We start from the raw sequence: 55,382 nt of genomic DNA, 5'->3' as shown, positions 1-55,382 counted from the left end.
GCGGCCCGAGAACGGCTACTTCTACGAGCCGACCGTCCTCGACCACTGCCACCGCGAGATGAGGGTCGTCCGGGAGGAGGTCTTCGGACCCGTCCTCACCGTCGAGACCTTCCGCACCGAGGACGAGGCCGTCGCCCTCGCCAACGACACCGAGTACGGGCTCGCAGGCGGCGTGTGGACCTCCGACGCGGGCCGCGCCCGCCGGGTCGCCGCCCGGCTGCGCCACGGCACCGTCTGGATCAACGACTTCCACCCCTACCTGCCGCAGGCGGAGTGGGGCGGCTTCGGCAAGAGCGGCGTCGGCCGTGAACTCGGCCCCGCCGGGCTCGCCGAGTACCGCGAGGCCAAGCACGTCTACCAGAACCTCGCCCCCAAGCCCGTCCGCTGGTTCGCCGGCTGAGCCGACCCGCCGCGCACGACGGCCCGCCTTCCCCCTCACCCCTCGTCAGCACCTCCGTCAGAACCCTCCATCAGACGTCAGACCCTCCAGTCCTCCCCCATCGCACCCCTGGAGTACCACTCTCATGTCCGATCACACCCATGCGTTCGACGAATACGACTATGTCGTCATAGGCGGCGGAACCGCCGGCTCGGTCATCGCCTCCCGGCTCACCGAGAACCCCGACGTGACCGTCGCCGTCATCGAGGGCGGCCCCAGCGACGTCGGCCGTGACGACGTGCTGACCCTGCGCCGCTGGATGGGGCTGCTCGGCGGCGAGCTGGACTACGACTACCCGACCACCGAGCAGCCGCGCGGCAACTCCCACATCCGGCACAGCCGCGCCCGCGTCCTGGGCGGCTGCTCCTCCCACAACACCCTCATCGCCTTCAAGCCGCTGCCCTCCGACTGGGACGAGTGGGAGCAGGCCGGCGCCGAGGGCTGGGGCGCGGTGCCGATGGAGGCGTACTTCGCGCGGCTGAAGAACAACATCGTCCCGGTGGACGAGAAGGACCGCAACGCCATCGCCCGCGACTTCGTCGACGCCGCGCAGACGAACCTCGGCGTCCCCCGCGTCGAGGGCTTCAACAAGAAGCCGTTCGACGACGGCGTCGGCTTCTTCGACCTCGCCTACCACCCGGAGAACAACAAGCGGTCGAGCGCCTCGGTGGCGTACCTGCACCCGGTGATGGACGAGCGCCCCAACCTGACGATCCTGCTGGAGACCTGGGCCTACCGGCTGGAGCTGGACGGCACGCGCGCGCGGGGCGTGCACGTGCGGGCGAAGGACGGCACGGAACGCCTCGTACGGGCCCGGCGCGAAGTCGTGCTGTGCGCCGGCGCGGTGGACTCCCCGCGACTGCTGATGCACTCCGGCATCGGCCCCAAGGGCGACCTGGACGCGCTCGGCATCCCCGTGGTCCACGACCTGCCCGGCGTCGGCGAGAACCTCCTCGACCACCCCGAGTCGGTGATCGTCTGGGAGACCCACGGGCCGATCCCCGAGAACTCCGCGATGGACTCCGACGCGGGCCTGTTCGTGCGCCGCGACCCCGAACACGCGGGCCCGGACCTGATGTTCCACTTCTACCAGATCCCGTTCACGGACAACCCCGAGCGACTCGGCTACGAGCGGCCGGAGTTCGGCGTCTCCATGACCCCGAACATCCCCAAGCCGAAGAGCCGCGGCCGGCTCTACCTGACCAGCGCCGACCCGTCCGTGAAGCCCGCCCTCGACTTCCGCTACTTCACCGACGAGGACGACTACGACGCCCGCACCCTCGTCGACGGCATCCGCATCGCCCGCGAGATCGCCGCTACCGAGCCCCTCGCCCCCTGGCTCAAGCGCGAGGTGGCCCCCGGGCCGCACATCACGAGCGACGAAGAGCTCAGCGAGTACGCCCGCAAGGTGGCGCACACCGTGTACCACCCGGCCGGCACCTGCCGCATGGGCGCGGCTGACGACGAACTCGCCGTCGTCGATCCCGAGTTGCGTGTCCGCGGACTGGAAGGACTGCGGATCGCCGACGCCTCGGTCTTCCCGACCATGACCGCGGTGAACCCGATGATCGGAGTGCTGATGGTGGGAGAGAAGGCCGTGGACCTCATAGGTGACGACACGGGCGACCGGATCGGTGCGGCAGCCGCCGAGCGGATCGGCGGTGGTGTGCGATGACCGAGGTCTCCAACTCCCCGGTGTTCCGCGTCGAAGGCCTGTGGAAGGTCTTCGGCCCCAAGCCCGAACGCGTGCCGGTCGACCCCGAGTTGGCCGCCCTGCCGGCCGCCGAGCTGCGCTCGCGCACCGGCTGCACGGCCGCCGTCCGGGACGTCACCTTCGACGTGCGCAAGGGCGAGGTCTTCGTCGTCATGGGCCTGTCCGGCTCCGGCAAGTCCACCCTGGTGCGCTGTCTGACCCGGCTGATCGAGCCGACCGCCGGCGCCATCGTCGTCGACGGTGAGGACGTCCGCGCCATGGACCGCGCCCGGCTGCGCGAACTGCGCCGCCACCGCGCCGCGATGGTCTTCCAGCACTTCGGCCTCCTCCCGCACCGCACGGTCCTCGACAACGTCGCCTACGGCCTGGAGATCCAGGGCGTCGGCAAGGCCGAACGCCGGGACCGGGCCCGCGAGATCGTCGCCAAGGTCGGCCTGGAGGGCATGGAGCAGCGCCGGCCCGGCCAGCTGTCCGGCGGCCAGCAGCAGCGCGTCGGACTCGCCCGCGCGCTCGCCGTCGACCCCGAGGTCCTGCTCTTCGACGAGCCGTTCAGCGCGCTCGACCCGCTGATCCGGCGGGACATGCAGGAGGAGGTGGTCCGCCTGCACCGCGAGGAGGGCCGCACGATGGTCTTCATCACCCACGACCTCAACGAGGCGCTCAAGCTCGGCGACCGCATCGCCCTGATGCGCGACGGCCGCGTGGTCCAGCTCGGCACCCCGGAGGAGATCGTCGGCTCGCCCGCCGACGAGTACGTCCGCGAGTTCGTCCGCGACGTGCCCCGCGAGCAGGTCCTGACCGTCCGCACCGCCATGCGCATCCCCTCCGCGGAGGAGACCGGCAGCGGTCCCGCCGTCGCCCCCGACGCGACCGTGTCGGAGGCGATCGAGGCGGTCGCCCGCGCCAAGGCGCCCGCCCGGGTCGTCGACCACGGCCGGTGCGTCGGCATCGTCGACTCCGACGCCCTGCTCGGCGTCGTGGCCGGGACGGAGCAGCCCCGTGTCGTCGCCGGGACGGAGCCTCGTAAGGAGGCAGTCTGATGGCGACGATCACCGCACCCGCGTTCCGGGCCACCGTCCCCGCGTTCCTCAAGCACCGGGCCACGCACAAGCTGCTGGCCCTCGCGGTCGCCGCGGCGATCCTCGTGCCGCTCGCCAACGCCCGCTGGGCCAGCGGCAGTTGGCCCGACGCCCTCACCGTCGACCTCACCGGACCGCTGACCGGCGTCAGCGACTGGATCATCGACAACCGGGACAGCCACCCGCTGTTCCTGTACTTCTTCGGACACGTCAGCAACGCCGTCGTGCTGTCCGTGCGCGCCGTGTACCTGGTGCTGCTGGGCGTCGGCTGGGCCGGCGTCACCGCGCTGGGCGCGCTCGTCGCCTGGCGGGTCGCCGGAGTCCGGCTGGCGCTGGGCACGGCCGCCGCGTTCCTCGCCTGCGGACTGCTCGGCATGTGGGTCCCCACCATGCAGACCCTCGCGCTGATGGTGGTCGCCGTCCTCGCGTCGGTCGTCGTCGGCGCCGTGCTGGGACTCGCCGCCGGACTGTCCGACCGCATGGAGCGGATCCTGCGCCCGATCCTGGACACCATGCAGGTCCTCCCGGCCTTCGCCTACCTGCTCCCCGTCGTCCTCGTCTTCGGCATCGGCGTCCCGGCCGCCGTCCTCGCCACCGTCGTCTACGCCGCCCCGCCCATGGCCCGGCTCACCGCGCTCGGCCTGCGCTGCGCCGACAAGGGCGTCCTGGAGGCGGTGGAGTCGCTGGGCGCGACCGCCCGCCAGCGCCTGCTGACCGCGCGGATCCCGCTGGCCCGCAAGGAACTCCTCCTCGGACTCAACCAGACGATCATGATGGCGCTGTCCATGGCCGTCATCGCCTCGGTGATCGGCGGCGGCGGCCTCGGCGACCGCGTCTACCAGGCGCTCGCCTCGGTCGACGTCGGCGCGGCCCTCGCGGCCGGCATCCCGATCGTGCTGCTCGCCGTCGTCCTGGACCGGGTGACGGCCGCCGCCGGGCAGGGCGCCGGCGAGTCCCGGCGCACCCGCTGGACGTGGGCGCTGCTCGCCGCCGGCGTCGCGGTGGCCGTGGGCGGCCGGCTCGCCGGCCTGCTCGACTGGCCCGACGCCTGGACCGTCGCCGTCGCCGAGCCGGTCAACCGGGTCGTCGACTGGATGACCGCCCACCTCTACTCCGGCGTCCCCGTCGTCGGCGGCACCGCCGACTGGGCCGGCCACTTCACCACCTGGGTCCTGGACCCGGTCCGCGACGGCCTCCAGGCGCTGCCCTGGTGGTCGGTGCTGCTCCTGGTCGCCGCGCTGGCCTGGGTGATCGGCACCTGGCGCACCGCGCTCACCGCCGTCCTCGCCATGGCCGCGATCGGCGTGCTCGGCGTGTGGGAGCCCTCCCTGGACACGCTGTCCCAGGTCCTGGCGGCCGTCGCCGTCACCCTCGTCCTCGGCTTCGCCACCGCCGTCGCCGCCGCCCGCAGCGACCGCGTGGAGCGGCTGCTGCGGCCCGTCCTGGACGTCTTCCAGACGATGCCGCAGTTCGTGTACCTGATCCCGGTCGTCGCCCTGTTCGGCGTCGGCCGTGCCCCGGCGGTCGCCGCGGCCGTCGTCTACGCCCTGCCGGCCGTCGTCCGCATCACCGCCCAGGGGCTGCGCCAGGTCGACCCGGCCGCCATGGAATCCGCCCGTTCCCTCGGCGCCACCGGCGGCCAGCAGCTGCGGCAGGTCCAACTGCCGCTCGCCCGCCCGGCGTTGCTGCTCGCCGTGAACCAGGGCGTGGTCCTGGTCCTCGCCGTCGTCATCATCGGCGGCCTGGTCGGCGGCGGCGCGCTCGGCTACGACGTCGTCTTCGGCCTCGCCCAGGGCGACCTGGCGACCGGTCTGGTGGCCGGCGCCGCGATCGTCTGCCTCGGCCTGATGCTCGACCGGGTGACGCAGCCCGCCGACCGGCGCGCGAAGAAGGGGGCCTGACATGCGACTCCGTACGACCGCCGTGGTGAGCGGGGCGTCCGCGCTCCTGCTGCTGACCGGGTGCGGCGCCGCCGACATGACCAAGCAGGCCTCGCCCTTCGCCAACGCCCAGGGCTCCAAGTCCGTCACCCTGTCCGTGCAGTCCTGGGTGGGGGCGCAGGCCAACGTCGCCGTCGCCCAGTACCTGCTGGAGCACGAGCTCGGCTACCGCGTCGACACCGTGCAGGTCGACGAGGTGCCCGCCTGGGACGCCCTCAGCCAGGGCCGCGTCGACGCGCTCCTGGAGGACTGGGGCCACCCCGAGCAGGAGAAGCGCTACGTCGACGAGAAGAAGACGATCGCGCGCGGCGGCGAACTCGGCGTCACCGGGCACATCGGCTGGTTCGTCCCGACGTACTTCGCGAAGCAGCACCCCGACGTCACCGACTGGAAGAACCTCAACAAGTACGCGGAGGACTTCCGCACGCCGGAGAGCGGCGGCAAGGGCCAGCTGATGGACGGCTCCCCGTCCTACGTCACCAACGACAAGGCGCTGGTGAAGAACCTCAAGCTGGACTACCAGGTCGTCTTCGCCGGCTCCGAGGCCGCCCAGATCACCCAGATGAGGCAGTTCGCCAAGGAGAAGAAGCCCTTCCTGACGTACTGGTACGCGCCCCAGTGGCTGTTCGAGAAGGTCCCGATGACGGAGGTGAAGCTGCCGCCGTACAAGGAGGGCTGCGACGCCGAACCGGACAAGGTGGCCTGCGGCTATCCGCACACCCCCCTGGAGAAGTACCTCAACGCGGACTTCGCGAAGAACGGCGGCAAGGCGGCGGCCTTCCTGAAGAAGTTCAAGTGGACCGTCGAGGACCAGAACCAGGTGTCCCTGATGATCGCCGACCAGAAACTCACCCCCGAGGAGGCGGCGAAGAAGTGGGTGGAGAGCCACGAGCCAACCTGGCGCACGTGGCTACCCTGACCCTCGGCCCTGGGCCGCGCCGGCCCCCGGCCTCTGGGCCGCGCCGGCCCTTGGCCTCTGAGCCGTGGCGATCCTCGGCCCTGGGCCGCGCCGGCCCTCGGCCTCTGGGCCGCGTCGGCCCTTGGCCCCTGGGCCGCGTCGGCCCTCGGCCTCTGGGCCGCGCCGACCCTTGGCCCCGGGCCGCGGTGACCCTCATCCCCGGGCCGCGCCGGCCCTTGGCCCCGGGCCGCGCTGGCCCCTCATCCTTGGGCCGCGCTGGCCCCTCATCCTCGGGCCGCGGTGATCCTCGGCTCCCGGGCCGTGGCGGCCCTCATCTCCCGGGCCGCGTGAGCCCTGATCTGTCCGGTGGCGCCAGCTCTGTCGCGAGGGTGCGCAGCGAGTGGTCGGTCCGCTGGTGGAGGCCGGGGCCGAATGTGACGCGGGTGGCTCCGAGTTCGCCGAGTTCGGCGGGTGAGGGGCCCTCGTCGAGCCGGGCGAACACGTTGACCGGCCCCTGGATACCGGACCGCAGCAGCGGCAGCACGGCCACCGGGGCGTGGATCGGGTACACGCAGTCGGCGCCCGCCGCGACGTACAGCGCCGCCCGCTCGATGGCCCGGCACGGGTCCCCGACGCCCACGGCGAAGGTGTCGATCCGCGCGTTGACGAAGAGGAGGCCGCCGGCCGCCGAGCACACCTCGGCGAGCCGGTCGGCGTGGGCGTGCGCGTCCTCGAGGACACCCCCGTTGGAGTCCTCGAGGTTGCAGCCCACGGCCCCCGCCTCCAGCAGCCGTTCGACCAGCTCCTTCGGCGGCAGCCCGTATCCGTCCTCCACGTCCGCGGTCACCGGCACGTCCACCGCCCGCGCGATCCGCGCGACGGCCGCGAACATCTCGTGCGCCGGCGTCTCCCCGTCCGCGTAGCCGAGGGAGGCGGCGACGGCCGCGCTCGGGGTCGCCAGCGCCGGGAACCCGGCGTCGGCCAGTGCGCGGGCGCTGGCCGCGTCCCAGGGGCCCGGCAGGACGAGCGGGACCTCGGGGGCGGGCCGGCGGTGCAGTGCGCGGAACGCCTCGGCCTTGCTCGTCACCGTGAACCCCCCTGAGCGAACGTCACTTGTACTGGCCCGCCTGGTAGTGCCCCGGCACCAGACGGCACGTCACCCCGAACCGGTTCCACGCGTTGATCACCGTGATCGTGGCGACCAGCTGCGCCAGCTCCGCCTCCTCGAAGTGCCGCGCCGCCCGCTCCCACACCGCGTCCGGCGCGAAACCGTCCGTCAGCACGGTCACCGCCTCCGTCAGCGCCAGCGCCGCCAGCTCCTTGCGGGTGTAGAAGTGCTCCGACTCCTCCCACGCGCTGAGCTGGACGATCCGCTCGACGCTCTCGCCCGCCGCGAGCGCGTCCTTGCTGTGCATGTCGACGCAGAGCGCGCAGCGGTTGATCTGTGAGGCGCGGACCTTGACCAGCTCCACCAGCCTCGCGTCGAGGCCCTTCTTCGCGGCGGCGTCCAGCCGGATCATCGCCTTGAAGACCTCGGGGGCCAGCTCGGCCCAGGCCAGTCGGGGGGTGTGTTCGGGGGCGTACTCCACGGCCGCCACGGCCTCCGCGGCGTCCGTCGTCGTGTTGTCGGTCACGTTGGTCATGTCCTCGACCCTAGGAGCCGGGCAGCCCACCGGTATGGTCCATTTCCATGGCGGAATCATGGGCCACTTTCGGGGTCGACCTGCATCTGGAGCCGACAGGACCGGGGCTGCGCCGGGGCCTGACCGACGCCCTGCGCGAGGCCGTCCGCACCGGCCGGCTGGCCCCCGGCACCCGGCTGCCGTCCTCCCGCTCCCTCGCCGCCGACCTGGGCGTAGCCCGCAACACGGTCGCCGAGGCCTACGCCGACCTGGTCGCCGAGGGCTGGCTCACCGCCCGCCAGGGCTCGGGCACCCGGGTCGCCGACCGCACGGTGGTCCCGCCGGCCGGCGCGGCCCCCGGTCCGCGCAAGCCCGGCCGGCCCGTCCACGACCTGCGCCCCGGCATGCCCGACCTCGCCTCCTTCCCCCGCGCGCAGTGGCTGAAGGCCGCCCGCCGCGCCCTCACCCGCGCCCCCTACGAGGCCTTCGGCTACGGCGAGCCGCCCGGCCGCACCGAACTGCGCACCGCGCTCGCCGGCTACCTTTCCCGCGCGCGCGGCGTGCGCACCGACGCCGACCGCGTCCTGGTGTGCGCGGGCATCTCCCACGGCGTGAAGATCCTCGGCGCGGTGCTGCGCGCCCGCGGGGTGCGCACGGTCGCCGTCGAGTCGTACGGGCTCGCCGTGCACCGCCGGCTGCTGGAGGCGGCCGGTCTGCGCACCGTGCCCCTGCCGTTCGACGAACGGGGCACCGACCCCTCGGGGCTGGACGACGACGCCGGGGCCGTCTTCCTGACCCCCGCCCACCAGTTCCCGATGGGCGTGGCCCTGCACCGCGACCGGCGGGCGGCCGTCGTGGAGTGGGCCCGGCGCACCGGCGGCCTGGTCGTGGAGGACGACTACGACGGCGAGTTCCGCTACGACCGGCAGCCCGTCGGCGCGCTCCAGGGCCTGGACCCCGACCACGTCGTCCACCTGGGCACCGTCAGCAAGTCCCTCGCCCCCGGGCTGCGACTGGGCTGGGCGGTGCTCCCGCCCGCCCTGGCCGGGGAGGCGGCGCGGGCCAAGGGCGGCATCGACACCTGCGGGGTGCTGGACCAGCTGACCCTGGCGGAGTTCATCGCCTCGGGCGCCTACGACCGGCACGTCCGCGCGGCCCGGCTGCGCTGCCGGCGCCGCCGGGACGCCCTGGTCGCCGAACTGGCCCGCCGGGCGCCCTCGGTGCGGGCCACCGGCATCGCGGCCGGTCTGCACCTGGTGCTGCGGCTGCCGCCGGGCACCGAGCAGGCGGCGCTGCGGGCGGCGGCCTGGCAGGGGCTGGCGGTGGACGGACTGCACCAGTACCGGCACCCCGACGCGACCGTGGAGCCGTGCGACGCGCTGGTCGTCGGCTACGCGACACCGCCGGACCACGCGTGGGCGGGAGCGCTCGACGCGCTCTGCGCGGTGCTGCCCGAATAAAACCCGGGCCGCCCGGCGGGATTTTCTTCCCCGGAATAAAAGACGTCGGTTAGAGTCACCCCATGAGCACTAGCGATTCCATATCCCGCGTGGCCCTCAAGAAAATCACCCCCGATGTGTCCGCGGCAATGGGCGCCCTGCACGGCGCCGCCGTTTCCGCAGCGCGGGACGCCAAGGTCGAACCGGAAATCCTGGAACTGGTCAGGATCCGCGCCTCGCAGATCAACGGTTGCGCGTTCTGCCTCGACATGCACGCCAAGGACGCCCGCGCCCAGGGCGAGACCGAGCAGCGGATCTACGCCCTGAACGCCTGGCGGGAGACCCCGTTCTTCACCGGACGGGAGCGCGCCGCACTGGCGTTGACCGAGGCGGTGACGCTCGTGCACGACGGCCGGGTGCCCGACGCGGTGTACGCAGAGGCGGCGGAGGTCTTCGACGAGGAGCAGGTGGCGGCGCTGATCTGGGCGGCCACCGTCATCAATGCGTACAACCGGATCGCGATCGCGACCCGAATGGTTCCCGGGGGTTATCAGCCGGCCGCGAAGTAATGCGGAATTCGGGCATCGGCATTGTTCGCCGATGCCCGTCCCTTTTTCTGCGCGTTCTGTTCGTGCAGTGCCTTCGGTGTGTTCTATTGGTTCGGCAGGGGTTCCATCAGGTTGTCCAGCCAGTGCCGCCATTCCGCCGCCCGGATCGCGTGACCGGCATTCATGGATACCCCGGTCCAGCCCGTCACCGGCCGGATCCCGTGCAGCGCGTTGACGAGCCACACCTCCCGGCCGGACAGCTCCGCCACGGTCCGCTCCCGGTGGGCGACGCGCAGGCCGGAGCGGATCGCCCGCTCCTGGATCAGCCCGGCGGTCACCCCGGGCAGCACGGGCGACCCGGCCGGGGGCAGACAGAGGGCGTCGTCCTCCCACCACAGCACGCTCGCGGTCGCCGACTCCAGCACCGTCCCCGACGGGCCGACCAGGATCGCCTCCTGGGCCCCTTCGGCGACCGCCCGCGCCCGCACCCCGGCCAGCGCGTCCAGATCGGGGCCCTTGTGACGCGGCACGCTCCTCGGGTCGGGCTGCCCGGCCGACCACAGCCGCACCTCGCGTCCGAGCGGCGGCGCCGGCCGCAGCCTCAGCCGCAACTCCGCCGACCCGGCGGCCAGTTCCACCCGGGGGAACCACTCGCCGGTGCGCGGCAGCACCGCCGTCATGTCGTGCCAGAACTCCACCAGCCGGCGCGGGCCGGGCCCGTCGGACTCCGCGCACGCGCGCAGGAACCGCTCCCGGTGCCGCCCGTAGCCGCGCACCCGGCCCTCGCGCAGCAGCCACGAGTCCGCGACGAGCAGCGGCCCCTCCGCCGGTGAGCCCGTCGAGGGCTCTTCCCAGGGGTTCAGCCCCCGGGCCGGCGTCCAGGTCAGCAGTCCCTCGCCCACCGCCGTTCGTGCAGTCACCCGTGCCTCCTCGGTACCCGCTCAGTACCCGCTCAGTATTTGCCGCCCGCCGCCGCGGGCGCCCCGTGCCGGGGGCCGTACGGCGCGTGCTCCAGCCAGGACCCGCACGACGGCAGCACCGGCGCGAGGGCCGCCGCCGCGCGCTGCCGCAGCCGTACCGTGCGGCGGCGCGGGCGCAGATGGTCCAGGGCGATCCCGGCGGCCTCGCTGTTGAACAGGCCCGCCGCCCGCCGTACGGCCGCGAACGCGTCCACCGCCTCCGCCGTGCCGGCCGCGACCGCCTCGGCCGCAGCCGCCGCGTCCGCGATCCCGCTGTTCATGCCCCGCGCGCCGAACGGCGGGAACAGATGCGCCGCCTCCCCGACGAGCAGCACCCGCCGGTGCGGATCGGTGAAGGAGGCCGCCACCTTCCGCAGGAAACGGTACGTCGACACCCACAGGATCCGCTCGGCGTACCCGTCGCCCACGACGCCGGGGAGCCAGCGCCGTACGGCGTCCTCGGTGCCGTATTCCTCCTCGGCGTCGTCGTCGCGGCACTGGAGGTCGACCTGGAAGCCGCCGGTGAACGGCACCCGCATCACACTGCGGCCGCCGACGCCCGGATGCTCGTAGTGGAAGACCCGCTCCAGCGGCAGCTCCGCGCCCGGCACGTCCGCCACGTCCACGACCACGTGGAAGCCCTCGCCCCGGGTGCCCTCCAGGGCGATGCCCAGCCCCTCCCGGACCGCCGAACGCGCGCCGTCCGCGGCGACGACGTACCCGGAGTCCCACTCCCGGCCGTCCTCGGCGGTCAGCGTGACACCGGACGCGGAGGCGCGCACGTCGGTGATCCGCGCGTCCCACTCGAACTCCACGCCCTCCCGCTCGCACGCGGCGCGCAGGAAGCGCTCGGTGTCCACCTGGCGCAGGCTGGTGAACGGCGGCAGCCCCGACGGGGGCGGGAACGTGCGGGAGTACACCTCGCGGCCCCGGTAGAGGGTGCGCCGGGTGTGCCAGGTCCGGCCGTACCCGGTGATCTCCCCGGCCAGCCCCGGACACATCCTGTCCAGCAGCCGCAGGGTCTCCCGGTGCACGAACAGCGCCCGGCTGCCCGGCCGTTCACGGTCCCGCGGGTCGGCCTCCAGCAGTACGACGGGCAGGCCCCGCCCCCGCAGCGCGAGCGCCGCGGACAGGCCCACCGGGCCGGCGCCGACGACCACGACCGGGGTCATGCGCGCGCGCCCTCGGCCAGCATGCGGGTGATCTCCACCCGCTTCACCTTCCAGGTGGCCGTCATCGGCAGCTCCTCGAACCGCCACTGCCGGGGCTCCGCCATCGCCGGCAGATCGGCGGTGGCCTCCCGCCAGCGCTCCGCGTCCAGCGCACGTTCGCCCCGCACGCACACCACGGGCACCGGCTCCCGGTCCACGCCGGGCACGATGACGACCTCGCGCAGCTCCTCCAGCCGGGACATCAGGACGTCCTCGACCTCCAGGTTGCTGTGCACCGAGTCGATCTGGTCCACCTCGCGGTCGATCAGGTGCAGCACGCCGAACCTGCTCCGGTAGCCCATGTCGCCCATCTGCCACCAGTCGCCGTCCAGTTGGCGTTCGTACTGCTCCCGCGCCCCGAGGTAGGTGAGGATGCGGCCCCGGGTGCGGGCCTCGATCCGGCCGGGCACGCCGGGCGCGGCCGGCCGGCCGTTGTCGTCGGTGACGCGGACCCGGGTGAAGCCCGGGATCCCGGTCCCGACCCGGCGGCCGTCCGCGCGGGCGGCGCTGCGCCGGGTGAACCACTGGAACGCCACCGGGCCCGTCTCGCTCTGCCCGTACAGCTGGATCAGCCAGGGCGCACGGCGCTTCGACGCCTCCAGCAGCCGCCGCACGGTGCGCGGATGGATCGCGTCGAACGTCGACCCGTACGACCGCACCCGGGACAGCGGCGCGCCGGGCGCGTCGGCCAACTCCTCCCACAGCACGAAGGTGTTGGGGTGGGTCTCGACGATCCCGGGGCGGTGCCGCGCCAGCAGCGGTCCCACGCTCGCCGGCTCCGGGTCGGTGATCAGCACCAGCGGGCTGCCGAACCGCAGCAGGACGCCGAGCAGATGGTAGAAGCGCGAGTGCACGAACGACATGTGCAGGGCCGCGGTCTCGCCGCGGGTGGGCCAGCCCATCGCCTGCTGCGGCACGAGCCGGTTCCACATGGTGTTCGCGCAGTGCACGGCCAGCTTGGGCAGACCGGTGGTGCCCGAGCTGTGCGTGATCAGCGCGGGTTCCCGGGGGTGCAGCCGGACCGGCGGGGGCGGCTCGGCCCCGGCGTGCTTGCCGAGCGGCTCCGCGCCGGGCGCGTCGTCCACCGACAGCGTCCGCCGGACCAGGGGGGACACGTCGACGTCGGCGAGCGGGCCCTCCAGCTTCGCTCTGTCGGTGATCAGCCAGGGCCGGCGCAGCCGCGCGAGCAGCTGCCCCACGACCGGCCCCGACAGGCCGGGCGAGAGCAGCGCGGGGACGGCGCCGATCCGGGCGATCGCACAGGTCAGCAGCACGATGTCCACGTTGTCGGTCTTGTGGACGACGACCTGCTCCGAGGGCCGCACCCCCGCCTCCCACAGTCGGCCCGACAGCTCCTCGACCACGTCGGCCAGCACCGCGTAGCTCAGGTCGACCCCGCGGGCCGGATCGACGTCCAGCGGCCGGTCCAGGGTGACGAAGACGGCGCCGTGGCGGTCGGCCGCCCGCCGGAACATCGGGCCGAGATAGAACCCGCGATCGGCGAGCAGGGGCTGCTGGGACATGCGCCCGTTCCTTTCAGTCGTACGGCTCAGGGGTCTCCCCGGACGGGGAGGAGGCGTGGCGGCGGGCGGGGTCACCAGGCGCCCTTGCGGACCAGATGGCGGCGGAGCTTCCCGGTCGGGGTGCGCGGGAGCGACGGGACGAAGCTGACGCTGCGGGGGACCTTGAAGGCGGCCAGCCGCTCCCGCGTCAGCCCGATCAGGTCGTCCTCCAGACCGTCCCGCGGCGCGCTGCGCGGCACGACGAAGGCCCGCAGCCTGCTGGAACCCCCGCCGTCCCGGACGGCCACCACCGCGACCTCCCGCACCGCCGGATGGCTCCGCAGCACGTCCTCCACCTCCAGCGGCGAGACCGTGATACCGCCGACCATCTCCATGTCGTCGGAGCGGCCCAAGTGCCGGTACGTGCCGTCCGGTTCGCGTCGCGCCCGGTCACGGGTGGCCAACCAGCCGCCGACCAGGGCCCGTTCGGTCTCCTCGGGCCGGTTCAGATAGCCGGCCGTCACCGACGGCCCGCGCACCCACAGCTCGCCCTCCGCGCCCTCCGGCACCGGACGCCCGTCCCGGTCGCGCAGCTCCACCTCGAAGCCGGGCACGGGACGGCCCACGGTGCCGGGGCGGTTGTGGGCCGGGCTGTTGGCGCAGAAGGCGTGCCCGGCCTCGGTGGAGCCGATCTGCTCCAGCACCGGCGCGCCGAGCAGGTCCACGATCTGTCTCTCCAGCACGGCCGGCAGGCCCTCCCCGGCCGACACCGCGGCCCGCACGGAGGAGAAGCAGGCCTCGTGCCCGCTGCCGCGGTCGGCCACCAGGGCGGCGTACGCGGACGGCACGGAGTAGAGCAGGGTCACCCGGTGGCGGGCGACCAGCTCGTCCACGGCGGCCGGCGTCGGACGCCGGCCGGTGAGCACGGCGGACGAGCCGGAGAAGAGGGGGAAGACGAACGCGTTGCCGAAGCCGTAGGCGAAGTACAGCTTGGACACCGACAGCGTGACGTCGTCCTCGGTGATCCGCAGCAGCCGCCGGCCCACCAGCTCGTGGTACAGACGCGGGTCGCCGTGCCGGTGCACGACGCCCTTGGGGCTGCCCGTCGTACCCGAGGTGTACTGGATGTACAGCGCGTCGCGCTCGTCCACCGGGTGGGCGGCGGCCGGCTCGGCGAGGGGCGCGAGCGCGAGGAGCTGGTCCGCGCCGAGCTGCGCCCGGCCGGTGAAACGGCCCTCCAGGCCCGGACCGGTGACGCACAGGGCGGCGTCGGTGTCGTCCGCCATGAACGCGTGCTCCCGGGCGGGGAGTTCGGGGTTCACCAGGACCGCGGTGGCTCCCGCGCGGGCCGCGCCGAGGAAGGCGACCACCCAGGCGATCCCGTCCGGCAGCGCGAGCAGCACCCGGTCGCCGGGGCGTACGCCGTGGTCGGCGAGCACGGTGGCCGCGCCGGCCGCGAGCGTGTGCACCTCGCCGTGGGTCCAGGCCCGGTGCCCTTGGTGGAAGGCGACCCGGTCGTGCCAGCCGCGCTGCTCGGCGAGCACGGCGAGGTGCGCCGCGAGGTTCCCTGGGGCGTCGATGTCGGCCGGGGACAGCGTGGACTGCGGTGACGTCATGGGGCCAGCTCCGGGGTGACGATCTGGGGGGTGGTCTGCGAGGCCCGGGTGTCACCGCGCGCCGGGCTCTGCGGGGCCCTGGTGTCGCCGCGCACGGTGGTCTGGCGCGGCTGGGGACCGCGGGGGGCGGAAGCAGGCTCACGGCGGCCCTGCGACTCCCGGCGCGCCTGGGACGCCCGGCGCTTCTCGGACTCGGGCTCGCGGGGCTGCCGGCCTTGCGGGTGCTCGGGCTCACGGGGCTGGCGGCTCCGTGGGCGCTCGGACTCCGGACGCTCGTGCTGCGCGGGCTCGGGCTCCGGACGCTCGTGCTGCTCGCGCTCGGGCTCCGGGCTCTCCGTGGCCGGCCCGGGGCGCCACGCCGTCGCGGCGGTGTGCGCCCGCGTCTGCGCGGCCGTCTTCAGCAGCATCTCCTCGTACTCCGCGACCGGATCGGAGTCGAGGACGATGGCCCCGCCGGCCCCGACGTGCATCAGCCCGTCGGCGACGACCGCAGTGCGGATCACGATGTTGAGGTCGGCGTCGCCGCCGCAGCCCAGGTAGCCGAGGGCGCCGGAGTAGACCCCGCGGGCCTCGGTCTCCAGGCCGTCGATGATCTCCATCGTGCGGAGCTTCGGCGCGCCGGTCATCGAGCCGCCCGGGAAGCAGGCGCGCACGCAGTCCACCGCGTCCGTGCCCTCGCGCAGCCGGCCCTCGACGGTGGAGACGAGCTGGTGCACCGTCGTGTACGTCTCGGCCTCCATCAGGCCGGTCACCCGCACCGTGCCGGTCCGGCAGAGCCGGCCGAGGTCGTTGCGGAGCAGGTCGACGATCATCAGGTTCTCGGCGCGGGTCTTGGCGTCCGCCCCCAGCGCGTCCCGGAGCCGGGCGTCCTCCACCGGGTCGTCGGAGCGGGGCGCGGTGCCCTTGATGGGCCTGGCCTCGGCCACGCCGTCCCGGGTGATCCGCAGGAACCGCTCGGGGGAGGAGCCGGCCACGTCGAGATCGCCGAACTTCAGGAAGGCCCCGTAGGGCGCCGGGTCGGTGCGGCGCAGCACCCGGTAGAAGGCGAAGGGGTCGGGCGGCGCGGGCAGCCGGGCGGCGTCGGTGAGGCACACCTCGTAGCTGGTGCCGGCGAGCAGTTCCCGTCGGCAGGCGGCGATGTCGGCGAGGTAGGCGGCCCGGTCGCGGACCAGCCAGGGTTCGGCGGCGGCGGGGTCCGGCTCCGCCGTGGGCACGGGCGGCGTCGGCAGACCGGGGCCGGGGTCGGTGACCAGGCGGATCAGCCGGGCCTGCGCCGCCTCCAGCCAGTCGACGGCCTCCCGGGCGGCCTGCGCGGTGTCCTCCGCGAGGCAGACCGCGTAGGTGACGCCCTCCTCGTGGTCCACGGCTATCAGCCGGTCGGCGAACAGCCAGCAGGCGTCGGGGACGTCGGAGCTGTGCCGGTTGGGGGAGCCGCAGTCGGCCTTCGTCTCGTAGCCGAAGTAGCCGACGTAGCCGCCGGTGAAGCCGAAGGGCAGGTCGCCGGGGTCGACCCGGCGGTTCGCCAACTGCCGCTTGAGATAGTCGAAGACGCTCGCCCTGACCTTGCGCGGGGGCCGTCCCGCCCGCTCGATCTCGCAACGCCCGGCGTCGACGTCGTACCGCACGAACTCGGCGAGCGGCCCGCTGCCGTCCCCGAAGAACGAGAACCGCGACCGCCCCGCCTCGACCAGCGAACTGTCCAGCCAGAACGCCCGGTCGGACCCCGCGTACATCCCCGCGAAGGCCTCCTCGGCGTCGACCGCGACGTCAATCCGCCGACTGTGCAGCCGATACCCGAGACCCTCGGCCCGACGCGGCCGCGGAATGACGACCCCCTTACGGCGGCCGACTACCGCCGGGGCGGTGGCGGGGGTGGGGGTGATGGCGGTGCCGGTGGGCGGGGTGCCGAGGCTTGTGCCGGTGGGCGGGGTGCCCTGGCTGGTGCTGGTGCTGGTGCTGGTGCTGGTGCTGGTGCTGGTGCCGGTGCCGGTGTCCGCGTCGGTGGCGGTGTCCGCGTCGGCGTCGGTGGCGGCGGCCGGTCGGGGCCGGGCGGCGGGGGAGTCGGTGCCGGAGGCTGCCGGGGCGGCGGGGCCGGCAGGGCCAGCCGGGGCGTCGGCGGCCTGCCGGCCGGGCTCGGAGGTCGAGGCGTCCCTCCCCGCGGGGGTGGCACCGCTCGCCGGGACGGGTGCCGTCGCCTGGGCGAGGGCAGCCAGGGGGAGCACCGCGGCGGTGGAGGTCACCTGTGCGGTGGACGCCACCTGCGAGATGGGGGCCACCGGTGCCGCGGCGGCGGGCGGTGTCGTCATCGTCCCCGGCGCCGTCGCCGTCCCGGAAGGTGTCACCGTCCCCGGTGCTGTTGCCGCCCCGGGCGCTGTGGCCGCCGACGGTGCTGTCGCCGCTCCGGGAGTCGTGGTCGCCGGCGATGCTGTCGCCGTTCCGGAAGGTGTCACCGTCCCCGGCGCTGTCGCGCTCCCGGAGGGTGTCGCCGTCCCGGAAGGCGTTGCCGCGCCCGGCGCTGCGGGCTTCGCCGGAGCGGGCGACGCCCCCGGCGTCGCTGCCGCTGTCGGCGTCGTGTCCGTCGTGCCCGTCGGGGTGCCGGTCGTCGGGAGGGCGAGTGCTCCGGGATGTCTGATCGCGCCCGCGGAGCGGAGGGTGCTTCCGGTGCGGGCGGTCGCCGTCGGCGGTACCGCGGTGTTCTTCGCGCGCAGCTTGCGCGCCCGCTCCGCCGTCAGATTGCGGAAGTTGACCAGCATGCGGTGGCCGTACTCGGTGAGCACCGACTCCGGGTGGAACTGCACACCCCACAACGGCCGGCTGCGGTGCCGCAGCCCCATCAGCACGCCGTCCTCGGCCCAGGCGGTGGCCTCCAGGCTGTCCGGCAGCGGCTCGCGCACGGCCAGCGAGTGGTAGCGGACCGCGGTGAAGTCCTGCGGCAGCCCCTGGAACAGGTCACGGCCGTCGTGCCGGACGGAGGTCAGGAATCCGTGCCGGGGCTCCGGCGCGGGCACCACCCGGCCGTGCTCCCCGAGGGCGATGCCCTGGTGCCCCAGACAGACGCCGAGCACGGGCAGTGTGGAACCGGCGATCACCCGGGCCGCGATACCGAAGTCGCGCGCGTTCTCCGGGTGCCCCGGCCCGGGGGACACCACCACGTTGTCGAAATCCGCGAGATCCGGAACCGCGTCCGCCGGGGTGTCGTTCAGGATCACCACCGGCTCCTCGCCGTTCACCTCGGCGATCAGCTGGAACAGGTTGTACGTGTACGAGTCGTAATTGTCGATGAGCAGGGTCTTCACCCGCCCACCTCCCTCTGGTCGTTCCCGGCCTACGCGGTGCGTTTGTGCCGTCCGCGGAGCGCCCGTAGCGGTGGATACAGCCATTTCTTGAAGAATCGCTGAAGGCGCGGCATAAGAATCCAGGTGACGAGCGCCGTCACGCAGAGGCACAGCAACAGCGTACGAATGAAAGGATTGAGTCCGCCCAGATAAGGAAGCACGATGATATTGAACAGGAGAACCGGAGGAAAAACGGCGCTCATATTCACGAACCACAGCTTCCATTTCGACGGCGGGGCCGGCGGGGAGGGCTGTGGGGCCTGGGCGTCGAACCACGCCTTGCCGCCCCGAACACTCTTGCGGCCCGCCTGTCGGGCGAACCCCACCGCCTCGATGTCCCACTGTCGTCGGGCGGCCGATTCCTCCCAGGCCAGAAGGGCGCTCTCGCCGGCGAAGCGGTAGACCACATGCCACTCCGCCTCTCCGTCGACAAGGACACCACCTCCCATGAAGCCCGGCTGTCGGGCGCTCGCGGCCAGCATGGCCCAGCCCCAGGAGTGGAAGTCCGACTCGTGGCCCGGCACCACGTGGTAGGCCACGGTAACGGTGACGGGATTACTGGTCACGGTTTCGAGTACGGCCCCAGGAACGGCAGTGTTCAAGGTTCAATGAAGTTTTTTCGGCCACCCGGAACGTCATTCTTTGTCCTTTTTGAGGTGCGCTCGACAGCTATGGCGGTCCATACCAACGGTAACTTTCCATAGAATTCCTGAAAGCGCTTGCGCGAACGGCCGGAATGGCGCACCATCCCTGCCCCTTGACAAAAATGCCGCAGAGATCGAACGCATACGGAACGCAGACGAAAGGAAGCGATCGGACGCCGGGGGCGTCGCTCGCATGGTGGACGCGGGATCTCGGCGTTCCGGCCCGGCCGGTAGGCTGACCGCGGGCCGTGACTGGCGCGCTGGGATGGGACAAACCATCGGGGAGCGGCCCGGGAGTGAACAACAGTGCCGTGCGCCTGGGCCAGACCGAGAACCGTGACCGCTCATACGCCACGCCACCGGAGGCCGACGACATGTCAGAGCAGCAGTCCCTCTCCACCCAGTCCACCGCCTTCCGCGCCGCCCTCGACGTCGTCCGCGCCGTGGAGCCGCGCGTCGCCGACGCGATCGGCCAGGAGGTCGCCGACCAGCGCGAGATGCTCAAGCTGATCGCCTCCGAGAACTACGCCTCCCCGGCCACGCTGCTCGCGATGGGCAACTGGTTCAGCGACAAGTACGCCGAGGGCACCGTCGGCCGCCGCTTCTACGCCGGCTGTCGCAACGTCGACACCGTCGAGTCCCTCGCCGCCGAGCACGCCCGCGAACTCTTCGGCGCCCGCCACGCCTACGTCCAGCCGCACTCCGGCATCGACGCCAACCTCGTCGCCTTCTGGGCCGTCCTCGCCGACCGCGTCGAGGCCCCCTTCCTGGAGAAGGCCGGCGCCCGCCAGATCAACGACCTCTCCGAGGCCGACTGGGCCGAGCTGCGCCAGGCCTTCGGCAACCAGCGCATGCTCGGCATGTCCCTCGACGCCGGCGGCCACCTCACCCACGGCTTCAGGCCCAACATCAGCGGCAAGATGTTCGACCAGCGCTCCTACGGCACCGACCCGGCCACCGGCCTGATCGACTACGACGCCCTGCGCGCCTCCGCCCGCGAGTTCAAGCCGCTGATCCTCGTCGCCGGCTACTCCGCCTACCCGCGCCTGGTGAACTTCCGGATCATGCGCGAGATCGCCGACGAGGTCGGCGCGACCCTCATGGTCGACATGGCGCACTTCGCCGGCCTGGTCGCCGGCAAGGTCCTCACCGGCGACTTCGACCCGGTCCCGCACGCCCAGATCGTCACCACCACCACCCACAAGTCGCTGCGCGGCCCGCGCGGCGGCATGGTCCTGTGCGACGACTCCCTCAAGGACCAGGTCGACCGCGGCTGCCCGATGGTCCTCGGCGGCCCGCTCCCGCACGTCATGGCCGCGAAGGCCGTCGCCCTCGCCGAGGCCCGGCAGCCCTCCTTCCAGGACTACGCCCAGCGCATCGTCGACAACTCCCGCGCGCTGGCCGAGGGCCTGACGAGCCGGGGCGCGACCCTGGTCACCGGCGGCACGGACAACCACCTCAACCTGATCGACGTCGCCACCTCCTACGGCCTCACCGGCCGCCAGGCCGAGGCCGCCCTCCTCGACTCCGGCATCGTCACCAACCGCAACGCCATCCCCGCCGACCCCAACGGCGCCTGGTACACCTCCGGCATCCGCATCGGCACCCCGGCGCTCACCACCCGCGGCCTGGGCACGGCGGAGATGGACGAGGTGGCGGCCCTGATCGACCGGGTCCTCACCACCACGGAGCAGGGCACCACCAAGTCGGGCGCCCCGAGCAAGGCCTCCCACGTGCTGGACGCCAAGGTCGCCGAGGAGATCGCCCAGCGCGCCACGGACCTGGTCGCGGGCTTCCCCCTGTACCCGGACATCGACCTCGGCTGACCCCGCCCGGAGCGCGGGCCGCACCGCCCGCGCTACCGGTCGATGAGCTCCTGTCGCGGCTCGTGCGGCGGCCCGGAACCCTCCGGCGCCGCCGCACGGCGCGTCAGCAGGGCGCTGCCGAAGCCCAGGGCGAGGCCCAGCCCGAGCCCCGGTATCGCCCACCACCAGTTCGCGCCGAGAGCCGGGTCCGCGGCGCCGGCCGACCTCGTGACCGGCCCGTCCTCACCGGCGGACGGCTCCGAGGAGGCCTGCGCCGCCCCGGCCGCGGACTCCTCCGCCGTCGCGGCGGGCAGGCCGCCGAACTCCCCGCTCGCCGGCGCGCCCATCACGCCCAGCTCGGTGAGCAGCGCCCGCAACTGCCCGTCGTCCTTCGCCCTGTGCCAGACGCCGGCCGACGAGGCCTCGATGGACGTATGGATCCAGATCCCCCGGTCGGCGGGCGCGAGCCGGTACACCCGGTCCACCCGCCAGGGGTGCACGTCGTGCGCGAGCCACGTGACGTTGACCATGTGCCCCGTCATCTCCTCCGGTTTCGGCGGCGCCGCCCCGCCCCCGCTCGACCCGCCCGACGCGTGCAGCAGCCTCTCCAGCCGGCCGTAGTCGTTCTCGGTGCCGTACAGCGAGGCGGTCTCCTGGCTCGTGGGCGAGGCCAGCAGCACACTCGTCGGCCCGCCCGCCGCCGCGGGCGCGGCACCCAGCACCACACCCGCGAAGGCCGCCGCCAACGCCCCCAGCAGAGCGATCAGTTCACGCAACCGGCGCATCCGACACCCCCATGCTCGAACCGGTGCGGCCCGCCCGCACCCGCTGTGTCATTCCTGGTACACCGCCCGGCCCGCCGGGGTTCCCACTTTCCCGCGCCGTTCTCGTGTCGCCTCCGGGAACCGGGGCCGGGGCCGCCTCAGGGTTAGGGGTCGGGGCCACCTCCGGGGCCGGGACGGGGCGTCAGGTCACCGACCGGGCGATCTCCAGAGCCCGTTCCCTGTCGCCGACGCCCTCCAGACGGAACGTCAACTCGCCGCCGTCCTCGCCCCGGTGGGTCCACAGCAGGGTCGGCCCGGCCGTCCGCTCCGACCGGGTGAACCGCTCGCCGTCCGCGCCCACCAGCCAGAACGTCAGCAGATGCGGCTTCGGGAACCACAGGGCATGCTCCGGCACACCGTCGCCCGAACCCTCGCCATCTCCGCCGCCCCCGCCGTCCCCGCCCTCGTCCAGCGGCAGGAACTCGGGCTGCTCCGCGACGCTCTTGACGAACGCGAAGTCCAGGCCCGCCCGGAACTCGTCGATCCGGACCGTGCGCCCCTCCTCCCGTCGGCACAGGCCGATCAGGGACCGCTCTCCCGGCAGCGACACCACCGTCACCGCGTCCGGCTCCCCGAACGCGCGCGGCACCACCGGCCGGAATCCCGCCCGCCGCGCGGCCTCCCCGAGCGAGACGGCACCCTCGCAGCCCGGCACCGCAACGCCCGCCGAAGCCCCAGCCGAGGCCCCCGTCGACGGCACCGCCGACGGATCCACCCGCACCTCGACCCCGCCGAAGCCGAACCAGTCCGCCACCGACGCCCGCACCGGAGGCGTGAGCACGAGGACGGTGGCCAGCCCGCACAGCACGGCCGTCATCGCCCGCCATCGCGCCCGCGCCCAGCGGCGCACCGATCTCAGCCGCTCGGCCGGCCCCCGGGGCTCGGCCACCGGCACGGGCGCCTGCTCGGCGAGTATCCGCCGGAGCACCTGCTCGACCACGGTGTCGTCCTCGTCGTCCCCCGGCCGGCGCATCGCCCGCCCGAGCGCCCGCAGTTCCTCCGGCAGGCCGGGATCCCGGTCCTCACCCATCCTCGTCACCTCCTTCCCGCCCTTCCCGCAGCCCGCCCTCCGGCAGCAGCCGCCCCAGTTTGCGCAGGGCGCGGTTCAACCGGGACTTCACCGTCCCCCTCGGCCAGCCCAGCGCCTGAGCCGTCTCGGACTCGTCCATCTCCAGCAGATAGCGGTAGGTGACGACCAGTCGGTGCTCCTCGCTGAGCTGTTCCAGGGCGGCCAGCAGCGCGAGGCGGCGCTCGCCCGCCACCGCCGCGACCGCCGGATCAGCCGACTCCGGTATCAACGGCTGCGCCTCCGCCATCGCCGCCTCCCGGCCCGCAAGCGTCAGCCGCCGGCCCGCCGCCCGCACCGTGTTCCTCGTCTCATTGGCGACGATCGACAGCAGCCACGGCCGGAACGACTCGCCGTCCCGGAAGCGCCCCAACGAGCAGTACGCCTTGAAGAAGGCCTGCTGCACCACGTCCTCCGCGTCCGCGCCCGCCCCCAGCGCACGGGCCGCCCTCAGCGCGATGCCCGTATGGGCCCGCACCAGATCCGCGTACGCCTCCGGCTCCCCGGCGCGTACGCGTGCGATCACCGCGGCCTCATCGACGGTGCGGCCCCCCTCCCGCGTCCTCACACTCTTGCTACACCGCCGGAGGCCGATCGGTTCCCACCCGTGGGGCATCTGTTTCCGCCAGGTTCCGGAGTGGGTCCGGACACCTGAGAGAATGGTGGACATGGCCTCTGACCGACCCCGTGTGCTCTCCGGAATCCAGCCCACCGCAGGCTCGTTCCACCTCGGCAACTACCTCGGCGCCGTCCGCCAGTGGGTGGCCCTCCAGGAGTCGCACGACGCCTTCTACATGGTCGTCGACCTGCACGCGATCACGGTGCCGCAGGACCCGAAGGAGCTGGTCGCCAACACGCGGCTGGCCGCCGCGCAGCTCCTCGCCGCCGGACTCGACCCGGACCGCTGCACGCTGTTCGTGCAGAGCCACGTCCCCGAGCACGCGCAGCTCGCCTGGATCATGAACTGCCTCACCGGCTTCGGCGAGGCGTCGCGGATGACGCAGTTCAAGGACAAGTCCGCCAAGCAGGGCGCCGACCGCGCCTCCGTCGGCCTGTTCACGTACCCCATCCTCCAGGTCGCCGACATCCTGCTCTACCAGGCCAACGAGGTCCCCGTCGGCGAGGACCAGCGCCAGCACATCGAGCTGACCCGTGACCTCGCCGAGCGCTTCAACGGCCGTTTCGGCGAGACCTTCACCGTCCCGAAGCCGTACATCCTCCGCGAGGCCGCGAAGATCTACGATCTCCAGGAGCCGTCGATCAAGATGAGCAAGTCGGCGTCCACGCCGAAGGGCCTCATCAACCTGCTCGACGAGCCGAAGGCCACCGCGAAGAAGGTCAAGAGCGCCGTCACCGACACCGACACGGTCGTCCGCTACGACACCGAGAACAAGCCGGGCGTCAGCAACCTCCTCACCATCTACTCGACGCTCACCGGCACGAGCATCCCGGAGCTGGAGCAGCGCTACGAGGGCAAGCTCTACGGCGCGCTCAAGACGGACCTCGCCGAGGTCGTCGTCGACTTCGTGACCCCGTTCCGCGACCGCACCCAGCAGTACCTGGACGACCCGGAGACGCTGGACTCGCTGCTCGCCAAGGGCGCCGAGAAGGCGCGCGCCGTCGCCGCGGAGACCCTGTCCCAGGCGTACGAGAGGGTGGGCTTCCTGCCCGCGAAGCACTGAGGGCGCACCACCGCACGCCCCTTCCGCCGGGCAGAGCGCTGCACATCACTTCGGCTGCGCCTGCCCAGGGCACAGCCGTGGCCGTACAGTCGATAGACGTACGACTGAGCACGCGTGCGAGAGCACGCTTGACACGACGACAGGAGACGACGTGGGGACCGTAACGATCGGCGTGTCGATCGCGGTCCCGGAGCCTCACGGCAGCCTGCTCCAGGAGCGGCGCACGGGCTTCGGCGACGCCGCTGCTCACGGCATCCCCACGCACGTCACCCTGCTCCCGCCGACCGAGGTCGGCTCCGCGGACCTGCCGGCCGTCGAGGCGCATCTGCTGCGGGTCGCCTCGGCCGGCCGCCCCTTCCCGATGCGGCTGTCCGGCACGGGCACCTTCCGGCCCGTGTCGCCGGTGGTGTACGTGCGGATCGTCGAGGGCGCGGCGGCCTGCACCTGGCTCCAGCAGCAGGTCCGCGACCCCGACGGGCCCGTCGCGCGCGAGCTCCAGTTCCCGTACCACCCGCATGTGACCGTGGCGCACGGCATCGACGAGGCGGCCATGGACCGTGCCTTCGCGGAGCTCGCCGACTACGAGGCGCAGTGGTCCTGCACCGGCTTCGCCCTCTACGAGCAGGGCGCCGACGGCATCTGGCGCAAGCTCCGCGAGTACCCCTTCGGCGGACCGACAGTGCCCCCACAGGCCGCACACACCGACCGCGACACCCTGCCCGCCCGCTAGCCCGGCCGGAAGCCCCCGGCCCGCCCTAGAGCGGCAGTCTGCGGAAGAGGCCGCGCGGCAGGTGCCGCAGGCCCGACATCACCACGCGCAGCACGCCCGGCACCCACACCGTCTCCGAACGGCGGCGCAGCCCCAGCTCGATCGCCGAGGCGACCGCCTCGGGGGTGGTGGCGAGCGGCGCCTCCTCCAGACCTGCGGTCATCCTCGTCCGCACGAAACCCGGGCGCACGACCATGACGTGGACGCCCGTGCCGTGCAGGGCGTCGCCCAGCCCCTGCGTGAAGGCGTCCAGGCCGGCCTTGCTGGAGCCGTAGATGAAGTTGGCGCGCCGGGCGCGCTCGCCGGCGACGGAGGAGAGGACCACCAGGGAGCCGTGGCCCTGGGACTGCAACGCGCGCGCGGCGACCAGGCCCGCCGACACCGCGCCCGTGTAGTTGGTCTGCGCCACGCGCACGGCGGCCGCCGGTTCGCGTTCGTCGTGCGCCTGGTCGCCGAGCACGCCGAAGGCGAGCAGCACCAGGTCGACGTCGCCCTCCGCGAAGACCTTGCCGAGGACCGTCTCGTGGGACGCGGGGTCGAGCGCGTCGAAGTCGACGGTGTGCACCTGAGCGCCCAGGGCGCGCAGTTCGGCCGCGGCCGACTCCAGGGCGGGCGAAGGACGGCCCGCCAGCCGGACCGTGCGGGTGCGGCGGGCGATCAGACGGCGCGCGGTGGCGAGCGCGATCTCCGACGTGCCGCCGAGGACGAGGAGGGACTGGGGGAGGCCGAAGGCGTCCTTCACGACTGCTCCTGGAGGTTGAGGCGACGGGCGAGGTCGGACACGAACACCCCGCGCGGGTCCAGCTCCGCGCGCAGCGCGCGGAAGTCGTCCAGCCGCGGGTACATCGCGGCGAGCAGCTCCGGCCGCAGCCGGGAGTCCTTGGCGAGGTAGACGCGCCCGCCGGCCGTGACGACCTCCTCGTCCAGCTCGTCGAGGAAGGCGGCGAGGCCGGGCAGGCCCGCCGGGATGTCGAGGGCCAGCGTCCAGCCCGGCCGGGGGAAGGACAGCCAGCCCGGGTCGGCGTCGCCGAAGCGTTTGAGGACGGCGAGGAAGGACGGGCAGCGCCGCCGTGAGATCCGGGCCACGATCCGGCGCAGGGCGTCCTCGTGGCCGTGCCCGACGACGAACTGGTACTGCACGAAGCCGCCGCGGCCGTAGATCCGGTTCCAGTGCGGGACGCCGTCGAGGGGGTGGAAGAAGGCGGAGAGGGTCTGGAGCTCGCCGGTACGCGCGCGTGGGGCCCTGCGGTACCAGAGCTCGTTGAACAGGCCCACGGTGCTGCGGGTGAGCAGGCCCTCGGGCAGGTGCGCGGGGGCGGACGGCAGCCGGGCGGGCCGGAAGGCGAGCGGGGCCCTGCGCGCGCGTGCGGGCAGGGCGGCGAGGGGCGCGTGGTCGCCGCGGGTCAGGACGGCGCGGCCGGTGGCGGCCCCGCGCGCGAGGAGGTCGATCCAGGCGACCGAGTAGCGGTGGCGGTGGTCGGAGGCGGTCAGCCGGGCCATGAGGTCGTCGAGGTCGCTCGCGCGCTCGGTGTCGACCGAGACGAGGCTCGTCTCGACCGGCTGGAGGCGGAGGGTGACGGTGAGGATCACCCCGGTCAGGCCCATGCCGCCGGCGGTCGCGTCGAACAGCGGGGTGCCCCGGCCCACCGTGCGGACCGTGCCGTCGGCGGTGAGCAGCTCCAGCGCGAGGACGTGCCGGGAGAAGGAGCCGGACCCGTGGTGGTTCTTGCCGTGGACGTCGGCGCCGATCGCGCCGCCCACGGTCACATAGCGGGTGCCGGGCGTCACCGGCACGAACCAGCCGAGCGGCAGCAGGACCTCCATCAGGCGGTGCAGGGAGACCCCGGCGTCGCACAGCACGGTGCCGCCGGCCGCGTCGATGACGTGGACGCGGTCCAGCCCCGTCATGTCGAACACCGCGCCGCCGGCGTTCTGCGCCGCGTCCCCGTACGCCCGCCCCAGGCCCCGGGGGATGCCGCCGCGCGTCCCGCAGCCCTGGACGGCGGCCACGGCCTCCTCGTACGTCCGGGGGCGGACCACCCGGGCGACGGAGGGGGCGGTGCGGCCCCATCCGGTGACGGCGACGGCGTCGGCGGCGAGAGGACGAAAGGCGTCGTGAACGGTGCCGGAAGCGGTGTCGGCTGGCATGTCGGCGACCGTATCGCCCCTTATGCGGACGTCTGGATTTGAAACATTACGCTCTACCCGAAACGGGTGATTAATGGGATGTCGCTCGATGAACCGGGAGTTCTGGCCGGGCCGACGGGAACAGTGGGCCACATGGACGACCTGGACGACCTGGACGCCCCGCACCCCGCCGCGACCGGCCTCGATCACCGGATCCTCGCGGCGCTGCGCGCGCACGGCGCGGACCCGCGCGTGGGCGGCGCGGCGCGCGCCCTGTCCTGGGCGGGGGAGCACGGCGCGCTGTGGCTCGCGGCGGGACTCGTGGGCGCCGCCGCGGACGGCGCGCGGCGCGGCGTCTGGCTGCGCGCGACGGCGCTCACCGCGGGCGCGCACCTCGCCAGCATGGGCGTGAAGCGGATCGTCCGCCGTCCGCGCCCCTCCCATGTCGAACCCCTGGTGCGCACCGCCGGCCGGCACTCCTTCCCCAGCTCGCACGCGGCCTCCGCCACCGCCGCGGCCGTCGCCTTCGCCGCCCTGGGCGTGCACGCCGCGCCCCCGCTGGCCGCCGCGATGTGCCTCTCGCGCCTGGTCGTCGGCGTCCACTACCCGTCGGACGTGGCGGCGGGCGCGGCCCTCGGGGCGCTCACGGCGCGCGCGGGAGCGCGCTGGATGAGGGAGGGCGCGCACGGCGCACGGGGAAGCGCCCGTGACTGATCCGACCCCGCTCCCCGCGCCCCTGTTGGAGCAGGGCGTCCGCCGGTGCCCCGTACCGGCACTGGTGCGGGCCGTGCGGCCCAAGCAGTGGGTCAAGAACAGCCTCGTCGTCGCCGCCCCGGCCGCCGCGGGACGGCTCTTCTCCTGGCCGGTCCTCGCCGAACTCGCCCTCGTCTTCGCCCTGTTCACCGCCTGCTCCGCCGCCGTGTATCTGATCAACGACGCCCGCGACGCCGACGCCGACCGCGCCCACCCCACCAAACGGCACCGCCCGGTGGCCGCCGGGCAGCTCCCGGTGCCGGTCGCGTACGCAGTGGGAGGCGCCCTCGCCGTCCTCGCGCCGGTCGTCGCGGCCCGGGTCGCCCCGCCCGCCGTCGCGGCCCTCCTGGCGGCCTACCTCGGCATGCAACTGGCCTACTGCCTCAGCCTGAAGCACGTCCTCGTCGTCGATCTCGTCGTCGTCACCACCGGGTTCCTGATGCGGGCCGTCGTCGGCGGGCTCGCGCTCGGCATCCCGCTGTCGCGCTGGTTCCTGATCACCACCGGCTTCGGGGCGCTGTTCATGGTGTCGGCCAAGCGCTACTCCGAGGCCGTCCGGATGACGGGCCAGGAGGGCGCCACGCGCGCGCTGCTCACCGAGTACACCACCGGATACCTGCGCTTCGTCTGGCAGTTGGCGGCCGGCGTCGCCGTCCTCGGCTATTGCCTGTGGGCCCTGGAGGAGGGCGGCGTCGCGCACACCAGCCTGCTGCCCTGGCGTCAGCTGTCGGTGGTCGCCTTCGTCCTCGCGGTCCTGCGCTACGCCGTCTTCGCCGACCGGGGCACCGCCGGCGAACCCGAGGAGGTCGTCCTCGGCGACCGCCCCCTCGCCGTGATCGGACTGGTCTGGCTGGCCATGTACGGCCTGGCGGTGGCCGATTGGTGAGCGCATGGGCGCTGGAGCGCATGAGCAGGTGAGCGCGCGAGCGCCGTTCCGGGGTAGCCGTACAAGGGCGGGGGCGCCGTTCGGCGCATCGGCCGGATCAACGAGGGCAGAGTCGGATCATGGACTGGCTGAAAAAGCTCCCCGGAATCGGGCCGCTCGTCACGCGCCTGATGGCCACGCACGCGTGGCGGTCGTACGAGCGGCTGGACCGGGTGAAGTGGACGCGGCTCGCCGCCGCGATGACGTTCACCAGCTTCGTCGCGCTCTTCCCGCTGCTGACCCTGGCCGCCACCATCGCCGCCGCCACGCTCGGCAAGGAGCGGCAGGACGAGCTCCAGGACAAGCTCACCGAGCAGGTGCCCGGCATCTCCGACCAGCTGAACATCGACGGCCTGGTGCAGAACGCCGGCACCGTCGGCCTCATCGCCGCCGCCGCCCTGCTGTTCACCGGCGTCGGCTGGGCCGGCTCGACCCGCGAGTGCCTGCGCGCCGTCTGGGAGGTGCCCGACGAGGACGAGAACCCCGTCGTGCGCTACGCCAAGGACCTCGGCATCCTCCTCGGCCTCGGCGGCGCCGTCCTGCTCACCCTCGCCGCCTCCACCGTCGCCTCCGCGATGGTCGGCTGGATCACCCGGCAGCTCGGCATCGACGAGGGCGGCTGGGGCGGCGTCCTGCTGCACGTCGCCGCGTTCCTCGTCGCCGTCCTCGCGGACTTCCTGCTGCTCCTGTACGTCCTCACCCTGCTGCCCGGCGTCGAGCCGACCCGCCGCCGTCTCTTCGTGGCCGCGCTGACCGGCGCGGTCGGCTTCGAACTGCTGAAGCTGCTGCTCAGCGGCTATATGCAGGGCGTCGCCACGAAGAGCATGTACGGCGCGTTCGGCGTGCCCATCGCCCTGCTGCTGTGGATCAACTTCACCTCGAAGCTGGTCCTGTTCAGCGCCGCGTGGACGGCGACGCCCAGCAAGGAGGCGGACGAGGGCGAGGGCGCCGGCAAGGGCGAGGGCCGGGACGCCGGTCCCGGCCCCGGCGAGGTCAGCGGCGGCGGCGCACCAGGTCCGGCAGCGGCCAACGGCGGTTGACCAGGTACGCGGCCCCTGCGAGCAGCACCAGCACCCCGCCGGTGATCGCCATCGCGACCCCGACGCCCCCGGCGCCCTTCTCGGTCACCGCCCCCGCCACGGGCTTCTCGGACACGTTCCCCGCGCCGCCGGCCTGCCCGCCCGCCGAGGCGTCCTCGCCGGACCCGGCCGAGGCGGTCGCCCCGGGCTGGGCGCTGGACTGCGCGGCCCCCTTCGGCGGGACCAGCTCACCGATCGGCCGCACCTTGCCGACCGCCTGGAAACCCCAGTCGAACAGGGCGGCGGTCTCCTTGTAGACCTCGTTGTGGGCGTCCTTCGCCGGGTTCATCACCGTGACCAGCAGCACCCGGCCGTTGCGCTCGGCGACCCCGGTGAAGGTGGCCCCCGCGTTGGTGGTGTTGCCGTTCTTGACGCCGGCGATGCCCTGGTACTGCGAGATGTCGTAGTCGCCGCGCAGCAGCCGGTTGGTGTTCTGGATCTCGAACGTCCCGCGGGACGTCTTGCCCTTCTTGTCCTTCTTCGTCTCGCCCGGGAACTTGGTCCGCACGGTCGAGCAGTACTCCCGGAAGTCCTTCTTCTGGAGCCCGGAGCGGGCGATCAGCGTCAGGTCGTACGCCGAGGAGACCTGGCCGGGAGCGTCGTAGCCGTCGGGCGAGACCACGTAGGTGTCGAGGGCCTGGAGCTCCTCGGCGTGCTCGTTCATCTCCGTCACCGTCTTGGGGATGCCGCCGTTCATCGACGACAGCGCGCGCACGGCGTCGTTGCCGGACATCAGGAACACGCCCATCCAGAGGTCGTGGACCGAGTAGGTCTCGCCCTCTTTTATCCCCACCAGGCTGGAACCGGCGCCGAGGCCCTCCAGGTCCTTCGGCTCGATCTTGTGCTGCTGGGTCCGCGGGAAGCGCGGCAGCACGGTGTCCGCGAACAGCATCTTCAGCGTGCTCGCCGGGGGCAGCCGCCAGTGGGAGTTCTGCGCGGCGAGCACCTCGCCCGACTCGGCGTCCGCGACGATCCACGACCGGGCGGTGATGTTCTTCGGCAGCACCGGCGCGCCGCCCGCCAGGTCGACCTGCGCCCCCGCCTGTCCGAGGCGGGCGCCGCCCACGGTCGACATGCCCGCCGGGGGAGTGGCCGTCGGACTGCTCGACGGCGAGGCCTTGACGGACGGTGAGGCCCCGGCGGACGGCGAAGCGCCGGCCGAGGGGGCGGCGGAGGGGGACGGCGAGACCGGGGCGGACGGTGAGGGCGCCGGGGCCGCCAGGGCCACGGGCGCGGTCAGCACGAGGGACGCGAGGGTCGCGGAGGTGACCAGCAGGGATCGCCTGACGGTCTGCTTCAAGGGTGCGGGCACGACGGAGAACGTACCTGGCGTGCGGGGGGAAGTCCCGCCCCCCTCCCCACCCCGGACACGGAACCGGACACCGGGCGGCGATACTGAAGGCATGAAGCTCAGCCGCCCCGTGTCCTGGTTCCTGCTCGCCTTCGGGGTGTGGAGCTGGGTCATCTGGATCACTTTCGTCAAAAACCTGATCAAGGACGGCAGCGGGCTGGCATTCGAGGACGGCGACCCCACGGCGTACTTCTGGGTGCATCTGCTGCTGGCCGTCGTCTCCTTCGTATTGGGGACGGCCATCGGGGTCATCGGGTTGCGCGGACTGCGCGCACTGCGCCGTACGTCATAGCCGTACGTCACAGCGGGCCCCCACCCCGCTCCCCACCCCCCGCTCCCCACCCCGTTCCTCACCGCACTCCCCTCCCCCTCCCCAACCGCTCCCCACCACCGACACTGCCGACAGCGGGGAATACGACACCGTGGCCATCCTTTTCGTGCTGCTCGTCCTGGCCGTCCTCGTGACAGCCAACTGGTACCTGTGGCGTCGTCTGTTCCGCGACACCACCCGCGCTTCCGGCTGGGTCCGCCGGGGCGGCGCGGCGCTGATCGCGGGCGGCTGGCTCCTGGCGATCGGCGCCCTCGTCGCCGAACGCACCGGCGCCCCCTTCCCGCTCCAGCAGACCCTGGCCTGGCCGGGCTTCCTGTGGCTGGCGCTGTCGATATACCTGCTGCTGGCGGTCGTCGTGGGCGAGGCGGTACGCCCCCTGCTGCTCCGGTACCTGGAGCGACGCGACCGGGCGTCCGGACGGACCGCCGCCGCGCACGAGGACGCCGCCCCGACCGGCACGACGTCGGAAGCCCCGGCGGTCACGGCAGCCGCGCCCACCGCACGCACCACATCCGCCACACCCACCGCAGCCGCCCCGGCCACCGCATCCATCGCGACCCCCGACGCGCCCGCCTCCGCACCGGAAGCGCCCGCCGCCGACGCCCCCGCCGCGTCCGACACCCCTTCCACCCCCGCCGCCACCCCCTCCCGCCGTCTCTTCGTCTCCCGCGTCATCGGCGGGGCCGCCGCTGCCGCCGCCGTGGGGACCGTCGCGCACGGCACCTACGGCGTCCTGCGCGGGCCGAAGGTGAAGCGGGTCACCGTCCCGCTGGCCAAGCTGCCGCGCGCGGCGCACGGTTACCGGATCGCGGTGGTCAGCGACATCCACCTGGGCCCGGTCCTCGGCCGGGGCTTCGCCCAGAAGGTCGTCGACACGATCAACGGCACCCAGCCCGACCTGATCGCCGTCGTCGGCGACATGGTCGACGGCAGCGTGAAGGACCTGGGCCCGGCCGCCGCGCCGCTCGCCCAGCTGAAGGCCCGTCACGGCAGCTTCTTCGTCACCGGCAACCACGAGTACTTCTCCGGCGCCGGCCAGTGGGTCGAGGAGGTGCGCCGCCTCGGGATGCGCCCGCTGGAGAACGCGCGCACGGAGCTGCCCTGGTTCGACCTGGCCGGCGTCAATGACGTCGCGGGCGAGAGCGAGGGCCAGGGCCCGGACTTCGTCAAGGCGCTCGGCGACCGGGACACCGCACGCGCGTGCGTGCTCCTCGCCCACCAGCCCGTCCAGATCCACGACGCCGTCGAGCACGGCGTCGACCTCCAGCTCTCCGGCCACACCCACGGCGGCCAGCTCTGGCCGGGCAACCTCATCGCCGCCGCCGCGAACCCCACCCTCGCGGGCCTCGAACGCTACGGCGACACCCAGCTCTACGTCTCCCGCGGCGCGGGCGCCTGGGGCCCGCCCACGCGCGTGGGCGCGGAGTCCGACATCACGGTGATCGAGCTGGCCTCGCTCCAGGCCTGACGGTGACTCAGAAGCCCTGCCCACAACCTGAGAAGGAACTGTGAAACCCGGCCGAAACAACCGGTCGGTAAGTTCTTTCTCATCTCGCCCGATTCCTCTTCCCCGGCCGAAACCCGTGTGATTGGGTGAGCCCGCCGCCAAGGGGAGCGGCACTTTTCATGTGCCGGGCCCACGGCCCGGGGAGGGCAGGGCACCACCATGCGCTCGGTTCGCATGCGCATCCTCGTCACACTGCTGGTTCTCGCCGTCGTCGGAGTGGGCGGCTGGCAGTTGCTTCCGTCGGGGAGCGGTTCGGGAAAGACCATCACGGTCGGCACGACGGACACCGTCACCTCGCTCGACCCGGCCGGCGCCTACGACGCCGGTTCCTGGGCGCTGTTCAGCAACGTCTTCCAGTCGCTGCTGACCTACGAGCCGGGCGGCGCCGCCCCCGTGCCGGACGCGGCCAAGAGCTGCGCGTTCGCCGCCGGCGGGCTGACGATGTACCAGTGCCGGCTGCGCGACGACCTCACCTTTCCCAGCGGCCGCGAGGTGACCGCCGAGGACGTGAAGTACTCCTTCGACCGGGTGAAGAAGATCGACTCCGAGGTCGGGCCGGCGTCGCTGCTCGCCACGCTGAAGTCGGTGGACGCCCAGGGCGACACCGTCACCTTCCACCTGTCGACGCCGGACGCCACCTTCCCGTTCAAGGTGGCCACCGGGGCCGGCTCGATCGTCGACCGCGAGCGCTACCCGGCGGACGCCCTGCGCGCCGGCGACGGCGTCGACGGCACCGGACCGTACGAGCTCACCGGCTACACCAAGGGCAAGCGCGTCGACCTCACGCCCAACTCCCGCTACCACGGCGCGGTGAGCACCGGACGGCCCGTCGAACTGCGCTACTACGCCGACCCCGAGGCCCTGGACAAGGCGTGGAAGGCCAGGGAGGTCGACGCCGCCACGCGCCAGCTGCCGCCGAGCGTGCTGGCCGCCCTCAACCCCAGCGACCAGAAGCAGCGCGTCACCGAGGCCGACAGCTCCGAGACCCGCAACCTGTACTTCAACACCCGCTCGGGCTCCCCGCTGCACGAGACCGGTGTCCGCAAGGCGGTGGCCTGGCTGATCGACCGCGAGCAGCTCGCGAACTCCGTGTACGACGGCACCGTCGACCCGCTGTACTCGCTGATCCCGACCGGCATCACCGGCCACACCACCTCGTTCTTCGACACCTACCCGGACCAGAACCCGGAGAAGGCGCGCAAGCTGCTCCAGCAGGCCGACGTCAGCATCCCGGTCCGTTTCACCTACGGCTACGGGCTGGGCAGCGGCGTGGCGGAGCAGGAGGCGAAGGAGCTGAAGCGGCAGCTGGAGGCCAGCGGGCTGTTCAAGGTGACCGTCCAGGGCTACGAGTGGACCGAGTTCCAGAAGCGGTGGGCGACCGGCAAGCTCGACGCGTACGCCGTCGGCTGGGTCGCCGACTACCCCGACCCGGACACCTTCGCCGCGCCGCTGGTCGGCACCGGCTCCACCATGAACACCGGCTACAGCGACAAGGCGGTCGACGACTTCATCAAGGACAGCCAGCGGTACGCCGACCGGGGCCGCGTCTTCGAGGACTTCCGCCGACTCCAGGAGATCATCGCCGACGACGTGCCGGTCGTGCCGCTGTGGCAGCGCAAGGAGTACGTCCTGACCAGCGAGGATGTCGGCGGCGGCCAGTATCTGGCGAACGGCGACGGCGTGTTCCGGCTGTGGAAGCTGGACTGGATCTGACCCCGGCGGCCCGATCGGATCTGACCCCGGCTGCCCGGTCGGGGCATGCGCCCCGGTGACACCGGGCAGTCACCCGACGCGGGTCCATGTGGCGGAGGTGTGCGCGGGGTGAGGAGCAGACGTGCTGAGACGCAACGCCTTCCGGTTGCCCCGGCACCCGGCGTCCGTCGGTCTCGCCCGGCGCCGGGTGCGGGACCATCTGGCCGACTGGGGCCACGGCCCGGACGACCCGGCCCTCGGTGACGCCGTGCTGCTCGTCTCCGAGCTGGCCACCAACGTCGTACGCCACGGGCCGCTGCGGGAGCGGGAGTTCGAGGTGGCCGTGACCGCCCTCGCCGACGGCTCCTGCCTCATCGAGGTCTCGGACGAGGGCCGCCACGAGCCGCGCCCCCGTGCGGTCGGCGAATGGGACGAACACGGCCGCGGGCTGCACCTGGTGGAGCACATCGCGGCGGCGTGGGGTGTGTGGAGCAGGGGCCGCCACGGCAAGACGGTATGGGCCCTGATACTGGCCAACAGCCAAACCTGACCACCCCGCCTCCCCCTAGAACCGACCGTCCCCGTCCCGGTTCCCGTCCCCGGCCCGTCCCGGTCCCCGGCCCCGACCCGGTCCCCGGCCCCGACCCTGTGCCCGCCCCTGCCCTCGGCCTCGTCCCGTCCCTGGCCCGTGCTCGTCCCCGGCCCGTGCTCGTCCCCGGCCCGTGCCCGCCCCGGTCCCGGCCTAGTCCCGGTTCTCGTCCCCGGCCTCCGGGTCCGGCTGGCCGTTGTGCTTCTTCGCCGGGTCGGGGAAGGCCTTCGTCATGCCCGGGAGGAAGTCCGTGAACAGTTCGTACACCTCGTGGACCAGCGGCCTCAGCACCCGGAAGCGGGACAGGGCCACTCCGCGCGCGGTGAGGCGTGCGCCGCGCTCCGCGAGGCGGTAGCTGCGCTCGCGCCCCTCCGTTCGGTCGAAGATCCAGTACAGGACGAGCCCCATCTGGGAGAGCCACATCAACTCGGGCAGCGCCTCGCGCAGTTCCTCCGGCACCTTCGCCTTCGACCCGGCGAGCACCTCCTTGTGGACGGCGATCGCCTCCACGCGCGCGTGCTCCGACTCCGAGGAGAAGGGGCTGAGCGGGCTGTCCGGGTCGGCGGCGTTCTTGAAGAACTGCACCGCGAACTCGTGGTACGGCGTGGCCACGTCCAGCCAGACCCGCAGCACCCCCGCCAGCCGGGCCTCCAGGCTCGTCTCCCGCTCCAGCACCCCCCGGATCGCCTCCCGGTGCTCGGCGGCGAGCCGGTCGTAGAAGCCCTGGATCAGGTGCTCCTTGCCGGCGAAGTAGTAGTACGCGTTGCCGACGGAGACCCCGGCCTCCTGGGCGATGGCCCGCATCGTCGTCTTGTCGTACCCGCGCTCCTGGAACAGCCGCATCGCCGTCTCCAGGATCAGCGCCCGGGTCTGCTCGGACTTGGACCTGGCGACGGCCCCGCCCGACTCGGAGGGCTCGGACGGTGCATCGGCCTCGGCGGGGCCGTCGTGGTTCGCGGACACGGAGAGAGCCTAGTCAGTCGCGCACGCGCCGCCGGCACAGGAGGGCGGGGTGTAGGTCCAGCCGTGGGCCGGGTCGAAGGACCAGCCGTCGGCGGCGTAGTACGCGCCTCCGCCCCACTCGGGGCGTCTGTTCCACTGCGTCCCGCGCCACTTCGCGGCGGCCAGCACCGCGCCCCGGGCCAGCCTCGCCCCCGCGGGCGTGCTCAGCCGGTGCGCGAGGGGCCGGTGCTCGCGCAGCGCCCACAGGACGACGATCCAGGCGTCGGCGCCCCGGTAGACCTGCCCCGCGTCGCCGACGACGGTGATCTCCTCGAGGGTGGCGGCGTGGTCGAGCCCGGGAAACCGGGCGGTCGCCTCGGCGGAGCCCGCCGGCACCAGCTCCACCGGCACCAGCTGCGGCTGCCGCCGCAGCCAGTCGCCCAGGAAGGCGCACAGGGAGCACCCGGCGTCGTAGAGGACGGTGAGCCGCCGGACCGGGACGCGGGCGGCGTCCCGGCCGACGGCGGCCTGCGAGTCCCGCACGGGGCTCACGCCCGGCCGGTGGGGGCGACCCAGCCCTGCGGGGCGACCGGCGGCAGCTGCTCGCGCTCCATGATCCCGCGCCGCCGGATCCGGCTGAGCACGTACACGTTGCCCAGGTGCATCACGCCGAGCACCAGCAGCACCACGCCCAGCTTGGTCGACAGGGCCTCGAAGATCTGGCGGGTGTCCTGGATCGTCTCGTCCCCGCTGAGGTACAGCGCGACGAAGCCGAGGTTGACGAGGTAGAAGCCGACCACCAGGAGGTGGTTGACGGCGTCGGCGAGCTTCTCGTTCCCGTGCAGCACGTCCGCGAGGAAGACCCGCCCGTTGCGGCTGAGGGTACGGGCCACCCAGACGGTCAGAGCGATGCTGACCACCAGGTAGATGACGTACGCGATGACTGTGCGGTCCATGATCCCCACCTTTTATGAACGCGTTCAAAACGCTGTCGTGGGACGACTCTAGACCTGTTTTTGAACGCGTTCAACCGAAAAGGTGAGGGAACCCGGACGGGTTCACGCCCGGCCCAGCTCCGGGCGCTTGGAGTAGTCCGTGAAGCCGAGGACGTTGCCCCAGGGGTCGGCGATCTCGACGGTCCAGCCGGTGGCCACCTGGGCCGGCGGGTCCAGCGGAGGGATGCCGGCCGACGACAGCCGCCGGGCCGCCGCGCGCGCGTCCGGCACCTCCAGCCAGACGCGCGGACAGGCCCACGGCGGCGGACGGTGCCCGAGGGCCTCCTCCTGCCGCAGCAGGACGCCGGGCGTCTCGCCCCCGACCCCCAGCAGCGCGATCCCGGCCTCGTCGAACCGGAACGCCACCGCGAACCCGGCCCGCTCGTAGAAGCTCACGGCCTCGCCGAGATCCCCGACGGGCAGCAGTACGTTGTCGAACCCGAGCAGTTCGTAGGACTCGTCATCTGACATAACGTCACAATAAGTGCGAGTCGGACGACAACCGGTGATTGCCCGCGGACGCTCCGCCGGAGTCCCGCCCCGCGGAATCCCTCCCTCACCCGCCCTTACCGGACCCGGCTTCTCACCGCCGCCCTTTCTCCTGCAAGATGACCTGCACTCACCTCTTGTGTCTTACATCCGATCATCCGGTCTCAGGAGACATCACCTTGAGCGAACAGCCGCAGTACCCCCAGCAGCCGCCCCAGCAGCAGCCCGGGTACGGCTACCCGCAGGGCGGCCCCTACGGGTACCCGCAGCAGGGCCAGCAGCCGCCCGGCTACCCGCCGCCCGGCGGCCCCTACGCCGGCCAGGGCGCGTACCCGCCGCCCGGCGGCGCCTACCCCACCGGCGACCCCAACGCCCCCTACGGATACGACCCCTACGGGCGGCCCTACTCCGACAAGTCGAAGATCGTCGCCGGCATCCTCCAGCTCTTCCTGGGCACCTTCGGCGTCGGCCGGTTCTACATCGGCCACGTCGGGCTGGGCCTCGCGCAGCTCTTCACCTGCGGCGGGCTCGGCATCTGGGCGCTCGTCGACGGCATCATCCTGCTGACCAGCAACGACAAGACCGACGCCCAGGGCCGGATCCTGCGTGGCTGACCTGGCGGGCGGGGAGCGCGGCTCCCTCCTCCGGCACCCGGCGGCGGCACCCCTCGCGGTGCTCGCCGCCGGAGCCGTCGGCTCCGCCTACCTGTACGTCACCGACCCGCATGAGGGCGGACACCTCCTGCCCCAGTGCCCGTTCCGGTTCGTCACCGGGCTGCTCTGCCCCGCCTGCGGCGGCACCCGCATGACCTACGACCTGATGCACGGCCACTTCGCGCAGGCCTGGCTCGACAACCGCGCGCTGCTGCTCGCCTCGCCCTGGGCGCTGGCCCTGCTCGGCCGCTGGATCTGGGACGGCCTGCACGGCCGGCGCCGCCCGCTCCGGCTCGGCCGCACCGCCCAGGCCGTCGTCCTCGGCCTGGCCGTGACCTGGACCGTCGTACGCAACGTCTACTGAGATCAAACGGGCGCGACCGTGAAAGTCTCCAATTCAACGGCTCTTGGCCGGATTTGATCACGGAATAGGAACGATCGTTCCTTCCTACTCCCTTTCACCCCACTCGCCTCTCTAGGCTCACCCCTCACAGGGGGGCGTTCTTGCATGTCCATGCACGGTCGACGCGCGTGTTCTCTCACGCGCATCCCTCCTGGCGTCCCCGTTCGCAGTGAACCCAGGAGCAGTTCTCATGACCGTCCCCACCCCTGAGGCCCCCTACGGCGTCGACCCGCTGGGCCGTCCCTACTCCGACAAGTCGAAGATCGTCGCGGGCATCCTCCAGCTGTTCCTGGGCACGCTCGGCATCGGCCGCTTCTACGTCGGCTCCGTCGGCGTCGGCATCGCCCAGCTCCTGACCTGCGGTGGCCTCGGCATCTGGGCGCTGATCGACGGCATCCTGTTCCTCACGAGCAACGACCGCACCGACAAGCAGGGCCGCGTCCTGCGCGGCTGAGCGCCCGTCACCCACGCCGAGGGCCCCGCTCCAGTACAGGAGCGGGGCCCTCGGCGTGTCAGGGGCGCGAGGCCTCAGAAGCGGCGCGTGATCAGCGCCCGCTTCACCTCCTGGATCGCCTTGGTGACCTCGATGCCACGCGGGCAGGCGTCCGTGCAGTTGAAGGTCGTGCGGCAACGCCACACGCCGTCACGGTCGTTGAGGATCTCCAGGCGCTGCTCGCCGGCCTCGTCACGCGAGTCGAAGATGAACCGGTGCGCGTTGACGATGGCCGCCGGGCCGAAGTACTGCCCGTCGTTCCAGAAGACCGGGCACGAGGACGTGCAGGCCGCGCAGAGGATGCACTTCGTCGTGTCGTCGAAGCGCTCGCGGTCCTCGGCGGTCTGGAAACGCTCACGCGTGGGCTCGTTCGTGTCCTTCGTGATGAGGAAGGGCATGACGTCGCGGTACGCCTGGAAGAACGGCTCCATGTCGACCACGAGGTCCTTCAGGACCGTGAGGCCCTTGATGGGCTCGACCGTGATCGGCTTCTCGGGGTTGATGTCCTTGATCAGCGTCTTGCACGCGAGGCGGTTCTTGCCGTTGATCCGCATCGCGTCCGAGCCGCAGATGCCGTGCGCGCAGGAGCGGCGGAAGGTCAGCGTGCCGTCGACGTCCCACTTGATCTTGTGCAGACCGTCGAGGACGCGCTCCTTGGGGTCGATCTCCAGCTGGAAGTCTTCCCAGGTCGCCTCCGCCGAGATCTCCGGGTTGAACCGGCGGACCCGGAAGGTGACGGTGATGTACGGGGAGGCCGCGGACGCCGGATCGGGGGTCTCGGCCTTGTCCAGAACGGGAGTTGCCATCAGTACTTACGCTCCATCGGCTGGTAGCGGGTCTGGACGACCGGCTTGTAGTCGAGGCGGACGGTCTCGGTGCCGTCGTCGCCGACCTCGCGGTACGCCATGGTGTGACGCATGAAGTTGACGTCGTCGCGGTTGGGGTAGTCCTCGCGGTAGTGACCGCCGCGGGACTCCTTGCGGGCCAGCGCCGACACCGCCATGACCTCGGCCAGGTCCAGCAGGTTGCCCAGCTCGACGGCCTCCAGCAGGTCCGTGTTGAACCGCTTGCCCTTGTCCTGGATCGACACGTTCCGGTAGCGCTCGCGCAGCTCGGCGATCTTCTCCACCGCCGTCTTGATCGTCTGCTCGGTGCGGAACACCATGACGTTCGCGTCCATGGTCTCCTGGAGCTCGCGACGCAGCTCCGCCACCCGCTCGTTGCCCGTGGCCGAGCGCAGCCGCTCGATCTGCTCGACGACCAGCGACTCCGGGTTCTCCGGGAGCTCGACGAAGTCCGCCTTCTGGCTGTACTCCGCCGCCGCGATGCCGGCCCGGCGGCCGAACACGTTGATGTCCAGGAGGCTGTTGGTGCCCAGCCGGTTCGCGCCGTGCACGGAGACGCAGGCGACCTCGCCGGCGGCGTACAGGCCGGGGACGACGGTGGTGTTGTCCACCAGCACCTCGCCCTCGACGTTCGTCGGGATGCCGCCCATCGCGTAGTGCGCGGTGGGCTGGATCGGGATCGGGTCGGTGTACGGCTCGATGCCCAGGTAGGTGCGCGCGAACTCGGTGATGTCCGGGAGCTTGGCGTCCAGCTGCTCCGGCGGCAGGTGGGTGAGGTCCAGGTAGACGTGGTCGCCCTCGGGACCGCAGCCGCGGCCCTCGCGGATCTCGGTGTAGATCGAGCGGGAGACGACGTCACGGGACGCGAGGTCCTTCATGACCGGCGCGTACTTCTCCATGAAGCGCTCGCCGTCCTTGTTGCGCAGGATGCCGCCCTCACCGCGGGCGCCCTCCGTCAGCAGGATGCCCATGCGCCAGATGCCGGTCGGGTGGAACTGGAAGAACTCCATGTCCTCCAGCGGCAGCCCGCGCCGGTACACGGCCGCCTGGCCGTCGCCGGTCAGGGTGTGCGCGTTCGACGTCACCTTGAAGAACTTGCCGCAGCCGCCGGAGGCGTAGATCACGGCCTTCGCCTGGAAGACGTGGATCTCACCGGTCGCCAGCTCGTACGCCACGACGCCGGCCGACTTCTTGACGCCGTCGACCTCGGTGATCAGCTGGTCCAGAACGTAGAACTCGTTGAAGAACTCCACGCCCTCCTTGACGCAGTTCTGGTACAGCGTCTGGAGGATCATGTGGCCGGTGCGGTCGGCCGCGTAGCAGGACCGGCGGACCGGGGCCTCGCCGTGGTTGCGGGAGTGACCGCCGAAACGGCGCTGGTCGATGGTCCCGTTGGGCGTCCGGTTGAACGGCAGGCCCATCTTCTCCAGGTCGAGGACGGAGTCGATGGCCTCCTTCGCCAGGATCTCGGCGGCGTCCTGGTCGACCAGGTAGTCACCGCCCTTGACCGTGTCGAAGGTGTGCCACTCCCAGTTGTCCTCCTCCACGTTGGCCAGCGCGGCGGCCATGCCGCCCTGCGCGGCGCCCGTGTGGGAGCGGGTGGGGTAGAGCTTGGTCAGCACCGCGGTGCGGCTGCGCTTCGTCGACTCGATGGCCGCGCGCATGCCCGCGCCGCCGGCGCCGACGATGACGGTGTCGTACTTGTGGATCTTCATGATTCTCGCAGCCCCGTGCCTAGCGGATGTTCGGGTCGAAGGTGAAGATCACCAGCGTGCCCAGCAGGATGGTGAACACCGTGGCGGTGTAGAGCAGGCCCTTCAGCCACAGCCGGGTGTTCGCGCGCTCCGCGTAGTCGTTGATGACCGTGCGCAGGCCGTTGGCGCCGTGCAGCATCGCGAGCCACAGCATCAGCAGGTCCCAGACCTGCCAGAACGGGGACGCCCAGCGGCCGGCCACGAAGGCGAAGCCGATCTTCGACACGCCGCCGTCCAGCACGAGCTGGATCAGCAGGTGGCCGATGACCAGCACGACCAGCACGATGCCGGACAGACGCATGAACAGCCACGCGACCATCTCGAAGTTGCCCCGGGTCGACTTCGGGGACTTCTTGGTGCGCTTGCGCGGGGCCTCGATCAGGGGGGCCGGGTTGTCGACTCCGTACAGGGAACCGCCCTCGACGGGGCCGATCCCGGACGCGGTGGTTTCAGTGGTCGCCATCTGTCTCAGCTCCCGAAGACTTCACGAGCGGCGTGGCCGAGGACGGGGTAGATCGCCCCGATCATCAGCACGACCCAGATACCCACGACGGACCAGAGCATCTGCTTCTGGTAGCGCGGGCCCTTCGACCAGAAGTCGACGGCGATGACACGCAGGCCGTTGAGCGCGTGGAAGAGGATGGCGGCGACGAGGCCGTACTCCAGCACGGCGACGATCGGCGTCTTGTACGTGGCTACGACCTTGTCGTAGTCCTCGGGGGAGACACGCACGAGTGCGGTGTCCAGCACGTGTACGAACAGGAAGAAGAAGATGAGGACGCCGGTGACTCGATGAGCCACCCAGGACCACATTCCTTCCCGGCCGCGGTACAGCGTTCCAGCCGGCACGGAAGAACCCTCCGGGAGCGGGGACTGGGGCCTGCCGGCTTCGGTGTCGGACGGGCCCGGCCGGGTACGGTCCACCGGCCCCCAGCATCGTAGCGACGCGCTGCCGCTGGGCTTACGGGGGGCCTACCGGTGTGATCAAAGTGGCACGCGTTTGGGTGAGCGTGGGCGGCATCCGGGGTGGTTTGTGCTGTTACTTGCCGTCTGCGGGTGCGTTGTGGCTGGTCGCGCTCACGCGGCGGTGGCCGCACATTGATTACAGCCCCGCGCCCCTTAGGTGGGTGACCAACCGTCCTCTTGCCAGGCGGCGGAGTTCCTCGGCCGCTACCTCTCGCTCTCTCTCCGGATCGTTCGTCAATCGTGATCGGATGGCTACCAGGATGTGGTCGGGGGTCTCCGCCGGGGGCGTGTCGCCGAGGTAGAGGACGAAGGCGTGGCCGAAGCGGGACTCGTAGGCGGCGTGGGCCGCGCGGAGGGCCGTGTGGGCGGCGCCGTAGGCGTCCTCCGGGAGGGCGGGGAGGGATTCGGCGGCCAGGGCCTCGGCGAGATCGGCCGCGGTCAGGTCGTACGCCGCCTCGTCGGACGCGGCCAGCAGGGCGTCCGGGGTTGGGTAGGGGCGGTGCTCCGCGATGCTGCGGGCCCAGCGGAGGCTGTTCAGGCAGGTGAGGAGGGTGCGGTGGGCCTCGTCGGCGGGTGCGCCGTTGAACCCCTCCAGCGCGGGGGAGGGGACGCGGGGCTGCTCGGGGAGCGTCGGTATGGCGGCGCGGCCCGGCGGGCGGGAGAGGCGGTGCGCAGACAGCGTGGGTCCTCGGGTCACGTGTGGCGTGTCAGGGGATGTTGTGAAGGGTGTGACCTCACGTTATCGAGAGTGGTCATGACGTGTCCGTTGGATGCCCGAATTTCACCCGCACGGGAGAGTTTCAGATGGGACCGGGACCCCCTTCGGCGCGCTTGGCTCGCGCTCGGGTCGTAGGTTGGCTGGGTGAGCAGGCACAGGCACAGGCACCGGCGCCGGGCGCCGGAGAGGAACCCGCAGCAGACGGTCGCGCGGCGGGCCCTGCTGGCCGGCGGTCTCGTCGTCGTTCTCGGAGCCGGGGTGGGCGTGTGGGCCTCCGGCGACGGGGACGGCGGGGCGCCGGCCGGCGCGGCGGCGCGGCAGACCAGCGAGGGCGGCGGCGCGTCGGCGGGCGGCGATCCGTCCGCGTCCGGCCCCGGGGCGGCCGGCGCACCGACGCCGAGCCGGTCGTACGCGCTCTCGCAGCCGCCGCGGACCATACCCGCGGTCCGCGCCCACACCGCCGCGCGCGGTCCCGGCTGGCGTCCGGCCGCCGGGCAGCGGGTGGTGGTGAGCGACGCGGGCCTGGCCGACGAGGGCCGGCTGATCGCCGGCGAGCTGAAGATGACGTACGCGGGCGAGCAGGACGACACGCGCGCGGGAGACCTGCGGCTGGCGCTGAACAAGGGCGCCGGGGCGAACCCGGAGTCGTACACGATGACCGTGCGGGGCGGGCAGGTGACCGTCAGCGGGCCGTCCGACGCCGGGGTGTTCTACGGCACGCGGACGCTGAAGCAGGAGGTGCACGGCGGCGGCACGGCCCCCGAGGGCGTCGTACGGGACGAGCCGGCCAAGCCGCAGCGCGGGTTCATGCTCGACATCGCGCGCAAGCACTTCACGGCCGACTGGATCGAGGACCGTGTACGCGAGCTGGGGGACCTGAAGTACAACGAGATCGGGCTGCACTTCTCCGACGACCAGTCCTTCCGGATCGAGTCCGACACCCACCCCGAGATCGTCTCCGCGAAGCATCTGACGAAGGCGCAGGTGAAGCGGATCGTCGACCTCGCGGCGAGCCGGCACATCACCGTCGTCCCCGAGATCGACTCGCCCGGACACCTGGGCGCGGTCCTCGACGCCCACCCCGAGCTGCAACTGCGCAACGTGCGGGGCGTCCCCACGCGCGGGGCGATCGACATCTCCAAGAACGCCTCCGGCGAGCTCCTGGACGACCTGCTGAACGAGTACGCCGGGCTCTTCCCCGGCGCGCAGTGGCATCTGGGCGGCGACGAGTACCAGGCGCTGACCGTCTCCGACCCGGAGGCCTCCTACCCGCAGCTGGCCGCCGCCGCCCGCAAGGCCTACGGGTCCGGCGCCGGCGTCGCCGACCTCGCCACCGGCTGGCTCAACGCCCGCGCCGACACGGTTCGCGCCCACGACCGGACCATGCGCGCGTGGAACGACGGTTTCTTCCGGCAGACGTCGGTCAAGGCCGCGGACGACCTGGTGGTCGCCTACTGGACCGGCAAGGAGATCGGGGCGCGGCCGCCCGTCGCGTACCTGAGCACGGGCCGCAAGGTGATCAACTACAACGACGAGTACCTGTACTACGTCCTCGGCGAGCCGCAGACGTTCGTCTACCCGACGGGACAGCGGATCTACGAGCAGTGGACCCCGCGGGTGCTGCGCGGCAGCACGGCGGTGCCCGCGAAGTACGACGGCCAGATACTCGGCGGGACCTTCGCCGTCTGGTGCGACCTCGCGAACTCCCAGACGCAGGACCAGGTCGCGGCCGGCATCCGGATGCCGCTGCGGGCGACGGTCCAGAAGCTGTGGGATCCGGGGGCGCCGCAGCTGTCGTGGACGCAGTTCAAGGCGCTGGCGGACCGGCTGGGCTGAACCGTGAACGGGCCTTGCCGAGGCTGGTCCGGACCTTGTCCGGCCCGGTGTCCGGCCCGGTGTCCGGGCCGGTGTCCGGGCCGGTCGGAGTTGGCTGGAATCTTGCGCTGATCCGTTTCACCGTGCACGCTTTGACACTCCCTGGCTGTCGCACGCAGTGAGGGGAACTGCGGGCTCCGTAAGGATGGGGCCCGGGGGAGGGAGGCGTGCATGAGCGTGGTGGACCTCATCGCCACGGCGGACGAACGCGGCCTGGCCGCGAGCGGACTGGCTTGTTTGGACCGATGCGTGCCGCTCCTCGGCGGCGACGACGAGATCCTGCGCCCGCTGTGGGGGAACCTGACGGACGACTCGGACCCGGGGGGCTGGGGCGACCTGCTGGACCAGATCCGCGGCAAGCTGGACTCCGTCGGCGGCGGCTGTGACGACGGCGAGGGCGCGGGCGTGGGCGGGAGCGGTGACGGCGGGGGCGGCGATGCCGTGCTGCTGGCGCGGGGCATGCTTGACGCGGCCCCCACGGCCCGCTCGGCCGCCGAACTGCGGGAGTGGGCCGACGCCTGCTCGATCGCCGCGCTCCGGATCCACCGGCTCCTCGACCCCGCCGCCGACCCGACCCCGCTGGACTCCCGCCGCGCGGGCGCCACGGAGGGCATGCCGCCCCTGGCCGCCGCCGAACTCCGCCGCCAGACCAACGTCCTGGAGGTCCTCGCCGCCCACGGCGCGGGCGGACTGCGCCGGGCCCTGGGCGAGTCCACGGAGGGCCGCCGCATACTCCGCGCGGTGGTCTCCCGCCGGGCCCGCGGGCGGAGCTGAGCCACTCTGGACGACAGGCCGAATACGGGGTTCCTGTGCCCGTGCCGCGGGGGAGGTGGGGCGGTCCTGCACCGGTCCGGGAAATCCGGCGCGTCCGGGCCTCCGGCCTGGTGACGAACGCTGTCCTTTCCGCACATGATCCCTGCATGACCAGCGCGACGACCGGATTCCCGCAGACCCTGACCCAGCCCCCGCCCGCCCTTCAGGGACGTCCCCAGGCCGCCGTGAAACCCGTGCGGTGGGCGGCCGACGCCGTCTCCACGCTGCGCGAGGGCGCACGACTGCGCCTCGACTACTCGGCGCAGAGCCTGTGGCGCGTCGACCGGATGATCGAGGACCTGCGGCGCGAGGCCCCGCCGTACGCCGCCGTGGAGGGCGTCCTGCGCGGCCTCGGCGCGTACGCGGGCGAGGTGATCGCCCGCGAGACCGGCGCGGAGTGGTGGGCGACGGGCGGCGACCACTGGATCCGCACCCCCGACGGCCGCCTGTGGGACCCGATAGACGAATCCCGCCGCTGCTTCGCCGGCCACGGCTCACTCCGCCTGCTGTGCCGTGACGCACAGTCGTGTTCCGGCTCTGTGGACCGTGCCCGGAACGGGCGTCAGCGGTGAGACAAGGTCATCTGTGTGTCCATTGCGCGCGAGTTCACGCGGTGGAAAAGACCGCCGTCTTGAGCGGCACTACCGGACCTGCGTCACATCGTCGAACCGTAGGGGTGTGCCTCCGGTGTCCGGACAGGTGGGGGTCCGCGCGCCCGTGTTCTGCTCGGCTCGGTCCCCGGGGCTGTCAGGAACCTCAGCGGGGGTGCCGCTTCAGCGCCTCGATGAAGGCGGTGAAGGTGGGGGCGGGGAAGGTGAGGGTGGGGTGGGTGGGGGTTTTCGAGTCTCGGACGGCGACTTGGGGGTGGTGGTGGGCGATCTCGACGCAGGCGTTGCCCTCGCCGCCGCCGGAGTACGACGACTTCTTCCAGGTGAGGGGAGTCATGGCCTCACAGCTCCTTCGTCAGCCCGTGGATGAGGTCACGCGAACGTTCCGCATCGAGTGACTCGTCCTCCAGCCTACGGAAGAGTGTTCGGAAGCGGCCGAGTTGGGCTCGGGCATCGATGAACGCCGTGCCATGGGGGTGGTCGCGCACCACGGTGTCCAACTCGGGTACGGGGCCGCCCGCGTACACCATGGCGCTTCCCGCACCGCCGAAGCCCTCCAGATCGAACGGGATGACGCGCACGGTGACGTGACCGACCTCGGAGAGCTCCAGGACGCGGTGGAGTTGAGCGCGCATTGCGGCACGGCTGCCCACGGTGATGCGCAGTGCCGCCTCATGGATCACGGCCTCGTACGGGATGGGGGTGGGGCGTTCGATGACCACCCGCCGCTTCATCCGGTGCTCCACCCAGCGCGCGACCTCGTCGTCCGGGAACTCTGGGTTCACGTAGGTGAAGAGCGCCCGGGCGTAGTCCTCGGTCTGCAGAAGGCCCGGCACATGCAGGAAGTCCACGTCCCACCGGTAGCGGGCGTGGTGCTCCAGTTCCGACAGGTCGAGGAACGGCGTCGCCAGGTGGCCGCGGTACTCCTCCCACCAGCCGCGCGTCCGGTCGGTCGCCATGGCCACCAAGGCCGCGAGCAACTCCTCGTCCGCGCAGGCGTAGTTCGCGGCGAGCCGGCGTACGCGCTGCTCGCTCACGCCGGAGACGCCGGACTCGATCTGGCTCATTTGGACGGAGCTCACGCCGAGCAGGCTCGCCGCCTCGGTCGCCTTGAGGCCGGCGGCGTCGCGCAGCCTGCGCAGTTCGGCTCCCAGGCGCACCTGGCGCGCCGTCGGCTCCCGTCTGGTCGCCATGGACCTCCTCTCGCCTTCAACCACCTTGTCGGGACGACTCTTTCGGGCGTCAGGTTACGGGATCACCTTGCGTCGCCTGAAATTTATGACCTACCGTCGGTGACGCGACGCACACGCTGCGAAATCACCGGGAACCGGAAGCGCACCGCCCCGTCCTGCCATGACGGCTGCGGCATGACACCGCCCGCCGACCGCAACCACCCACCTGCCGAACGGAGTTGCCGCATGCCCGAATTCGAGGACTCCTGGGAGTACTCCCTTTTCATCCCCAACGACCTCCGCGCTGTCACCGTCAGTCGCCGTACCCTCCGGCTCGTTCTCACCCTGCACGGACTCATCGGCCTCGTCGACACCGCGGAGCTGCTCGCCGCCGAGCTGGTCGGCAGCGCCGTGCGGCACCAGAAGGGGCCCGCCGCCCTCGGTGTGCGCTGCCGGGAGGGCGTGCTGCGGATCGGCGCGTGGGACGCGGACCCGGGGCCGCCCGAGCCGCCGGGGAAGTTCGAGGAACTCGCGGAAGCGGAGGCGGGCCGGGGACTGGCCCTCGTACGGCCTGCTCCGACCTGTGGGGCTGGCAGCCCCTCTCCAGGTTCGGCCACCGGGGCAAGTACGTGTGGTGCGAGCTGGCGGCGGCGTAGTCGCCGCCGACGACGGTGACGAAACCCAGTACGACGCTTTTCGTCGAAGTAGACTTAGACGTATTCCGTCACAGTCGATGTGTGGGAGGGCGAGTGAAGAAGGGCCTGCCGACCAAGCCGGACGACGTGGTCGACCGGGACCGGGAGTGGGATCTTCTTGCGGAGTTCCTCACCGATCCGGATCCGGCGATGCGCCTCGGCATCGTGTCGGGGCGGCGACGGCACGGGAAGTCGTACCTTCTGCAGGCTCTGTCCGAGCAGGTCGGTGGCCTGTACGTCACAGCGGTCCGGGAGGAGGGGCGGCTGCCCGCGATCCAGCGGTTCAGCGACGCGGTCGCCGCCCACGCCGGCCTGCGGCCAGGAAGCCTGCGTTTGACCGACTGGCGTGACGTCCTGTCCAACGCCCTTGAGGTGACGGCCCGTTCGGCACGCCCGCTCCTGGTGATCGACGAGTTGCCGTACCTGCTCCAGCACTCGCCGGAAATCCCCGGGCTGCTGCAACAGCTCTACGACGAGCGCCAGCGGGGTGCCCCGGCCGATGCCGGGCCGGGACCGCGGCTGATCCTGTGCGGCTCCGCGATGAGCGTCATGCACGAACTGCTCTCGGGGACCAAGCCGCTGCGGGGCCGAGCCGTGGTCGATCTACGGCTGGGGCCTTTCGACTACCGGGACAGCCGGACCTTCTGGCAGATCGCAGACCCGCTGACCGCACTGAAGGTGCACGCGGTCCTGGGCGGGGCCCCCGGCTACCGGCCGGTGGCCGGCCGGCCGCATCCGGACGACGGCTTCGACACCTGGCTCACCCGGACGCTGCTCGATCCGGGCCGGGCGGTGTACTCGCGTACCGAGACCGAGTACCTGCTGCGTGAGGACCCGAGGATCACCCAGCACACGCTGTACTACGACATCCTCACCGCGATCGCGCAGGGCGCCACCACCCCCAGCAAGATCGGAGCCGCTCTGGAGCGCCCGCGTAACGCCGTCGCTCACCCGCTCGGAGTGCTGGAGTCCACCGGCTACATCCGGCGGGAACAGGACATCCTCCGCTCCAGGCACCCCGTCATCACGCTCGCCGACCCCGTGATCCGCTTCAACCAGCTCATCACCCTCCCGCAGGCCGCCGCCGTGGAGCAGGGTTTCGCCGAGCAGGTGTGGCAGCAGGCTGCTCCGACCTTCAACTCCAAGATCCTCGGGCCGCACTTCGAGGACCTGGCCCGCGACTTCACCCGTCGTTACGCCCACACCCTGCTGCCCGGTGGACTGCCCGGCCCGGTCGGCACCACCGAGGTCGCCGACCAGGCCGCCCGGACGAAGCACGAGGTCGACGTCATCGCCCTGGCCGCCGGCGAGCGCCCGCAGGCTCCCCGCGCGAGGATCGCGCTGCTGGGCGAGGCCAAGGCGACCGCCGCCCGCCGTGGGACCGGTGACCTGGAACGCCTGGAACGCATCCGTTCCCTGCTCACGGACCAGGGGTACGACACCGCCGACACCACGCTGGCCCTGTACTCCCTGCACGGCTTCTACCCCGACCTGGTCGACCTGGCCGATCGCCGTGACGACCTTCTCCTGGTCGACCTGCCCACCCTTTACGGCGACTGACGGCGTCCACCTGTCTCGCGCGTCGGCCCATAGGGCCTGCCGATCGCATGAGGAGTCAGACCCGTTGGTCACGCGTTGGTCGCGCTGGTCACAGACCTGACGTTGTCGTGTGACACGAAGGAACCCCTCGCCATTGGCCCCCTCCTTCCAGCAGAGATGCATAAGCGATCAGGGGGAACGACGATGGGTTCGCCCCCCTGGGCCCCACCCCTATGTGTCCCTCTGGCCTGAGGGAACGCAGTCAGTGGGGTGTCCGGGTTTTCTGGGCTGACGTGTCAGCGGGGTGGTGCTGACGTAAGGCGCCGGTGCCCGTGCTTACGGGGCATGAGGCACCCTTTGCTCCCCTGGTAGATCCCCTGGGGCGGGTGGGGGCGCGCATGGCTTTCCGGTTTCCTACTCGTTTGACACACTGGGGTCATGTCCGAGACGACGTACAGCATCGGTGAGGGGCCGGCGACGAGGGTCAGCCTCTCCCTGCCCGAGGGGACTGCGGAGGCGATCCGGGCGCGGGTCGGTAAGCGGGAGTTCTCCGCGTTCATCGCCGCGGCCGTCGAGCGGGAGCTGCGGGGGCACGTGCTGGACGAGTATCTGGCCGACTACGAGAGCCGCAACGGGCCGGTCTCCGAGCAGGCGCGGCAGCAGGCGCGGCAGGTGTTCGACGAGGTGTTCGCTGAGGAAGAGCAGTGGCCCGCCGCAAGCTGAGCCACGAGGGGACGCTGGTCCTGGACAGCGAAGGGCTGACCAAGCTGCTCGCCGATGACGAGACGGTGGTGGCGCTGGTCGCGGAGGCGCGCTCCCGTGGCATGGAGGCGGTGATCTGCTCGCTCACCATCATCGAGGCCGTCCACGCCCGTACGAACAAGGCCCGGCTGAGCTGGCTGCTGTCCGGCCTGCGGGTGATCCCGGTGGGGGACGAGGAGGCGAAGGCGGCCTCGGAGCTGTTGATGGGGGCAGGGCTGCACGGTCACAAGTACGCCATCGACGCGGCCGTGGCCGAGGCTGCCCTGCGGCAACAGCGGCCCGTGGTCATGCTGACGTCCGACATCGACGACATGACCAAACTCTGTGGCGATCGGATTCGGCTCATCGCTGTGTGAGGCGGGCCAGGTGATCGGGGAAAGATGCAGATCGGGATCTGAGCGGTGGCGGGGTGAACATGCCACCGTCGTGGATCACGTACCTGGCCACCGGCGCGCGCCTGCGATCCATAGGTGAGGCTGGCGAAGGTACTCGCGCCCGACAACATCAACAACGTCCCCCTGAGGCTCAAGCGGCTCGCCGAGCGAGGGATCCTGGCCGAGACCGAGCAGGGGCTGTTCACCCCGCCACGGCCGTAGCCCCTCCGGCGGGCCGCAACCAGCCTGCTCAGCCCAACCGAAAGGCCAACCCGGGCATCACCTCAAGTGCCGCCCTCTGGGGGACGCTCGGTCGCGCCGATGAGCGGGCACGTCGTTATTCCAGCCCTCCGAGAAAGCCCGTTGCGAGTGGTCCGCATCGGATGTCTGATGGGTCGGCCACCGACCAGGGAGGGAACATGAGGGCGTCGCTGCCCACCCCCTCGTTGCACACCGCTCGTCTTCGACTGCGTGCCTTCGAAGACGCGGATGCGAATAACCTCTTCGCGCTGCACAGCAGCGCCCACATCCTGCGCTACTGGGACTCGCCACCGTGGACCGAACGCTCGCGCGCCGAGAAGTTCATCACTGCTTGCCGGCGGATGGAACAGGAAGGCACCGGGGCACGGTTGGCCGTGGATCGTGTCTCCGACGGGGCGTTCATCGGCTGGTGCACCCTGAGCAGGTGGAATCCGGAGTACCGCAGCGCATCGCTCGGCTACTGCTACGACGATGCAGCGTGGGGCCACGGCTACGCGACCGAGACCGCGCGCGCTCTGCTGGGGTGGGCGTTCGACACGCTGGACCTGAATCGCGTCCAAGCCGAGGCCGATACGCGCAATGTGGCTTCTGCCCGCGTGCTGGAGAAGCTCGGCTTCGTGCGTGAGGGGACGTTGCGCGAGGACTGCGTTGTCAACGGCGACGTTTCCGACTCGTGGGTCTACGGGCTGCTCAGGCGGGAGTGGCTGCCGTCGTCCAAGCCGGTTCCCACCCACTGAGTTCCGTCGCTCGGCACCCGCTATCGGCCCACCCCACCAACTGATCACTGGGAGATTCAGGCCGACCGCAGGGGCGGAGCGGATACTTGCAGTACGGCAGCGTCGCGTCGAAGGGGTTGCCGAGCCGGCGTCCGGGACGGCTCAGCGCATCGGCCCGGAGAAGATCTGACGAGGTGTCTGATCGCGTTGGTCACGCGCCGGCCGCGTTGGCCACTGGAGTCATGCATCGCCACAGGGCAGAGCCCTGAACCGAAGCAACGACCGGGGCCGCCACCCCCCACAGGAGAGGCCCCGGCCGTCGCGCGGTACGGACCGCGCGGCGGCCCGTACTTTCTACAGCGCCGTGAGTGCGTTTTCTGTCACACCGCCCGCCCGCCCCGCGTCACGAGTCGGTTGCATCTTGTACGGACATGGACGACCAGCGGTTTCAGGTCGTAACGTGCCTTTCGCGCCGGACGGCGGAGCGGCTGGAACACCGCGATGACCCGCGGACCAGTCGAGACCATCTGCGGGCCGGTGAAACCGCCATCATCGATCGAGGAACCACGACGTGGGGGACGACGCGGAGCTGACCGCCGCGGTGCTTGCGGCACAGCACGGGGACGAGGCCGCGTTCCGGGCTGTGTACCGCGCGGTGCACCCGCGGCTCCTCGGCTATGTCCGCACCCTCGTCGGCGACCTGGAGGCGGAGGACGTCACCTCCGAGTCCTGGCTCCAGATAGCCCGTGACCTGGAGCGGTTCAGCGGCGACGCCGACCGCTTCCGCGGCTGGGCCGCCCGGATAGCCCGCAACCGCGCCCTCGACCACATCCGGATGCGCGGACGGCGGCCCGCCGTCGGCGGCGACGAGACGGAGCTGAACGGCCGCGCCGCCGAGTCCGACACCGCCGGGGAGGCCATCGAGGCCCTCGTCACCGGCCGCACGCTCGACCTCATCGCCCGGCTGCCGCAGGACCAGGCCGAGGCCGTCGTCCTGCGGGTCGTCGTGGGCCTCGACGCCAAGACCGCCGCCGAGACGCTCGGCAAACGGCCCGGCGCCGTACGCACCGCCGCGCACCGTGGGCTGAAGAAGCTCGCCGAGCTGCTCGGCGACGACCCGGAGACGGCCGGAGTCCTCGACGCACTGCCGCCGCAGCGAGAGGCGCGCGCCCGCGCGGTGACGTCCGCCGGTGTGACGCATGCGTACGTGCGGACGCAGAAGGACATGTGATGGCCGACGAGCGCTGTGTCTTCCCGGGGGACGACGAGTCCCCCAGCGGCTCCGCCGCGCGCCGGGGACCCGGCCGACGGCCCGGCGGCCGATGGCTGGACCGCCGTACGGCGGAGCGGCTGCTGTCCGGCGACGTGCCGGACAACGCTGTCGCCCCCGCCCACCGTGACGAGGCCGAACGCCTCGCCCGCACCCTGAACGCCCTCGCCGCCCTCTCCGACCCGCCCGTCCCGCCCGACGAGGAACTCCCCGGCGAGGCGGCGGCCCTCGCCGCCTTCCGCAAGATCCAGGCGGACCGTACGACGCCCGCGACCGTCTACGTCGAATCCCGCGAGCCCCGCGACTCCCTCGAGTCCGCCGGCGAGGCGACCGCGCTGTCCGCCTTCCGTGCGGCCCGGGTCTCCTCCCGCCCCGGCACGGCCGCCTCCGACGACGCCGGTGACGGTGACGACGCCGACGTGGTGCGGATCGGCGCCGGACGGCCCGAGCGGGAGCCGTCGCGGCGGAGCAGGACCGTCCGTCTGGGGGCGGCGGCCGCCCTGGCCGTCGGGATGGCCGGCGGCGTCGCCGCCGCTGCCGGCGCGGGGCTGCTCCCCGCCCCCTTCGACGACTCCGAGCCGGGCCCCGTCGCCTCCGTCTCCGCCGCCGCGACCCCCGGACCGTCCCGTCCGTCCGTCTCGCCCTCCCCGTCCGGGTCCCCCTCGCATGCACCGGGCGTGGACCGGAGCGACCAGGTCGCCCCGGACGCCCCCGGCGGCACCGCGAGCGGCGCCCCGGCCGCCCCGAGCGCCGGGGCGAACGCCAAGGGCAGCGGCGGCGACGCCCCCGACGCCCATGACGACGGCACTTGGCCGGCCGGCGTGACCTCGGCCTGCCGTGACCTGCGCGACGGCAAGGTCCTGCACCACGAGCGCCGCCGCGGCCTGGAGAGCGCCGCGGGCGGCTTCTGGCGTGTGCCGGTGTACTGCGCGTACGTCCTCACCGTCCCCGGCGGCGGGGGCAAGACCGGCGGCCAGGGGCAGGGCCAGGGTCAGGGGCAGAACGGCTGGGGCGGCGACGGCGGTGGCGGTGGCGCGAGCGGCGGTTGGGGCAGTGGCTGGGGCGGCGGCAACTCCGGCCACGGTGACAAGTCCGGCAGCTCAGGCAACTCAGGCAACTCCGATGAGGGCGACAAGGGCGGCGCCGGCGACAAGAACCGCGACAAGGGCGAGGGCAGGGGCGGTCAGGGTGGGAAGGGCGGCGGCCGGGGCGGCAGCGGTCACTAGGACACCGACCCGCCCGACCCTCACCCGTCCCCAACGACCTCGCAACGCCCGACCCGACGTCCTCGCAACCCCCTGACCTGCGATTTCCCGCCCCGTAGAAAATTTTCCGGCCCAGGTGTGACGTTTTCCGAGCCCCCGGCGCAGTAAGAAGTGAGCCGACTGGTCATCGGCCCTCGCATGGAGCCGGGGTTCCCCCCGTACCTACGGCTCCGTGCACCCGGCGCGGGGGGGGGGGGGGGGCCCCCCCCCCCCCCCCCCCCCCCCCCCCCCCCCCCCCCAAAAAACCAACCCCCCCCCCCCCCCCCCCCCCACACCCAAAACCCCCCCCCCCCCCGGGGGGATAATAAATTATGAAAAAAAAAACAAA

Annotated in this window: 55 protein-coding genes, 1 pseudogene and 1 riboswitch (1 of these 57 cut by a window edge); of the genes and pseudogenes, 31 read left to right on the top strand and 25 right to left on the bottom strand. The window is 72.4% G+C overall.

The window, feature by feature from the left end:
• The 5 genes from ACFYX4_RS07810 to ACFYX4_RS07790 all read left to right on the top strand — a co-directional run.
• Nucleotides 1–400 carry the 3' portion of an aldehyde dehydrogenase family protein gene (locus ACFYX4_RS07810; protein ID WP_389327644.1) on the top strand. Its footprint begins 1,121 nt before the window's first position, so 400 of the gene's 1,521 nt are visible here — the last part of the coding sequence; its start codon lies beyond the left edge, outside the window; it ends in the stop codon at nucleotides 398–400.
• Nucleotides 401–524: 124 nt separating this feature from the next.
• On the top strand, nucleotides 525–2,114 hold the full coding sequence (locus ACFYX4_RS07805) for a GMC family oxidoreductase (RefSeq protein WP_389327641.1): 1,590 nt from the start codon (nucleotides 525–527) through the stop codon (nucleotides 2,112–2,114).
• A complete protein-coding gene (locus tag ACFYX4_RS07800; protein WP_389327638.1) occupies nucleotides 2,111–3,193 on the top strand; it encodes a glycine betaine/L-proline ABC transporter ATP-binding protein in 1,083 nt (360 codons plus the stop codon). Before ACFYX4_RS07805 ends, ACFYX4_RS07800 begins: the two co-directional genes overlap by 4 nt.
• A complete protein-coding gene (locus ACFYX4_RS07795) occupies nucleotides 3,193–5,133 on the top strand; it encodes an ABC transporter permease (protein WP_389327635.1) in 1,941 nt (646 codons plus the stop codon). Before ACFYX4_RS07800 ends, ACFYX4_RS07795 begins: the two co-directional genes overlap by 1 nt.
• Before the next feature lies 1 nt (nucleotide 5,134).
• Nucleotides 5,135–6,091, top strand: a complete 957-nt coding sequence (locus tag ACFYX4_RS07790; RefSeq protein WP_389327632.1) for an ABC transporter substrate-binding protein — start codon at nucleotides 5,135–5,137, stop codon at nucleotides 6,089–6,091.
• Nucleotides 6,092–6,401: 310 nt separating this feature from the next.
• On the opposite strand, the gene ACFYX4_RS07785 is transcribed toward ACFYX4_RS07790, so the two are convergent.
• Complete coding sequence (locus ACFYX4_RS07785) at nucleotides 6,402–7,157, bottom strand: isocitrate lyase/phosphoenolpyruvate mutase family protein (RefSeq protein WP_389327629.1); 756 nt, start codon at nucleotides 7,155–7,157, stop codon at nucleotides 6,402–6,404.
• Between the two features lie 22 nt (nucleotides 7,158–7,179).
• Nucleotides 7,180–7,713 (bottom strand): carboxymuconolactone decarboxylase family protein, encoded by a 534-nt coding sequence (locus ACFYX4_RS07780; protein WP_389327627.1) that lies wholly within the window; start codon nucleotides 7,711–7,713, stop codon nucleotides 7,180–7,182.
• A 47-nt stretch (nucleotides 7,714–7,760) separates the two neighbouring features.
• Between ACFYX4_RS07780 and ACFYX4_RS07775 the strand changes: the two genes are divergently transcribed.
• Together ACFYX4_RS07775 and ACFYX4_RS07770 are read left to right on the top strand one after the other, a co-directional pair.
• Nucleotides 7,761–9,152, top strand: a complete 1,392-nt coding sequence (locus ACFYX4_RS07775) for a PLP-dependent aminotransferase family protein (RefSeq protein WP_389327624.1) — start codon at nucleotides 7,761–7,763, stop codon at nucleotides 9,150–9,152.
• A 62-nt stretch (nucleotides 9,153–9,214) separates the two neighbouring features.
• Nucleotides 9,215–9,700, top strand: coding sequence for a carboxymuconolactone decarboxylase family protein (locus tag ACFYX4_RS07770; protein ID WP_389327621.1), 486 nt, complete (start codon nucleotides 9,215–9,217; stop codon nucleotides 9,698–9,700).
• Between the two features lie 83 nt (nucleotides 9,701–9,783).
• On the opposite strand, the gene ACFYX4_RS07765 is transcribed toward ACFYX4_RS07770, so the two are convergent.
• From ACFYX4_RS07765 to ACFYX4_RS07740, 6 genes are all read right to left on the bottom strand, one after another.
• Nucleotides 9,784–10,599, bottom strand: a complete 816-nt coding sequence (locus tag ACFYX4_RS07765) for an aminotransferase class IV (protein ID WP_389327618.1) — start codon at nucleotides 10,597–10,599, stop codon at nucleotides 9,784–9,786.
• A 32-nt stretch (nucleotides 10,600–10,631) separates the two neighbouring features.
• Nucleotides 10,632–11,810, bottom strand: coding sequence for an FAD-dependent monooxygenase (locus tag ACFYX4_RS07760; protein ID WP_389327615.1), 1,179 nt, complete (start codon nucleotides 11,808–11,810; stop codon nucleotides 10,632–10,634).
• Nucleotides 11,807–13,372, bottom strand: a complete 1,566-nt coding sequence (locus ACFYX4_RS07755) for a class I adenylate-forming enzyme family protein (protein WP_389327612.1) — start codon at nucleotides 13,370–13,372, stop codon at nucleotides 11,807–11,809. The genes ACFYX4_RS07760 and ACFYX4_RS07755 overlap by 4 nt, the downstream gene beginning before the upstream one ends.
• 71 nt (nucleotides 13,373–13,443) lie before the next feature.
• Entirely contained in the window at nucleotides 13,444–14,967 is a 1,524-nt protein-coding gene (locus ACFYX4_RS07750; RefSeq protein ID WP_389327609.1) for a benzoate-CoA ligase family protein, read from the bottom strand.
• The gene (gene pabB / locus ACFYX4_RS07745) at nucleotides 14,964–18,263 is read right to left on the bottom strand and encodes an aminodeoxychorismate synthase component I (protein WP_389327606.1); all 3,300 of its coding nucleotides are present in this window, start codon (nucleotides 18,261–18,263) and stop codon (nucleotides 14,964–14,966) included. Before pabB ends, ACFYX4_RS07750 begins: the two co-directional genes overlap by 4 nt.
• Nucleotides 18,264–18,292: 29 nt before the next feature.
• Nucleotides 18,293–18,868, bottom strand: a complete 576-nt coding sequence (locus tag ACFYX4_RS07740; protein WP_389327603.1) for a hypothetical protein — start codon at nucleotides 18,866–18,868, stop codon at nucleotides 18,293–18,295.
• Nucleotides 18,869–19,184: 316 nt separating this feature from the next.
• Nucleotides 19,185–19,276, top strand: a riboswitch (ZMP/ZTP riboswitch).
• 44 nt (nucleotides 19,277–19,320) lie between these two features.
• Here ACFYX4_RS07740 and ACFYX4_RS07735 point away from each other — a divergent pair.
• Nucleotides 19,321–20,772, top strand: coding sequence for a glycine hydroxymethyltransferase (locus ACFYX4_RS07735; RefSeq protein ID WP_389328641.1), 1,452 nt, complete (start codon nucleotides 19,321–19,323; stop codon nucleotides 20,770–20,772).
• 32 nt (nucleotides 20,773–20,804) lie between these two features.
• On the opposite strand, the gene ACFYX4_RS07730 is transcribed toward ACFYX4_RS07735, so the two are convergent.
• From ACFYX4_RS07730 to ACFYX4_RS07720, 3 genes are all read right to left on the bottom strand, one after another.
• Nucleotides 20,805–21,536, bottom strand: coding sequence for a hypothetical protein (locus ACFYX4_RS07730; RefSeq protein ID WP_389327600.1), 732 nt, complete (start codon nucleotides 21,534–21,536; stop codon nucleotides 20,805–20,807).
• Between the two features lie 181 nt (nucleotides 21,537–21,717).
• Entirely contained in the window at nucleotides 21,718–22,605 is an 888-nt protein-coding gene (locus tag ACFYX4_RS07725; protein ID WP_389327597.1) for a hypothetical protein, read from the bottom strand.
• Nucleotides 22,598–23,167 (bottom strand): RNA polymerase sigma factor, encoded by a 570-nt coding sequence (locus ACFYX4_RS07720; protein ID WP_389327594.1) that lies wholly within the window; start codon nucleotides 23,165–23,167, stop codon nucleotides 22,598–22,600. The genes ACFYX4_RS07725 and ACFYX4_RS07720 overlap by 8 nt, the downstream gene beginning before the upstream one ends.
• A 142-nt stretch (nucleotides 23,168–23,309) precedes the next feature.
• Between ACFYX4_RS07720 and trpS the strand changes: the two genes are divergently transcribed.
• Complete coding sequence (gene trpS, locus ACFYX4_RS07715; RefSeq protein WP_389327590.1) at nucleotides 23,310–24,323, top strand: tryptophan--tRNA ligase; 1,014 nt, start codon at nucleotides 23,310–23,312, stop codon at nucleotides 24,321–24,323.
• 151 nt (nucleotides 24,324–24,474) lie between these two features.
• Nucleotides 24,475–25,053, top strand: coding sequence for a 2'-5' RNA ligase family protein (locus ACFYX4_RS07710; protein ID WP_389327587.1), 579 nt, complete (start codon nucleotides 24,475–24,477; stop codon nucleotides 25,051–25,053).
• A gap of 25 nt (nucleotides 25,054–25,078) precedes the next feature.
• Here the strand turns inward: ACFYX4_RS07710 and ACFYX4_RS07705 are convergent, their stop codons facing one another.
• Together ACFYX4_RS07705 and ACFYX4_RS07700 are read right to left on the bottom strand one after the other, a co-directional pair.
• Complete coding sequence (locus ACFYX4_RS07705) at nucleotides 25,079–25,834, bottom strand: decaprenylphospho-beta-D-erythro-pentofuranosid-2-ulose 2-reductase (protein ID WP_389327584.1); 756 nt, start codon at nucleotides 25,832–25,834, stop codon at nucleotides 25,079–25,081.
• On the bottom strand, nucleotides 25,831–27,240 hold the full coding sequence (locus tag ACFYX4_RS07700) for an FAD-binding protein (protein ID WP_389327581.1): 1,410 nt from the start codon (nucleotides 27,238–27,240) through the stop codon (nucleotides 25,831–25,833). The genes ACFYX4_RS07705 and ACFYX4_RS07700 overlap by 4 nt, the downstream gene beginning before the upstream one ends.
• A gap of 132 nt (nucleotides 27,241–27,372) precedes the next feature.
• Here ACFYX4_RS07700 and ACFYX4_RS07695 point away from each other — a divergent pair, with 132 nt between their 5' ends.
• The 3 genes from ACFYX4_RS07695 (at nucleotide 27,373) to ACFYX4_RS07685 (ending at nucleotide 29,937) form a co-directional block, all read left to right on the top strand.
• Nucleotides 27,373–27,933, top strand: a complete 561-nt coding sequence (locus ACFYX4_RS07695; RefSeq protein ID WP_389327578.1) for a phosphatase PAP2 family protein — start codon at nucleotides 27,373–27,375, stop codon at nucleotides 27,931–27,933.
• Between the two features lie 22 nt (nucleotides 27,934–27,955).
• Nucleotides 27,956–28,858: a decaprenyl-phosphate phosphoribosyltransferase gene (locus ACFYX4_RS07690; protein ID WP_389328638.1), complete on the top strand. Its 903-nt coding sequence runs from the start codon at nucleotides 27,956–27,958 to the stop codon at nucleotides 28,856–28,858.
• Nucleotides 28,859–28,977: 119 nt separating this feature from the next.
• Nucleotides 28,978–29,937: a YihY/virulence factor BrkB family protein gene (locus ACFYX4_RS07685; RefSeq protein ID WP_389327575.1), complete on the top strand. Its 960-nt coding sequence runs from the start codon at nucleotides 28,978–28,980 to the stop codon at nucleotides 29,935–29,937.
• Here the strand turns inward: ACFYX4_RS07685 and ACFYX4_RS07680 are convergent.
• A complete protein-coding gene (locus ACFYX4_RS07680; protein WP_389327572.1) occupies nucleotides 29,891–31,288 on the bottom strand; it encodes a D-alanyl-D-alanine carboxypeptidase family protein in 1,398 nt (465 codons plus the stop codon). The two genes, ACFYX4_RS07685 and ACFYX4_RS07680, sit on opposite strands and share 47 nt — an antisense overlap.
• A 91-nt stretch (nucleotides 31,289–31,379) precedes the next feature.
• On the opposite strand from ACFYX4_RS07680, the gene ACFYX4_RS07675 reads away from it, so the two are divergent.
• The 4 genes from ACFYX4_RS07675 to ACFYX4_RS07660 all read left to right on the top strand — a co-directional run bounded on the left by ACFYX4_RS07675 (nucleotide 31,380) and on the right by ACFYX4_RS07660 (nucleotide 35,407).
• Nucleotides 31,380–31,619 carry an SCO4848 family membrane protein gene (locus ACFYX4_RS07675; RefSeq protein ID WP_389327569.1) on the top strand — a complete coding sequence of 80 codons (240 nt, stop codon included), beginning with the start codon at nucleotides 31,380–31,382 and terminating at the stop codon, nucleotides 31,617–31,619.
• 130 nt (nucleotides 31,620–31,749) lie between these two features.
• A complete protein-coding gene (locus ACFYX4_RS07670; protein ID WP_389327566.1) occupies nucleotides 31,750–33,126 on the top strand; it encodes a metallophosphoesterase in 1,377 nt (458 codons plus the stop codon).
• A 213-nt stretch (nucleotides 33,127–33,339) separates the two neighbouring features.
• Nucleotides 33,340–34,878: an ABC transporter substrate-binding protein gene (locus ACFYX4_RS07665; protein WP_389327564.1), complete on the top strand. Its 1,539-nt coding sequence runs from the start codon at nucleotides 33,340–33,342 to the stop codon at nucleotides 34,876–34,878.
• Nucleotides 34,879–34,999: 121 nt separating this feature from the next.
• Entirely contained in the window at nucleotides 35,000–35,407 is a 408-nt protein-coding gene (locus ACFYX4_RS07660) for an ATP-binding protein (protein ID WP_389327562.1), read from the top strand.
• 192 nt (nucleotides 35,408–35,599) lie between these two features.
• Here the strand turns inward: ACFYX4_RS07660 and ACFYX4_RS07655 are convergent, their stop codons facing one another.
• From ACFYX4_RS07655 to ACFYX4_RS07640, 4 genes are all read right to left on the bottom strand, one after another.
• Nucleotides 35,600–36,409 carry a TetR family transcriptional regulator gene (locus ACFYX4_RS07655; protein ID WP_389327559.1) on the bottom strand — a complete coding sequence of 270 codons (810 nt, stop codon included), beginning with the start codon at nucleotides 36,407–36,409 and terminating at the stop codon, nucleotides 35,600–35,602.
• A gap of 9 nt (nucleotides 36,410–36,418) precedes the next feature.
• Nucleotides 36,419–36,940, bottom strand: a complete 522-nt coding sequence (locus tag ACFYX4_RS07650; RefSeq protein ID WP_389327557.1) for a thiol-disulfide oxidoreductase DCC family protein — start codon at nucleotides 36,938–36,940, stop codon at nucleotides 36,419–36,421.
• A complete protein-coding gene (locus ACFYX4_RS07645; RefSeq protein WP_389327554.1) occupies nucleotides 36,937–37,344 on the bottom strand; it encodes a hypothetical protein in 408 nt (135 codons plus the stop codon). Before ACFYX4_RS07645 ends, ACFYX4_RS07650 begins: the two co-directional genes overlap by 4 nt.
• Before the next feature lie 102 nt (nucleotides 37,345–37,446).
• Entirely contained in the window at nucleotides 37,447–37,854 is a 408-nt protein-coding gene (locus tag ACFYX4_RS07640) for a VOC family protein (protein WP_389327551.1), read from the bottom strand.
• A 197-nt stretch (nucleotides 37,855–38,051) separates the two neighbouring features.
• On the opposite strand from ACFYX4_RS07640, the gene ACFYX4_RS07635 reads away from it, so the two are divergent.
• From ACFYX4_RS07635 to ACFYX4_RS07625, 3 genes are all read left to right on the top strand, one after another.
• Nucleotides 38,052–38,486: a TM2 domain-containing protein gene (locus tag ACFYX4_RS07635; RefSeq protein ID WP_389327548.1), complete on the top strand. Its 435-nt coding sequence runs from the start codon at nucleotides 38,052–38,054 to the stop codon at nucleotides 38,484–38,486.
• Complete coding sequence (locus tag ACFYX4_RS07630) at nucleotides 38,479–38,889, top strand: DUF2752 domain-containing protein (RefSeq protein WP_389327545.1); 411 nt, start codon at nucleotides 38,479–38,481, stop codon at nucleotides 38,887–38,889. Before ACFYX4_RS07635 ends, ACFYX4_RS07630 begins: the two co-directional genes overlap by 8 nt.
• 229 nt (nucleotides 38,890–39,118) lie before the next feature.
• Nucleotides 39,119–39,382 carry a TM2 domain-containing protein gene (locus ACFYX4_RS07625; protein WP_389327542.1) on the top strand — a complete coding sequence of 88 codons (264 nt, stop codon included), beginning with the start codon at nucleotides 39,119–39,121 and terminating at the stop codon, nucleotides 39,380–39,382.
• A 74-nt stretch (nucleotides 39,383–39,456) separates the two neighbouring features.
• Here ACFYX4_RS07625 and ACFYX4_RS07620 read toward each other — a convergent pair whose 3' ends face one another.
• From ACFYX4_RS07620 to ACFYX4_RS07600, 5 genes are all read right to left on the bottom strand, one after another.
• Nucleotides 39,457–40,227 carry a succinate dehydrogenase iron-sulfur subunit gene (locus tag ACFYX4_RS07620; RefSeq protein WP_389327539.1) on the bottom strand — a complete coding sequence of 257 codons (771 nt, stop codon included), beginning with the start codon at nucleotides 40,225–40,227 and terminating at the stop codon, nucleotides 39,457–39,459.
• On the bottom strand, nucleotides 40,227–41,981 hold the full coding sequence (sdhA, locus tag ACFYX4_RS07615) for a succinate dehydrogenase flavoprotein subunit (protein ID WP_389327536.1): 1,755 nt from the start codon (nucleotides 41,979–41,981) through the stop codon (nucleotides 40,227–40,229). Before sdhA ends, ACFYX4_RS07620 begins: the two co-directional genes overlap by 1 nt.
• Nucleotides 41,982–42,000: 19 nt before the next feature.
• Nucleotides 42,001–42,483, bottom strand: a complete 483-nt coding sequence (locus tag ACFYX4_RS07610; protein WP_389327533.1) for a succinate dehydrogenase hydrophobic membrane anchor subunit — start codon at nucleotides 42,481–42,483, stop codon at nucleotides 42,001–42,003.
• A 5-nt stretch (nucleotides 42,484–42,488) separates the two neighbouring features.
• Nucleotides 42,489–42,869: a succinate dehydrogenase, cytochrome b556 subunit gene (gene sdhC, locus ACFYX4_RS07605; RefSeq protein WP_389327530.1), complete on the bottom strand. Its 381-nt coding sequence runs from the start codon at nucleotides 42,867–42,869 to the stop codon at nucleotides 42,489–42,491.
• Between the two features lie 253 nt (nucleotides 42,870–43,122).
• Nucleotides 43,123–43,683: a 2-oxo-4-hydroxy-4-carboxy-5-ureidoimidazoline decarboxylase gene (locus ACFYX4_RS07600; RefSeq protein ID WP_389327527.1), complete on the bottom strand. Its 561-nt coding sequence runs from the start codon at nucleotides 43,681–43,683 to the stop codon at nucleotides 43,123–43,125.
• A gap of 243 nt (nucleotides 43,684–43,926) precedes the next feature.
• Between ACFYX4_RS07600 and ACFYX4_RS07595 the strand changes: the two genes are divergently transcribed.
• The 3 genes from ACFYX4_RS07595 (at nucleotide 43,927) to ACFYX4_RS07585 (ending at nucleotide 46,964) form a co-directional block, all read left to right on the top strand.
• The gene (locus ACFYX4_RS07595) at nucleotides 43,927–45,540 is read left to right on the top strand and encodes a glycoside hydrolase family 20 protein (RefSeq protein ID WP_389328635.1); all 1,614 of its coding nucleotides are present in this window, start codon (nucleotides 43,927–43,929) and stop codon (nucleotides 45,538–45,540) included.
• Nucleotides 45,541–45,750: 210 nt separating this feature from the next.
• Nucleotides 45,751–46,353 (top strand): hypothetical protein, encoded by a 603-nt coding sequence (locus tag ACFYX4_RS07590; protein ID WP_389327524.1) that lies wholly within the window; start codon nucleotides 45,751–45,753, stop codon nucleotides 46,351–46,353.
• A gap of 146 nt (nucleotides 46,354–46,499) precedes the next feature.
• Nucleotides 46,500–46,964 carry a hypothetical protein gene (locus ACFYX4_RS07585; protein WP_389327521.1) on the top strand — a complete coding sequence of 155 codons (465 nt, stop codon included), beginning with the start codon at nucleotides 46,500–46,502 and terminating at the stop codon, nucleotides 46,962–46,964.
• 184 nt (nucleotides 46,965–47,148) lie between these two features.
• Here ACFYX4_RS07585 and ACFYX4_RS07580 read toward each other — a convergent pair whose 3' ends face one another.
• Nucleotides 47,149–47,337 (bottom strand): DUF397 domain-containing protein, encoded by a 189-nt coding sequence (locus tag ACFYX4_RS07580; protein ID WP_389327518.1) that lies wholly within the window; start codon nucleotides 47,335–47,337, stop codon nucleotides 47,149–47,151.
• A 4-nt stretch (nucleotides 47,338–47,341) separates the two neighbouring features.
• Nucleotides 47,342–48,193 (bottom strand): helix-turn-helix domain-containing protein, encoded by an 852-nt coding sequence (locus ACFYX4_RS07575; RefSeq protein ID WP_389327515.1) that lies wholly within the window; start codon nucleotides 48,191–48,193, stop codon nucleotides 47,342–47,344.
• Between the two features lie 225 nt (nucleotides 48,194–48,418).
• Between ACFYX4_RS07575 and ACFYX4_RS07570 the strand changes: the two are divergent.
• The 8 genes and pseudogenes from ACFYX4_RS07570 to ACFYX4_RS07535 all read left to right on the top strand — a co-directional run bounded on the left by ACFYX4_RS07570 (nucleotide 48,419) and on the right by ACFYX4_RS07535 (nucleotide 55,015).
• Nucleotides 48,419–48,828: pseudogene (locus ACFYX4_RS07570) on the top strand (ATP-binding protein).
• 93 nt (nucleotides 48,829–48,921) lie between these two features.
• Nucleotides 48,922–50,427, top strand: a complete 1,506-nt coding sequence (locus ACFYX4_RS07565; RefSeq protein ID WP_389328632.1) for an ATP-binding protein — start codon at nucleotides 48,922–48,924, stop codon at nucleotides 50,425–50,427.
• Nucleotides 50,428–50,844: 417 nt separating this feature from the next.
• Nucleotides 50,845–51,129: a hypothetical protein gene (locus ACFYX4_RS07560; protein ID WP_389327512.1), complete on the top strand. Its 285-nt coding sequence runs from the start codon at nucleotides 50,845–50,847 to the stop codon at nucleotides 51,127–51,129.
• Nucleotides 51,111–51,524: a DNA-binding protein gene (locus ACFYX4_RS07555; RefSeq protein WP_389327509.1), complete on the top strand. Its 414-nt coding sequence runs from the start codon at nucleotides 51,111–51,113 to the stop codon at nucleotides 51,522–51,524. The genes ACFYX4_RS07560 and ACFYX4_RS07555 overlap by 19 nt, the downstream gene beginning before the upstream one ends.
• A gap of 114 nt (nucleotides 51,525–51,638) precedes the next feature.
• Entirely contained in the window at nucleotides 51,639–51,764 is a 126-nt protein-coding gene (locus ACFYX4_RS07550) for a hypothetical protein (RefSeq protein ID WP_389327506.1), read from the top strand.
• A gap of 197 nt (nucleotides 51,765–51,961) precedes the next feature.
• Nucleotides 51,962–52,540 (top strand): GNAT family N-acetyltransferase, encoded by a 579-nt coding sequence (locus ACFYX4_RS07545; RefSeq protein WP_389327503.1) that lies wholly within the window; start codon nucleotides 51,962–51,964, stop codon nucleotides 52,538–52,540.
• Nucleotides 52,541–53,090: 550 nt separating this feature from the next.
• On the top strand, nucleotides 53,091–53,750 hold the full coding sequence (locus ACFYX4_RS07540; RefSeq protein WP_389327500.1) for an RNA polymerase sigma factor: 660 nt from the start codon (nucleotides 53,091–53,093) through the stop codon (nucleotides 53,748–53,750).
• Nucleotides 53,750–55,015: a hypothetical protein gene (locus ACFYX4_RS07535; protein ID WP_389327497.1), complete on the top strand. Its 1,266-nt coding sequence runs from the start codon at nucleotides 53,750–53,752 to the stop codon at nucleotides 55,013–55,015. The genes ACFYX4_RS07540 and ACFYX4_RS07535 overlap by 1 nt, the downstream gene beginning before the upstream one ends.
• Nucleotides 55,016–55,382: the final 367 nt, after the last annotated feature.

This window comes from Streptomyces sp. NPDC002328, assembly GCF_042890065.1.
Lineage (GTDB): Bacteria > Actinomycetota > Actinomycetes > Streptomycetales > Streptomycetaceae > Streptomyces.
The sequence above is the reverse complement of the archived record's forward strand: the minus strand, read 5'-3'. Positions and strand labels throughout refer to the sequence as shown.

Bases quoted from the DNA above. Each gene is read 5' to 3' on its own strand.
- ACFYX4_RS07545 (WP_389327503.1), top strand. From the start codon at position 51,962: ATGAGGGCGTCGCTGCCCACCCCCTCGTTGCACACCGCTCGTCTTCGA.
- ACFYX4_RS07735 (WP_389328641.1), top strand. From the start codon at position 19,321: ATGTCAGAGCAGCAGTCCCTCTCCACCCAGTCCACCGCCTTCCGCGCC.
- ACFYX4_RS07625 (WP_389327542.1), top strand. From the start codon at position 39,119: ATGACCGTCCCCACCCCTGAGGCCCCCTACGGCGTCGACCCGCTGGGC.
- ACFYX4_RS07795 (WP_389327635.1), top strand. From the start codon at position 3,193: ATGGCGACGATCACCGCACCCGCGTTCCGGGCCACCGTCCCCGCGTTC.
- ACFYX4_RS07590 (WP_389327524.1), top strand. From the start codon at position 45,751: ATGAGCGTGGTGGACCTCATCGCCACGGCGGACGAACGCGGCCTGGCC.
- ACFYX4_RS07585 (WP_389327521.1), top strand. From the start codon at position 46,500: ATGACCAGCGCGACGACCGGATTCCCGCAGACCCTGACCCAGCCCCCG.
- ACFYX4_RS07685 (WP_389327575.1), top strand. From the start codon at position 28,978: ATGGACTGGCTGAAAAAGCTCCCCGGAATCGGGCCGCTCGTCACGCGC.
- ACFYX4_RS07775 (WP_389327624.1), top strand. From the start codon at position 7,761: ATGGCGGAATCATGGGCCACTTTCGGGGTCGACCTGCATCTGGAGCCG.
- sdhA (WP_389327536.1), bottom strand. From the start codon at position 41,981: ATGAAGATCCACAAGTACGACACCGTCATCGTCGGCGCCGGCGGCGCG.
- ACFYX4_RS07620 (WP_389327539.1), bottom strand. From the start codon at position 40,227: ATGGCAACTCCCGTTCTGGACAAGGCCGAGACCCCCGATCCGGCGTCC.
- ACFYX4_RS07640 (WP_389327551.1), bottom strand. From the start codon at position 37,854: ATGTCAGATGACGAGTCCTACGAACTGCTCGGGTTCGACAACGTACTG.
- ACFYX4_RS07780 (WP_389327627.1), bottom strand. From the start codon at position 7,713: ATGACCAACGTGACCGACAACACGACGACGGACGCCGCGGAGGCCGTG.
- ACFYX4_RS07675 (WP_389327569.1), top strand. From the start codon at position 31,380: ATGAAGCTCAGCCGCCCCGTGTCCTGGTTCCTGCTCGCCTTCGGGGTG.
- ACFYX4_RS07580 (WP_389327518.1), bottom strand. From the start codon at position 47,337: ATGACTCCCCTCACCTGGAAGAAGTCGTCGTACTCCGGCGGCGGCGAG.
- ACFYX4_RS07700 (WP_389327581.1), bottom strand. From the start codon at position 27,240: ATGCCAGCCGACACCGCTTCCGGCACCGTTCACGACGCCTTTCGTCCT.
- ACFYX4_RS07770 (WP_389327621.1), top strand. From the start codon at position 9,215: ATGAGCACTAGCGATTCCATATCCCGCGTGGCCCTCAAGAAAATCACC.
- ACFYX4_RS07805 (WP_389327641.1), top strand. From the start codon at position 525: ATGTCCGATCACACCCATGCGTTCGACGAATACGACTATGTCGTCATA.
- ACFYX4_RS07610 (WP_389327533.1), bottom strand. From the start codon at position 42,483: ATGGCGACCACTGAAACCACCGCGTCCGGGATCGGCCCCGTCGAGGGC.
- ACFYX4_RS07695 (WP_389327578.1), top strand. From the start codon at position 27,373: ATGGACGACCTGGACGACCTGGACGCCCCGCACCCCGCCGCGACCGGC.
- ACFYX4_RS07560 (WP_389327512.1), top strand. From the start codon at position 50,845: ATGTCCGAGACGACGTACAGCATCGGTGAGGGGCCGGCGACGAGGGTC.
- ACFYX4_RS07730 (WP_389327600.1), bottom strand. From the start codon at position 21,536: ATGCGCCGGTTGCGTGAACTGATCGCTCTGCTGGGGGCGTTGGCGGCG.
- ACFYX4_RS07645 (WP_389327554.1), bottom strand. From the start codon at position 37,344: ATGGACCGCACAGTCATCGCGTACGTCATCTACCTGGTGGTCAGCATC.
- ACFYX4_RS07575 (WP_389327515.1), bottom strand. From the start codon at position 48,193: ATGGCGACCAGACGGGAGCCGACGGCGCGCCAGGTGCGCCTGGGAGCC.
- ACFYX4_RS07665 (WP_389327564.1), top strand. From the start codon at position 33,340: ATGCGCATCCTCGTCACACTGCTGGTTCTCGCCGTCGTCGGAGTGGGC.
- ACFYX4_RS07790 (WP_389327632.1), top strand. From the start codon at position 5,135: ATGCGACTCCGTACGACCGCCGTGGTGAGCGGGGCGTCCGCGCTCCTG.
- ACFYX4_RS07760 (WP_389327615.1), bottom strand. From the start codon at position 11,810: ATGACCCCGGTCGTGGTCGTCGGCGCCGGCCCGGTGGGCCTGTCCGCG.
- ACFYX4_RS07535 (WP_389327497.1), top strand. From the start codon at position 53,750: ATGGCCGACGAGCGCTGTGTCTTCCCGGGGGACGACGAGTCCCCCAGC.
- ACFYX4_RS07725 (WP_389327597.1), bottom strand. From the start codon at position 22,605: ATGGGTGAGGACCGGGATCCCGGCCTGCCGGAGGAACTGCGGGCGCTC.
- ACFYX4_RS07755 (WP_389327612.1), bottom strand. From the start codon at position 13,372: ATGTCCCAGCAGCCCCTGCTCGCCGATCGCGGGTTCTATCTCGGCCCG.
- ACFYX4_RS07800 (WP_389327638.1), top strand. From the start codon at position 2,111: ATGACCGAGGTCTCCAACTCCCCGGTGTTCCGCGTCGAAGGCCTGTGG.
- trpS (WP_389327590.1), top strand. From the start codon at position 23,310: ATGGCCTCTGACCGACCCCGTGTGCTCTCCGGAATCCAGCCCACCGCA.
- ACFYX4_RS07750 (WP_389327609.1), bottom strand. From the start codon at position 14,967: ATGACGTCACCGCAGTCCACGCTGTCCCCGGCCGACATCGACGCCCCA.